Raw genomic sequence first — 57,671 nt, forward strand, 5'->3', positions numbered from 1 at the left:
TAAAAGAACGTAGCCATCTCGGTTACTTTCAGCTTCAAAAATTGCGTTTTTGGAAAAATCTCGTCCTACTTCAACTCGAACATCTGACCCAGGTAAAAAAATCACACCTCTTACTGGGACTACTGGGAGTCTATCGGAAAAAATTGTATTGGCTTCGTACATGTCTTCACCTCTTTTATACTTATGAATGTCTAAAAATCAATATCTTTTTTGTTGTTCTTTACTATTTTATCATAGTTTTCAATATTCTACAAAAAAAATGACTGTTTTTCGGTTAGAAAAAAATCCTAAATCATTGATAAAAGTAGGTACTTTCATTCTGAATCAGGATTTTATATATTAAGCTAAGAATTATTCAACAATTTTTGCGTTATCTACAAGAAAATCAATTGCTTTTTTATAAACAACTTCTTCTTTGATTGCTGATTCAGGAATCGCAGCTTTTGCTTGCTCTAACGTTACATTTTGACTTTTGTATTGTTCAACTATTTCTTCATATTTTTGATTGATTTCTTCTTTTGTTACTTCAAGATTTTCTTTTTTTCCTATGGCTTCAATGACCAATTGTTGACGAAGTGTTCTTAAAGCTTCTTTGGCAATTTCTTCATCATAAACTTCTTTTGTTTTACCCATGTATTGTAAGTAGGTATCAAAATCTAGTCCATATTGTTTGATTTGCTTTTCTGCATTTTCATGCATACGATGTGCTTCTTCTTTTACCATTTCTTCTGGAACGTCAAACGTTGCATTCTCTGCAGCTTTATCAATAACAACTGAAATTAAATTGTTTTTGTTTTGTTGTTTTTTACTTGTTTCAATGTTTTCTTTTAGATGATTTTTGTATTCTTCAACCGTAGAAACCTTTTCAATGTTTAATTCTTTTACAAAGTCTTCATCTAACGTTGGAAGCTTTCTTTGTTTAATTTCATGTAATTTTACTTGAAAAGTAGCTTCTTTTCCAGCTAAACTTTTTTCTTGATATTCTTCAGGAAATGTTACAATGATATCTTTTTCTTCTTCTGGTTTCATCCCTACCATTTGATCTTCAAATCCAGGAATAAATTGGTTTGATCCTATTACTAATTCGTGATTTTCGGCAGTTCCACCAGGAAATTTTTCTCCATCGACTGACCCTGAAAAATCAAAAACAGCTGTATTGGTAAGTTCAAGTATTCCATCTTCTTTTAAAACCATTTCCGCATTTTTTTCTAATGCTTTATCGATTTCAGAAAGAATTTCAGCTTCTGTTGCTTCTTCACTTATTTTCTTCACTTCAAGTCCAACGTAGTCGCCTAAAACGATTTCTGGTTTTACAGCTACCGTAACTTTAAACGTGAAATCTTCTCCTCGTTTTACTGAGTTGAAATCTAAATCAATTTTAGGCTGAGCTACCACTTCAAGATTGTTTTCGGTAATCGCTTCATAATAACTATCTTGTAATGCATGATTTACTGCTTCTTCGTAAAGAGACTCTACTCCGAATTTTGCTTCATACACTTCGCGAGGTGCTTTTCCTTTTCTAAATCCTTTTATTTCTGTTTTTAGGTTTATTTCTTCGAATGCGTGGTCTAAAGCATGTTCAAATAACTCTTTTGATACGGTTACTTCAAAGTAAACTCTCGATCCACTTAATTTGTCTATAATCATTACTATCCTCCATGTTTTTTATTCACTTTTTCTATTATAACAAAGTGAAGTAGATAAATCAATCTTTTTGCTACCTAAAAGACTTTTTCAAAAAGTGTTTTAAATCTTTTTGGAAGTTTTTTAACGGATTCTGCTAAAACACTTGGAAGTAATAAAACGGCCTCAGCAAATGCCATTTTGCGAATTTGGCTTTTTGAAACGCCTTTTAAATTCATGAACAAGTAATTTCGGCAAATGATTCCAACTCTTAAAGAAAGTAGCGCATTCCCAACTCCTTGAGCAAAAGAGCCAATGATGGTCTTAAGGAATGGAATTTCAGCAAGAGCATTGAGCCCTTTTGAAGGGAAAATTTCATTGAAATTAATGTCTTCTAAACTTTCCGCAATCACTGCTGAAGTTAAAACATTAAAGGACAATCTGCCTAAAGAGGAATAACTTGGTCTAAATCCGCATTTTAATACCAGTTCTTTTATCAACTTCAGATTAATTGTAATAACTGCTAAAGAATCTAATCTTCCGTTTTGACTTATCGCTGTAGAAAGAAAAACCGTTTCTGCATGTTTCACGATTAATTTATTCAACTCTTTTTTAATGGTTTTATCAAAAACAATGCTAAGAGACTGCTTTAAGGCAAGTGGATCATTTAAAGAATCTGTGATGGATGCTTTTTCATCATCAGATAAAAACGTGTCGTTTACTAAATTCATGGACACCTTTTTATACATCGAAAAATTCTTTTTTGCATTTTGTTCTTCGGTAAACAAACTATCCATTGAGAAGGTAGGTGAAAAGACGATAAGTGAAATTGGTCTTAAAATTAATAGAAAGAACAAAATTCCAGAAATTCCATAAAAGGCATAAGCTAAATATGGCGTAATGGTTGCCAGTCTTTCTCCAAGTTGTAATACGCTACTCAGTATAATAAGTATGATAAAGAATAGTGATCCAAGTCCTAATGTAATCCAAAAAGCTTTTCCAATTTTTTTCATTTTATTTACCTCGTTTTTAGTTTTTCTTTAGTTTTTAGTTTTTCTTTAATTTGATATTCATCTTGTATCATTTGTTGAATCAAGTCTTCTTTAGAGGAAAAACAAAGTTCTTCTCGAAAAAATTCTTTAAAAATTATTGTGATTTTTTTTCCATAAAGAGAATCATCGATTCCAAAAATATGTGTTTCTAATGTAAGAAGTCGATCGAAAAATGTTGGGTTATCGCCTACATTAGTCATCGCTTGGTATCGCTTTCCTTCAAGAATTGCTTCTGTTATATAAACGCCCATTTTAGGTAATACATAAAATTCATAATTCAAATTTGCTGTGGGATATCCTAAAAGTCTTCCTCTTTCTTTTCCTTTGACTATTTCTCCTTGAATCTGATAGGGTCTTCCTAACAATGTATTTGCGTAATGTAATTTGCCATCTTCTAATAGATTTTTAATCCGAGATGACCCCACTTTTTTTCTATAATAATCCAGTTCAGGGACAATGATGGTCTCAAATTGGTCTTGATTTTTCAGAAGGTTAACATTCCCTTTTCCAAATTTACCAAACGTGTAATCATATCCTACAACAACGTAAACTGCGTTTTTCAAAAAACGAGAGATAAATTCCGTCGGGGTTAACGAAATTAGTGAATCATTGACTTCTAAAATATAAAAATAATCAAATCCTTGGCTTTCTGCAATTTCAATTTTATCTTCGGTGGATGTTAAATAGTAAAACGGTGTTTCTAAGATATAAGATAAAATATGAGTTGAAAAAGTTAAAAGTCCCGTTTTTTTCTTTTTGGTTTTACCTAAAGATAGTGTTTGGTTAAATAATAATTGATGGGCGATGTGCATTCCATCAAAAAAACCTAGACATAAAATCAAATCTTGTTCTTCTATGGTTTGGTTATAACTTAATTTTATGACTTTCATTTATAATTTCACCGACATTCTCATGACGTTTTTTTCTGAATCATAGCGATAAATTGCTAAAGGATGATTCACAGAATCATACAAAATTGTGTCTTCTAATTTTAAAAATAGATTTGTAGGTAAAAAAACTCCATTTTCAACTTGCTTAACATTTTGATCATCTAGCACTAGATTTTCCATATTTAAGTAAGGTAACGCATCAAGCAAATGAGTTCTTTGAAGCTTTAAATCTTCAACTGTGAAAGAATCTTCGATATGAAATTGACCTACCTTAGTTCTTCTTAAAGATGAAAGTGTTCCTACAACACCTAGTTTAAGGCCAATATCTCTTGCAAGTGCTCTAATATAAGTTCCTTTTGAACAGGAAATCGTTGCTTGAAACGCAAACGTATTTTGAGAAGAATTGACACCTTTAATATCTGAAATATCATATATCTCGATATCTCTTGGCAAAACAGTAGGCATCTTTTGTTCTTTTCGAGCAAATTCATATAATTTTTTTCCACCTACTTTGATAGCAGAATAGGATGGTGGAATTTGTAATTGTTTTTTGGTAAACGTTTTTAAAACTTGTATCACTTGGTCTAACTGAATCTGTGAAGAATCAATTTCGCGGATTGTTTTTCCGGTGATATCATCCGTATCGGTTTGAACGCCAAGTAAAATGGTCGCAATATATGTCTTATCATGATTTACAAAATATTTAGCTAATTTAGTAGCTTTTCCAACACATAAAACTAAAACTCCAGTAGCCATTGGATCTAAAGTGCCTGTGTGTCCTATTGTTTTCATACTTAAAGATTTTCTTGCGATGTTTACAATATCATGACTTGTAAATCCTGTTGGTTTATCTATTAACAATAGTCCATCCATTTTTTCACCTCGAAACCCATGATTTTATTCTTTGATTATTACTTTATGAAACCACATATTAAATTCTTCTTCATCTAGAGAACCACTAATTCTCGAGATTTCTTTCCCGTTTACAAGATACAAAAGAACGGGAATTCCTTTAATATTAAACTTCTTCGCCAAATCGGTGTGTTCTTCTACATCGATTTGAATTACTTTCAAAAAAACATCTTTTTCAACTTCTAAAAGTGTTCTGTTTACTTTACGGCAAGTCCCGCACCATTTTGCACTAAATTCGACTAAATAAGATCCATGGTCTAAGTCAAAATTTGAATTTTTAGAATATTTTTCCATAAATACTCCTTAATTAAAATAAATAACGGTGACTCCAGACCCGCCTTCGTTCATACCGCCAGGTCTAAAACTTTTAATTTGTTTGTATTTTTTTACAGCTTCCTGAACGCCCTTGCGTAGAGCTCCTGTTCCATATCCATGGATAATATATGCAAATTCTAAATTATTAACTAAACAATCATCGATGTATTTATCCAAAGAATCCATCGCTTCTTCAAATCTTTTTCCACGTAAATCCAATTCGACTCTTGCTATACTTTCTTTGTGAATCGATACATGCGATTTTTTTTCTGATTTTGGACTGTTTTCGATAAATTCTAATTGATTTTCAGAAAAAACAGAAGAAAGGGCGCCCATTTGAATTTCGTATTCTTGACTTCCTCGTTTTTTCATAACAATGCCAGATCTTTGATAAGGAACAACATTTACAATATCGCCAACACTTATCTTTTTGGTGTTTAATTTTTGATAGTTAATAGCAGGCGTATTTAAATTTTTAACATCATGTTTTAATTTAGCTAATTCATGTTCTTTAAAATTCGCTGTTTTTTTCAATTCATCTAATTCATTAATCAGTTCATATGCTTGTTTTTGAGCTTCTTCAATTGCCACTCTTTTTTCATGCTCTAAGTCTTTTATTAATTGATTTTGTTTGATTTTTGTCGAAGCAATTAATTGATCCACTTGATCATTTTTTTCTTTAACTTTTTGTTTTTCTTCTTTGTATTGTTTAATTTCATCATGAAGTTCTATGCTTTGACGTTCCAATTTCTTTATCAAATTAGACGTTTCATTATCAAAGGATAAAGAAATCGTTCTAGCTTTTTCAATAATTTCTTTTTCTAGCCCAAGTCTTAAAGCGATATCAAGTGCGTTAGAAGTTCCAGGAATTCCAATTTGAAGTCGATAGGTAGGTTTCAAAGAATCAATATCAAATTCCACAGAAGCATTTACAGTGTCTTCTAAATCATAAGCATATACTTTAAGCTCTGGGTAGTGAGTCGTTACCATACTAAAGACACTTTTCTTTCGAATATAGTCTAAAATACTTATCGCTAAAGAAGCTCCTTCTTTGGGGTCGGTTCCTGAACCAAGTTCATCGAGTAAAATTAAAGAATTTTTGCTTAATTTGCGTAAGATATATATGATCTTAGTAATATGAGATGAAAAAGTAGAAAGAGATTGTTCAATCGATTGTTCGTCTCCAATATCTGCAAATATATTCGAAAATACCATCGTTTTTGAACCGATGTCTACTGGAATAAGCAATCCTGCTTGAACCATGATAGAAAGCAATCCAAGTGTTTTTAATGCTACCGTTTTACCACCTGTATTTGGTCCCGTAATAACAATGGTATGATATTTATGAAAATGTATGGTATTAGCCACAACCTCTTCTCTTGGAATTAATGGGTGCCTTGCATTGATTAATTCGATGGTTGATGAAGTGATGTCAACGGATTCACAATCATTTTGAAGTGCATATTTTGCTTTACCAAAAATGATGTCAAGGGTCGTAAATATCAGTAAATTTTCTTCTAATGTTGAAGCTTCATTTGCGACTTCTTGGCTTAACCGATATAATATTTTTTCAATAGCATCTTGTTCTTCCATATACAAAGATTGAAGAGAATTATTGAGTTCGACACAAGCCATTGGTTCAATGAATACCGTTTCCTTACTTGCGGATTGGTCGTGAATAATTCCTTTAAATGAATTCTTATATTCTGCTTTTACAGGCAAAACCAAACGATTATTTCTGATTGTAATTAAAGTGTCTGTTAATTTTGTTTGTTCACTTCTTAAAAGCGAATTCATCTTTTCAGAAATCCTTTTGTCCGTAACTTGTATTTTTTTACGAACGGATTGAAGTTCTGGTGAAGCGTCATCGTATATTTGACCAGTTTGATCAATTGAGGCATCAATCTCTTTTTTCACTCTTGGGTGAAGGATGATATTTTCATAATAGGTATCAAGAGAAGTTGATGCTATGTCTAATTGTTTAATTTTTTTAATGTAATTTTTGTTTCTGGATTCGGCTTCAATAAAAGAAACAAAATTCAATAATTCTTCAATTTGAAGTGTAGAGCCGATTTTTGCTCTTTTTATTGAATCTTTCACATTCAAAACACCTGTCATAGGTGTTTCGTCGTATCGTTCTATCATTGTTTTCGCTTGAGATACTTCCAAAAGCATACGTTCTATTTCTAATTGATCGCTTATAGGTTTTATTTCTAGAATTTCTTGTTTGCCCAAATCGGTGCTAACATATTTTCGTAAAGTCAAAAGAATTTTCTGAAATTCTAGGATTTCTGCATCTGCATACATATACTCACCTTCATTCTCTTCTATTTTAACACAAAATATGATAAAATATACCTAGGAGTTGAGACAATGAATTATGTTTTTTCGATTGCAAAGTCTGATATTGATACTTTGCTTGAATATTATCAGGATGTAGTTTCAAAGAATTCCCAAGAACATGTTCTTGCTTTTTTTCAAAGTGATGAGGTTTCTATTACTATTTATAAATCCTTAAAAGTCATGCTACAAGGAAAAAATGCTAAAGACGAATATCTTATGTGGTCAGATCTTTTAGGATTTGAACCAATCCTTCAAGAAGAAACGAAGCCTAAGCCTTCTCATAACTCAAATGCCTTTCAACATAAAAATGCAATTGGAAGCGATGAAGTAGGCACAGGTGATTTTTTTGGTCCAGTGGTAGTTTGTGCTGCTTACGTTGGTAATTTGGATTTTGAATTCTTAGATAATCTTCATGTAAAAGATTCTAAAAAATTAAGTGATGATTTTATTTTAAAGATAGGCGAATCTTTAATTAAAAAGATTTCATATCAAGTAGTCATTCTTCCGAACCCCAAATTTAATGAATTAACCAATCAAGGCTACAACATGAATAAAATAAAAGCTTATTTGCATAATCATGCCATTCGTAAATTATTAGCTAAAATCAATAAGCCATTTGAAATGGTTATTATCGATGAGTTTTGTTCAAAAGAACATTATTTTACTTATTTGAAAGATGTGGAAGCTTATTCAAATATTACATTTTTACAAAAAGCGGAGGATCTACATCAAAGCGTTGCTGTAGCATCCATTATTGCTCGTTTTACTTTTTTAAAGGAAATGGATAAATTAAACTCAACACTTGGAATCATTTTACCACTTGGTGCTGGAGTTGGTGTAGATCTTATTGGGAAACGAATTGCTTTGGAAAAAGGGTTTGGCATATTCCAAGACATCGCTAAAGTAAACTTCAAGAATTTTGAAAAAATTAAAAATTTAATGAAATAACTTTGATTTAATAAAAGAAGGTGACCCACAATGGTTCACCTTCTTTTATTTTATTCGTCTTCTTTTTTATAATTCGGTTTCTCTTTTTTCTTTTCTTGGAGTTTTTTAAAGAACACTAATTTCAAATATCCAATTCCTACAACTCCTGCAGCAATTAATACCCACCAATACCAATCCATAAAATCCCTCCTATTTTAAGTTTGATTTTTTAATGAAAAATCGCAAACAAATCCCACCAAGGAAAATGGTGTAAACCGCGCCAATTAGCAGATACATTCCATAAGACAAATCACTTGGATTTGTGCTAGACAAACTAATATTTAATAATGCTTTGACGGTCCAAAAATTGGGAACAATTCCTAATATATATTGTTTTGCATCTTTAAAAGTGTCTAATAGTGTTAACAAGGGAACCATAATAATTATTCCGCTACTTTTCATGAAAGCAAATCCTTCAATTTTGTTTTTCGCGATTGCACCAATAATCATCGCGATAGTGGGAATTACAAGGCTCGCCACCAAGGAAAAAATGATGATTTGTCCATAAGATATGTTATCAAGCAGATTAACAGTTTGAGACAAGTAAACCACTTGATATTTATCGGTAGCTATTAATTTAAGTCCTCCTATCATGAACACATTTCCAAAAAATGCTAAAACATAAGTGTATGCAACTTTGAACATTGCATATCCTGATACCGTAACTGGAGTTACAGCAATGTTGATTAAGGTGTTTTCATCTTTGTTTTCGAGCAAGGAAAATCCAAGAAGAGCTCCCATGACAAATCCACCTAAAGACAAAATCACTACAAATCCAATCAAAAGTGTGATTGTCGTGCCATTAGAATCTTGAGTAGAAGTTTTATCCAAAATTGCTGGTAGCAAAAAGCCACAAATAAATAGCATTAATATTGGATAAACTATCATGAAAATACTCATAGAATCTTTTAATATCATTTTAAATTCATATTTTAATAGACTAATATATTTTTTCATAATTACCCCTCAATTGCGACTTTTACAAATCGTTTATACACAACAAGCGGATAAAGGAGCGATGGAATTAAAATAAGGTAAAGAATAGATGCAATCGTCTTCCAGGTTTCTCCTTCTGCAAGTGCACTTTTAAATAAATATTGACCTGCATAACTAGGAGAAAGCAATACTATGAAATCAATACTTGTTGGAATAATTTCTAACGCCACAAGTAATACTGGCAAAAAGAATAAAAGCATTAAACCCATATATCTTACCAGCATTCCCATAAAATCTTTTGCATTTAACGTAATTACAAATCCGATTGCAGTATGACTTAATATAATAATAACCATATAGAAAAATAGTAATAATACATTCAATTCAATTTCGTGAAAGATAAGAGCAGCTCCTACTACTAGCACAAAAGAGATGGTTCCTACAACAATCGTTGAGACGATTTTAGCAATAAGCACCCAAAGGAGCGATACAGGTGAAACAAGTAATGCATTCATAGTTCCTTCTTGCTTTTCAAGATAAAAGGAAGCAGCAAGTAAAATAATGCTCATTAATCCCGCATCCATTAGCACTAAAAATGGAAGTAACATTTTTACCGTTTCGATATCTGAAAAACCAATGATAATAACCCAAATGGCTGAAACAAGAACTCCAAAAAATAAAATTTTGTATTTGACTAGTCGAAAGAGTTCTCCTTTAATCAAATGCCATAATTTATTCATGGTCTTTATCTCCTGTCACCTTAATAAAGATGTCTTCCAGAGTTGTTTCGCCACTATGAATGGTTTCAATATCATGTTGTTTTAAAGCTTGTAAGAATAGATCGTTTTCTCCTATTTTTTCTAATGAAAAAGTTTCAGATAATAAATCGGTATCTTCATAATATTCTATTTTTACTTCTTTTTTCCCAAATCTCATTTTTAATTCTCGAACGGTAGATGTTTCGGTAATTTTACCAACATTCATAAATACAACATGATCACAAAGTTGTTCTACATCTCCCATGAGATGGGTTGTGATAAATACTGTTTTTCCTTGGGCTTTGAATTCTAAAATTAAGTCCTTTATAATTTTAGCATTTTTCGGGTCTAGTCCTGCAGTTGGTTCATCTAAGAATAAAACATCTGGATCATTTAAAAGAGCTCTTACAAAGTTAAGTCTTACTTTCATTCCCTTAGAAAAATCGCCAACCATTTGATTTCTTGCTTCAAACAAACCTACTTTAGTTAGTAATTCTTCATAATTAATGTTCTTTTTGTAAAGATTTGCAAAATACTTGAGATTTTCAAGTGCCGTTAGTTTATTAAAATGCACCGGCATTTCAAAACCAACGCCAACGTTTTCATAAAACTCTTTTTTGTAAGACTTTAAATCTTTTCCAAAATATAAAATTTCACCTTTATAATCTTCTAATAGCTTTGAAAGAATTTTTTGAGTAGTGGATTTCCCGGCTCCACTTGGTCCCAAAAGTCCAAACACTTTTCCTTGTTCTACTTCAAACGAAATCCCTTTAATGACATCTTCATTTCCTCTTGGGTAACGAAAACTTAACTCTTTCACTTCAAATACGTTTTTCATTGTTTTTCTCCATTCCTCTCACGACTGTTTTTAAATATCGAATTGTATCTTCTCTAATGGAATTCAAATAATCTATATCGAGTTCCCGGTTAATATAAGTCGTTTGAATTCCTGCAACAGCAATTTCAACATATTTTATTACATCTTCTTTTGTAAATTCATCTCTTATATTATCCATCGGGATGTCCTCAAAGAACATTCTCATACTTAGTTTCGTTAAATCACGAAGATGAGTTGCTACTAATGATTTAATCTCTCTTGGTGGATTTCCAGTTCCTTCCAGAAGAATCTTTGTATCGAAAGGATGTTTCTTGGAATACTCTAATTTCCATAAAATCATCTCTGTGATCTTTTCAAAAATATCACGAGTATTAGAATATGAAATCTCATTCATATGAAGAAGCATTCTTTCTAAAGATTTTTTGTATACTTCATAAAATAACATACTCTTTGAAATAAATATTTTAAAAATGGTTCCTTTTGAAACTCCTGCAATAGGATAAATTCGGTTAGTAGAAGCTTCTTTATACCCATAGGTTCCAAATTCAGATAAAGCAGCCTCTAAAATTTTTGTTCTTGATGATTTTTCTTTATTCAAAAACATCGCCTCCAAACCAGGTGACCATATGGTCACTTATATTTTAATATGGTTTGAATTATTTGTCAATATCAAAATAAAAAAAACCACAAAATTGTGGTTTTAACTTGCTATTCCTGATTGTAAAGACTCAATCAAATCTGAAAATTCTTGTGGCAGTTCCCTAGTAAATTCCATCCATTTCTTTGTAATCGGATGAGTAAACCCAATGGTTTTCGCATGAAGAAATTGACCAAATTCAGTTGCATTTTTATTTTTACCGTAGACATAGTCTCCTACTAGAGGAAATTTAATGTAGGCAAAATGAACTCGTATTTGGTGCGTTCTTCCTGTTTCTAGTTGACACGACACAAGCGTCTTATCTGAAAAGCGTTTTAAAACTTCAAAATGCGTAACGGCTGATTTTCCTGAAGCGACAACTGCCATTTTCTTACGGTCTCTTGGATCTCTTGCAAGAGGGGCATCAATTGTTCCTCTTTGGTTCAAGATGACTCCATCTACTAATGCAATGTATTCTCTTTTTGTCGTTTTTTCTTTTAATTCATCTGCTAAAACTTGATGAGCATAATCGGTTTTAGCAACCATTAGTAATCCGCTCGTATCTTTATCTATTCGATGGACAATTCCTGGTCGGATATCACCATTGATGTTAGATAATTGATTTATATGGTAAAGAAGTGCGTTTACAAGAGTGTGTTCGTAGTGCCCTGGTGCGGGATGAGTCACCATTCCCGAAGGTTTATTCACGACTAATAAATAATCATCTTCATACACTATGTCTAACGGAATGTTTTCAGCTTGAATATCTTGCTCAGTCAAAGGTATTTCTTCTAATTGAATAAAATCGCCGATTTTTACTTTATAGTTTGCTTTTACGGCTTTGCTATTGACTAAAACCGTTTGTAAAGCAATCATTTTTTGGACAGTTGTCCTCGATAATTCTTCATAAAGTTCCGATAGAAATTTATCGATTCTTATTAGTGGATCTGTCTCTAAAATAGTATATTCTAAGTTTTCATTAAGTCGTTTCATTAGTTTTATTCCTTTTTGGTTCTAAAAAGAATTGATCAATTAAGAACAATGCAATTCCAACATTTAAACACATATCCGCAAAATTAAAGACATAAATCCATATTCCTCTGAAATCGATAAAATCTATCACATAAGAGTGTATCGATCGATCAAGGAAATTACCTAAAGTGCCCGCGATTAATAATGCCAAACTAAGTGTGTACCAAAATTTCTTTTTATTTTTAAAATCAGATTTCAAAAGCATGTATCCAAAAACGAATGTGGCAACAATCGCAGTAACTAAGAAAAAATACATTCCAAAAGTCGTATCTCCACCAAGTCCAAAAACGGCTCCTGTATTTTCCACATAACTAAAATGAAAAAAATCTTGAATAATAGGAATGGTCTTTTCTGCTCCTACAGCATAGGATGCAAATGTATTCACAATCAGTAATTTTGATACTTGGTCTATTGTGACCAGCCCAATAACAATTAATATCCATACAATCATACTGTTTCTCCTTCTATACTAAAAGTCTTGGGATAATAAATAAGATAAAAATTAAACCAATCAATAGCACTAATCCGTTTAAGTATAACATAATTTTAAAAAATATTTTGTTTAAATTAATCTGTGATTCTGGTTTTTTTAATAACAACGCCTTTTTTGAAAATTTTAAAAAGACGATGACATACCCCATAGTAACCAAAATCATTAGTACTACAATTGTGTAAAGCAAGTACATATATACTAGCAATGCTTCTCCTAAAATAATATAGATGGGGATAAAGATTAAACTTGAAAACATCCAACCACCAAAAAATGCATCCAATATTTTTTTTAAACCAAATTCACTTCTTGCTTTTTTCCATTCTTCCATAAATGCTCTCATTTTATTCACCTAATCCTTGTAAGTAATCGAGTACATCTTGAAAGGAAGCAACGGGTTGTAGCCAACCTGTTGGATCTATCCCTAATTCATCACAAGAACGTAATGCCTCTATGTAATTGTCATAATAATACTCTTCATCCAAGAATGGTATAAAGAAGACGTCTACTTTATTTAAATACGCTGTGGCTATTTTTTGTTTTACTCCGCCAATGTATCCAACACTACCATCGTATTCAATGGTTCCAGTTCCTGCGATTTTTAGTCCATGAGTTAAATCCGTATCAGAAAGCATGTTATAAATCGATAACGTTTGAAGCAATCCACCTGATGGTCCGCCAATGTTTGATGAAACTTCTGTGTATTGAGGTGTCGTATTTTCTTTATCGACGATATAGTAATTTTTTAATGTAATTCCAAATTTATTGGTATCTTCATTTTTAGTTAAATCAACCAAATATTCCATTCCTGCTTCATTTTTAAATGTAAACGTATAGGTATCAAGCGAGGTAGTTCCAAGAGGAATTCCTTCAATGGTCGTAATGACTTCGTCTTGATCTCCTATGACTTGAATAAACTCATCTCCAAACGCGATTTCATCGTAGTTTGATAAATAGGTTGCTTTTCCATAAACCATAATCGATTCAGTATAACTGATGTGAACGCCTGGGCTTTCTTCAGATTCTAGTTGAAGGTAAGCCACAATAATCGCTGCATCGACAGACGTGTATTTGTCGAGGTAACTTATCTCAATGATTTCTTGATTGGTATAATCAAGATTAGATCCAGATAATTCCCCAATGGTGGAATAAGGGCTAAAATATCCAATGATAAACTGAAAGAAAGTTGGTCGATTTAAATCCATAATGTAAGTCGTTGAGATGCTTCCTTCAATGACTTTATCGGAATTGTAATCAATTTCAATCATGTTCTCTACTTCAGATAAACCACCCGGTGAATACACAAAATAATTAATTGGATAAAAAAGCAAAAACAGTAAGATGCAATAAGGTAAAATCAATAGTTTAATAGCAGGCCAAAATTTTTCAGTTAATTCATTCACTAGTTGTCACCTTCAAATGATAATCTTTTAATTGCCTATAAGTTACCTTCGCTGCAAGAAATAGTTTTTTTGCAGCAATATCTACTTCAGAACCACTATATTTTTCAGATAAGAAAATCACTTCTTTGATGCCTGATTGAATAATGAGTTTTGCGCATTCATTGCATGGAAAAAGGGTCACATACATCCTGGATCCTTCTAAATCAACGGTTGAATTTAAAATAGCGTTTGGTTCTGCGTGTACGACGTAAGCGTATTTGGTGTTTAAAAAATTGCCTTCTCTTTCCCATGGGAAAACTGAGTCGTCACATCCTACTGGAAACCCATTGTATCCAATTCCGACGATTCTATTTTTTTGATTGACAATACAGGCGCCGACTTGACTTGAATCGTCTTTGCTTCTAAGGCTTGATAAATAGGCAACTCCCATGAAATATTCATCCCAGGAAATATAATTAGTTCTTTTCATTTTCTTCCTCCATCAACGCATAACTTTTAGCTATGTTAGCTGCTAACTCACAATTATTATACACTAATTTAATATTGGCTTCTAAACTTTTACCTTTTGTAATCGAGGCAATCTTTTTTAGAAGAAATGGCGTAGTATCTTTGCCTTTAATTTCTAATTGATTCATTTCGATTAAAGCAGACTCAATAACATCGTCTATGATTTGTTTTGGAAATGAAAATTCTTCTGGAATGGGGTTTGCAATAAAAACGCCTCCATGCAGACCTAAGTTCCATTTTGTTTTCACAAGATTGGCGATTTCTTGCGGAGTATCCAAACGATAATTCACAAAGAAATCCGATTCTCTTGTGTAAAAGGCTGGCAATATATTGGTTTGATACCCAATAACAGGTACCCCTTTGGTTTCCAGATATTCTAGCGTTTTTTCTAAATCTAAAATCGATTTTGCTCCTGCAGAAATGACACAAACATCGGTTTGTGATAATTCTTCTAGATCGGCTGAAATATCCATAGTGATTTCAGCATTTCGATGAACCCCACCGATTCCTCCTGTTGCAAAAAAACGAATTCCAGCTAGTTTACAAGCTATCATCGTTGCAGAAACTGTAAGTGCTCCATTTTTTTTCATAGAAACAACATAAGGAATATCTCTTCTACTTGTCTTAATAACCTCTTGGGTATTTTTTCCTATCAAAACAATTTCTTCTTTTGATAGTCCAATGGTAATGACTCCGTTTATAATCGCAATTGTTGCCGGAATCACTCCTTGCCTTCTTATGATGGCTTCACACTCTAAAGCGGTTTCTACGTTTTGAGGATAAGGCATCCCATGACTAATAATGGTAGATTCAAGTGCCACGATTCCTTGATGATTTAAAAGTGCATTCTTTACTTCTTCACTAATTTTAAACAATGAAATCACCTACTTTAGTTCTTCAGGCTTTGCTAAATGCATTTTAATATGGCAATACCCTGTTGGATTTTTCTTAAGATAAGATTGGTGATTTTCTTCAGCGTCATAAAAGGCATTAACTGGTTTGATATACGTTTGAATTTCTTTTATATACTTTGGTTTAATTTTATCAAGATATTCTTTTATGAAAGCAAAATCGATTTCATCGAAAAAAAAGATTGCACTTCTATATTGAAGACCATAATCATTCCCTTGAGAATTTTTTTGAGTGGGATCGATAATTCGAAAGAAATGCTCTAATACTTTATCAAGTGAAATAACTAGTTCATCGTATTCAATGTATACAGCTTCTACATGTCCTGAGCTATTGCATACATCGTGATAACTTGGGTTTTTTCCTTCTGCGTCAGTATATCCTACTTTGGTTTTTAGGATTCCTTTTAAGCGACTATAATAAGCTTCTATTCCCCAAAAACAGCCTCCAGCTAATATAATTCTTTTCATATTTTTTCCTCCATAGATAAAAATTGATTGATGACAAAAGATGCTAATAAAAGCCCTGCGGCAGATGGAACAAAACTAGAAGATCCTAAACGAATGTCAGGGTTTTTTGTTTGTAAAGGTTTTTCTTTTGAAAACACTACTGGTAAAGATAAAGGGATATCACACAATCTAAGATGGGATCTTATGACTTTTGCAAGCGGACAAACTGAAGTTTTTGAAAGTGTTGCGATTTCAATTAATTCAGGATGAAGTTTGTTCGCAAATCCCATCGATGAAATGATCAGTTGGTTATGCAATATGGCTTTTTTTATTAAAGCGACTTTTGCTTCAACATCATCGATACAATCTACAATATAGTCAAAATCTAAATCTAAAAATGTATGTAAATTAGAAGCTGTTACTTTTTCTTTAAAAACAAAAACTTGACATAGTGGATTAATACTAGCAATTCTTGACTTCATGACATCTGCTTTGTATAATCCAATGGTATCTTCTAAAGCTAGAAGTTGACGATTCATGTTGGATGGTTCTATTACATCGTAATCTACTAAATAAAGTGTGCCAATTCCAGACCTCGAAAGAGCTTCTGCTGCAAACGATCCAACTCCTCCAAGTCCAAAAATGATCACTTTTTTCGTGGCAATGTTTTGAAAATTTTTTTCACCGATTAAGGCGGAAAATCTTGAAAAACGCATGAGGTCACCTCTAACAAATAAGGCTGCAACCGGCAGCCATCATTTTTTCTTCATATAATCAAAATTAAAAAATTTGCGTCCAAGCACAATTAGAATGAAAACAATAATCGCAAATAATACAACTAAAATGTTTGCAATGTAATCTCTATTTCCTCCTAAGTAATCATAAAAGACGATAAACCCTAATAAGCCAAAAGTACTAATAACCACTAAATAATAATATTCACTTCGATATCCTGGTTTCACTTGCCTCTTTAAATAATCTTTCTTTAGAATGAGCACTATGGTTCCAATAAGGGTCAAACTAAAAACAAAAATAATAAGCCAGAAAATAAACGTATTGATATTCAAAGTTTGATCTAACTCGAAAATGTAGGTAATGACTAAAATGATTGGCATAACCATCATCATCGTTGCATAAAATAAAATCGCACTTATTTCATATAATGAGTAAATCTTAGCTTTTTTATTTACGATCATGTCTTTCCGACACCACCTGTGGTTTCAACCTCTAATTTCTGGTTTTTTTGTTCTTTATAGAAGTTGTAGAAAACCCTTATGGATGCGGCAATTGGTGAAGCAAATACGACTCCTAATGTTCCAAAGAGAGAGCCAAAGAATAAAATAGAAATGATAATGATAAGCGGATGCATTTCCAAATGATGCGCCATGATGATGGGTTGGAAAATGTTTCCTTCAATAAATTGTAAAACAACGTTCACCGATAAAACAAGTAAAGGTCCAGGACCACTACCTGCTATAAACGAATAAATAATAGGTGGAACAGCAGCTAAAATCATTCCAAAATAAGGAATAATATTGGTTATACCTACTAAAAGTCCAAATACGAAGTAATATTTCAGCCCTATTAATTTATAAACAATCGTCGCAACGGAGCCAATAGCTATCATTAGAATAAGTTGACCTCGCAAATACGCTCCAACGGTTTGATTTAATTTTGAACCTAATTCTGCCACGTTTTTTTCATGTTTTTGTGGAATAATCGAACGTAGTTTTTCGCCAATCATTTCATAATCTAATAAGTAATAGATCAGAAGAATTGGTAAAATTAATACAACCGTAATAAGTGGTAAAGCGACATTAGATAAATAAGATATAATAGATGGAATCACATTTTCAAGTGAATTTGCGATTAAATTGGTTTCTGAGATGTAATTATAAATTTGATCGTAAATATCCGTTCCAAGAATAAATTCTTGTCTTAAATCTACGGTAATGTATTCAATGACTTTCAAGAAATCATTGTTAAAAAAGTTCGTGATTTCTGAAATGACAAATGGGGTGACAAAATAGAATAAAGAAAAAACAATTCCTACCGATAGTAAAAAAACAATCGCAAGAGATAATCCTCGTGGTCCAATTCCTTTTCTTTCTAAATACTTTACCAAAGGAAAAATGATTAAGGCAATCAAATAAGCTCCTGAAACAGGTACAACAACTGATTTAATGGCATCTAACATCCAGGTCCAAAGGTCGGAAAACTGAATGACCATAAAAAGTAGTGCAAGGCCAAGTAAGGCGATGACTAAAAATTTAATGATTCGATTTAGACGTTCATCGGAAATTGGTTTTTTCTTCAATCTTTTCACTTCCCATCGAGATGTATTATATCATAATTATATGTGAATCTATAGCGTTTTAAAGAAATCTTAACAATCTTCCTCGCAAGTAGAACATCCCCCACTACATTCGTGAGCTTCGTTTTGAATTGCGGAAACTAAATATTGATATAATTGAGATAATTTAACCGTTTCTTGAACAGCTGTTTTCGCATTTTTAACGTTGATTGACTCTTGATCAAATTCCGTTTCTCCAAAGATTAAATAATATTTTGGATTTTGTTTTTCAGCTTGTTTAAATTGCGCTTTTAATCCATGATCGAAAAAATCATAATCAATGATTAATCCACCATGTCGTAAAGCCGTAATGATTTCAAGTGATTTAGCTTTTGCATGTTCTCCAATCGAAATCATAAATGCATGGATATAAGGAGCTGGCATAGTTTTATTTAAACTTTCTAGTGCTAACAATAATCGTTCCATCCCAAAAGCAAACCCTACAGCTGGAAAATCAGGCCCATCCAAGGATTTTACTAAATTATTGTATCTTCCGCCTCCACCAAGAGTTGCTTGAGCTCCAAGAGTTGGTAAATCAGCTTCAAGTTCAAAAACAGTGTGAGTGTAGTAATCCAATCCTCTTACAAGCGAAAGATCTAACTCATACTCTATGTTCATTTGATCTAAAGCTCTAAGAACTTGAGAAAAATGGGTTTGCGCTGCTTCGGTTAAACAATCGGTTGGTTTAGGTGCTTCTTGCAACACCGGATTTTCTTTATCTATTTTACAATCTAAAACTCTAAGTGGATTATCTAAATAGCGTCGATTACAGTCTTCACATAAAGAACCAATTTTTGGCTCTAAGTAGGATAGTAGTGTTTTCTTGTATAATTCTTTGCTTTCTTCATCACCTAACGTATTTACTTTTACTTTTACATTTGGTAATTGGAGAGCTTTCAGAAATGTTGAAGCATAAGCAATCATTTCAGCGTCCATTAAAGGGGAATTAGATCCAAGTGCTTCTGCTCCAAATTGATAGAATTGACGTTGTCTGCCTTTTTGAGGACGCTCATAGCGAAACATGGGTCCATGGTAATAAAGCTTTAATGGCAAATTGCTTGAGGCATAAAGTTTGTTTTCAATAACACTTCTTACGACAGGAGCTGTGCCTTCTGGTCGCAGGGTAATTTGTCTTTTGCCTCGATCTTCAAAATCATACGTTTCCTTTTTGATGATATCAGAGGTTTCACCTACGGATCGGTGAAATAATTCACTCGATTCAAAGATTGGGGTTCTGATTTCATCAAAATGGTAAAGTTTTGATACTTGATAAATGACACTTTCTAGATGTTGCCACAGCGGGATTTGGTTTGGTAGTATATCATATGTTCCTTTTATTTTAGCAATCATTTTATTCTCCTTTTATGAAAAAAATCGTCCTCTTTAGAAAAGGACGATATCCTACGACAAGAGAGGTTATATTAACACTCTATCTATTTTTAAACAAAATATTTGTCGTTTACGTGTTCTAAAACGTAATCAACTAAATCAGAAACATCATTCATTTTAGTAGCCGCTTCATCTGAAATTGAAACTAAAAATTCGCTTTCGATTTGGTTGAATAATTCTAATGCGTCTAAAGAGTCCGCACCAAAGTCATCAGCTAATCCAGCTTCTAAAACAACTTTTTCTGGTTTTACGCCTAATTCTTGTACGATAATTTCTTTTACTTTCTCAAAAATCATTTGTTTTTTATCCATTGTTCTCCTCCAAAAGAATTCATTTACTTTTCTACAAAGTAATTATATTAAATTTTGCCCTCTAAGTCAAACGAAAGGGGAAAATTTTACATCTTTTCCAAAATGATGGTTACTGGACCATCATTTAGTAAAGAAACTTCCATTTCTTTGCCAAATTCACCAGTAAAAACTGGCTTCCCTAAATAAAAACTCATTCTTTCATTAAATAGTTGATACAAAGGTTTTGCAAGGTTGCCTGGTAAGGCTTCTGTAAAAGAGGGTCGATTCCCATCTTTTAAATCTCCATAAAGCGTAAATTGAGAAACACTTAGAATATCATAGTTTTTCTCTTTAATCGATAAATTTAGTTTTCCAGTTTCATCTGGAAAAATTCTCAATTTACTGATTTTACTAGCAAGATAATCAATGGTTTCTAAGGTATCTGTATGTGTAAATCCTACAAAAAGCAAAATTCCTGAACCGATTTGGCTTATCAAGATATCGTTTATAGTTACACTAGCTTGTTTTACTCTTTGACAAACGATTTTCAAGATTAACAAATCCTTTCAATGGAGTAAATGCCTTTCACCTTTTGAATGTTGGAAATAACTTGGTCAAGTTCAAGCACATTGCCAATTTCCACTTTCATACGGATGATGCCTTCTTTTACTTTGTTCGTTTGAGCACTGACCTGATTAATCCTTGCTTTAGAAGAAGTCGCTGCATTGATGATTTCCGCTAAGACGTTGTCCCTATTCATTACGATAATTTTTAAAATGGTTTCATATTTTCTGGTAATATTTGATCCCCAAAAAACATCAATTAGTCTTGCTTTATCAAAGCTTTCAACGTTTTTGCATACCACGCGATGAACAACAATTCCTGCGTTTTTTGTGACATACCCTACAATTTGATCTCCTAAAACTGGGTTACAACAATTCGCAAGTTTTACAGAAGGGTTGGTAAGTCCTTCTACAATGATATTGATGTCTGAATGAAGGGTTCTAAGTTTGCCTTGTTTTGCGGCTTCTGGTACTTTATTAATTTTTTCAATTAATTCTTCTTCGGTTAATGTTTCTTTTCCTAAAATGACATTGATAACATTGATTGGAGATAAAACGTTTTTACCAATCTCGTAGTATAAATCTTCTACAGATTTGACGCCTTTGTTTTCAAATAAATCTTTGCAGATTTTATCTGTTAAATTCAGTTGAATTCTTTTATTTAGAATTTCTCGGTCTAAGTCAGCTTTACCGGTATCAACTAAAAAATCGCGTTTTTGTTTGTTTAAGAAATTCTTGATTTTACTTCTAGCATTTGAAGTTTTTGCGATTTTTAACCAGTTATCATTTGGCCCAACAGCATTTTGTGAGGTTTTGATTTCAATGACATCACCTGTTTTTAAAGTATAATCAAGTGGTTGAATCTTCCCATTAACAATCGCTCCAACTGTTTTTTCACCAACTTTTGTATGAATACGAAAAGCAAAGTCAAGTGGAGTTGCTCCTGCAGATAAGTCAATAATATCTCCATTTGGAGTAAATACGTATACATTGGCATTTAAAATATCATCGGTAAAAATATTTAAGATTTCTTCTTCGGAATCGCTTTCTTCGGTATAACGAATGAGTTCAGAATACCATCTTAATTTCGAAGAAACGATGTCTTCAATGTTTTTACGACTTTGTCCAGACCCTTGTGTTTCTTTATATGCCCAGTGAGCCGCGACTCCCTTTTCCGCTATTTCGTCCATTTCTTTGGTTCTAATTTGGATTTCATAGATTTTCCCACGACTGACAACAGTAGTATGAAGAGATTGGTACATGTTTGGTTTGGGCATGGCGATGTAATCTTTAAAACGGCCTGGAACGGGAATAAATTTTGAATGAACTATTCCAATTGCCCTGTAGCAGTCCGAGATGGTATCTACAATAATTCGTAAAGCAAGTAAATCATTGATTTCTTCAAAGTCTAAGTGTTTTGTCTGCATTTTACGGTAAACACTATGAATGTTTTTGATTCTTCCACTGATTTCAAAATGAAGATTTTCTTTTGTTAAAAGTTCATATACATCTTTTTCCATTAAATTGACATCAGCTTCTCGATTGCCCTTTTTATCTCTTACCAGTTTTGATATTTCTTGGTATTCACTTGAATAAAGATATTTAAAGGCTAAATCTTCTAATTCTGCTTTTAATCGATACATTCCAAGTCGATGAGCAATCGGTGCAAAAACGTCTAGCGTTTCTCGACTGATGCGCATTTGTCTTTCATGGTCAAGATGATAAAGAGTTCGCATGTTGTTTAATCTATCGGCTAATTTTACGAAAATGACTCGAATGTCTTTCGCCATTGCTAAAACCATTTTTTGATGATTTTTAACTTGTTGGGTGACTTTTGAGCCTTCGTATTGTAATAAATGTAATTTGGTTAATCCTTCGACAATGTCTGCAACTTCTAGTCCAAATAACTCTTTGATTTCTTGATAAGTTGCGGTGGTATCTTCTAAGATATCATGAAGCAATCCTGCAGCAATGGTATTAGGATCCACTCGGTATTCTGCAAGCGTTACAGCAACTTGTACTGGATGATTGATATAAGGTTCTCCAGATTTTCTTAATTGTCCGTCGTGTTTATCATAAGCATAGTCAAAAGCGCGCCTGATGAAATCGAGGTGCTCTGATCGGGATAAGTAAGGAGCGATTGCTTCTTTTATAGGTAAATAAGCAGCTTCTCTTAACAAAAATGTTGCCTCCTTTGCTTTACCTTTTTGACTTGCTTAGTATTGGATTAAAACTTTAATGGGATAATCTTTTAGTTTGTCTCTGCCTTTTAAATCGATAAGTTCAATTAAAAAGCCAAGTCCTACGACTTTTGCGCCGGTTTCTTCTACTAATTTGATGGAAGCTTCCATGGTGCCACCTGTTGCGAGTAAGTCGTCCATAATAACGACGTTATCTCCCTTTTTAACGGCATCTTTGTGGATGCATAAGACATTACTTCCATACTCTAAATCGTAGGCGTAAGATAAAACTTCTCGAGGAAGTTTTCCGGGTTTTCTTACCGGTACAAAGCCCGCACTAAGCATGCAAGCAACTGGTGCACCGATAATGAAACCTCTCGCGTCTGGTCCTACTACTACGTTTGCGTGTAAGCTTTTGGCAAAATCGGCTAATTCTTGTACTGCTTGATGAAAAGCAGCTCCATCACCGATTAACGGAGTTATGTCCTTAAATTGAATGCCTTCAATTGGAAAATTTGGGACGTTTTTAATATAAGATTCAAAGTTCATGTTATGCCTCCAATAGGTTAAGTAGATATTTTTTTATAACGTAGATTGGTTCTGTATAAAGCCAATCAATCCTTTCTTTTAAAGCAACTAATTCAAGGTACTTTTTCGAACGGTTCAATTCTTGTTTTTCATTTGATGGAAGTCTAAAATATCCTTCTTCTGTTTTTTTAATAAATTCTAACTCAAGAAACACATCGACAATTCTTTTTAAAGCCCAAAGAGGAAGTTTTGTTTTTTCCTGGAGAATGAAAAACGAAATATTGTCATTTTCTGGAATCGCTTTGTAAATCATTGCGAGTGTTTCTTTCTTTAATACTTCATGAAGCGAAAACGTTTGTCTTGAAGGTAACAGATAAATGGTATCTGGTTTTTGATCTTGAAGTAACGTTTTTAAAGAATAATTCAAGCAAGTGTCATCATCAATGGTTAATCCAACTGGTTTTAACCAAATAGCTCCTTCTTTATAAAAACTGGGATTCCTAAAATCAAGAACTTGAGTATGATTGCACTTCAAATCTTTTATCATGATTTGAATCGATTGTTTTTTTCTCCAAGTGTTAATGTTTAATCCTCCAATTACCGAAATAATATCTTCTACTTCGAGTTGAAAATAATACTCTAAACTATTAAACATTAACGCTTCATAGAGTAACCCAGACGTTTCAAGAGTTAATTTGGTGTGTTTATTTCCCAACTTTTGTTTGCCTTTTACGACTAAATTTTGAAATAAAAATTTAGCGGTAAAAAAAGATTTGTCTTGAAGTTTTTTAACGGTTTCCACATGGGTGTGACTTAAATCCACTTCCATATCCACTTCCAAAGATAGATTATCTTTCGAAGACGTCATATTTAAAAATCCTTCTTTTAATAAACCAATGTTTTCTTTGGCAACTTGAAGTCCTGCTGCCTGAGAATGACCTCCGTACTTTAGCAAAAGGTGTTGATTGCTTTCTAGCATTTTTAAAATATTGTCTCCACCAAAACTTCTCATAGATCCTTTGCCAATACCGTCTTCGTCTAATGTAATAACGCAAGTGGATTTCTGATATTTTTCAGCTATTTTTTGAGCACAAATTCCAATAATCCCTTCGTGTAGCAACAAAGAAGATATAACCAACACGTCATCTTCTTCGTTGACAAGTTTTTCACATAGTGCAAAAGCTTCTTCGGTTAAATCTTTTCGAAAGGCATGATTTTCTTCTATCTGCAAAATTAAATTGTTGACTTCAAGTTCAGAATCAGTAACCAGCAACTTTACAGCTTCAAGCGCTTTTCCAAGTCGCCCAGAACTATTTATTTTGGGAGCGATTTTAAAAGCAACAGCTGTTTCATTGATGATATCTAAATGAGAAAACTCAATTAGCTTTTTTAACCCTAAGTTTTTTGTTTTTCGCAATTGAGCAATTCCTAAGTTCACCATTGCTTGATTTTCGTTTTCTAAGGGCATTAAATCCGCTATGGTACCAATCATAACCAAATCCATATATTCGACGAGGGGATCGTTTAAAAGGGCGCTAGCAAGCTTGTATGCGACCATGACTCCTGCGATTTCTTTAAAAGGGTAGTTTTCACTTAATTTGGTGTGAAGGATTTGAAAGGCATCTGGTAACTCATCTTTTATTTCGTGATGATCGGTAATAATGGTGTCAATGGATGCATCGTTTAACCTCTTGACTTCATCATTACAAGTAATACCATTGTCCACTGTAATGACAAGTTGATAGTTGTCTTTAATGATTTTTTCCACCGCTCTTGGATTTAATCCATATCCATCCACAAATCGATTCGGCAAATCATAATAGACGTTTGCCTTCATCCGTTTTAAAGAACGATATAATACAGAAATAGCTGTGACTCCATCGCAATCATAATCGCCATAGATTAATATTTTTTCTGAGGCGGAGATTGCTTTTAAAATTCGGGCTACGGCTCTGTCCATTCCCTTTAGTAAAAAAGGATCAATTAACATTTCTTGTCCCATAGAGAAAAAGTGATCGGGATCGTCGATTCCTCTGTTTTTGAGTATCACTTCGTAAATTGAATCATTGGGAACGATTCCTTTTTGAAGAATATTCCATCTGTATTTGGCCTTTAACAAGAAAAATCACTCTTTTCTTAATATGTTATTATACAAAAAATGTATTTTTTTGCATAGGGTGAATCAAAAATTAACTAAAATTTTAGCGAAATATCTAAAGATTGATACGAATGAGTGAGTTGACCTACCGAAATATAGTCAACTCCCGTCTTTGACACTTCTTCAATTCGATCAAGTGTCATATTTCCACTCGCTTCTAGTTTCTTTTTGTTTTGATTTAATGAAACACATTTTTTCATGTTTTCTAGTGACATATTATCGAGCATGATGATATCGCATGGTGTGTATAAGGCTTCGATAAATCCCTCTATAGTTTCTACTTCCACTTCTATTTTCATCGAGGAAGGAATTTTACTTTTTACTATTTCAACTGCACGAGTTATCGAAGCAGCAGCTTGAATGTGATTGTCTTTTAACATAACCATTTCTGACAAATTCATTCTATGATTTTTCCCGCCACCATCTAGCACAGCTTGTTTTTCTAAAATTCTTAGTGTAGGAGTCGTTTTTCTCGTATCTAAAATCATAGCGTTTGTTCCCTTTGTCTTCTCGACAAATTTAGCAGTAAGCGTTGCGATTCCTGACATGCGTTGTAAAAAATTAAGTGCGACTCTTTCTGCTTTTAAAATGGATTTAGTACGCCCTTTTACCAAAGCGATAACTTCTCCTTTTGACACGTGGCATGAGTCTTTGAATAAAACAGTAAATTCAAGGCTTGGATCCACTTCTAAGAACGTGAGTTGACAGATGTTCATGCCTGAAAGAACGCCAGATTCTTTGGCGATAAGGCGAGCTTCAGAGATTTCGTCTTTAAACAAAGAATCGGTTGAAATATCTCCATGAGGCATATCTTCTTTTAAAGCGTTTTTAATGAGTTGAATGGTTGAATTCATGATTCTTCTCCTAAATCAAAATTTAATTGTGTCGTAATGGTTTTCTTTTGTTCTTTTTGATATAATTTTACCCACTTTGCACTTCTTCCTTTGCCAAGTGGTCGAATTTTGTTTTCTTCTTGAAGTCGTTTTAACGTTCGATTAATGGTTGAATCAGAAATCAAAGGGTGTTTTAGTCTAATGTCTTCTTTGGAAAAGACTTCAGAAAGTTTATCAATTGTATTTTCGATGTAATCTGATTTTGAGATTTCAAGTGATGATTCGTATTGATAATCTCTTGCATAATCGGACAAATCAATATACAACTGGTAATAGTGTTTTAAAATAAATCGGTGCAATGGCATCATTTCGGAAAAACCTTCCGACCATCCAAATTTGGTTTTATCTAATGCTGCTTTAAACTCGGTGATGTTAAGTAGTAACTTGCTAAAGAAAGACACGTATTTGGTTACTAAAAGTCCTTCTTGCATACATAAAATATAAATAATTAATAATGCTATGATATCATTTTCTTGAATTTTATAGATCTCCATGTTTAAAAAATCAATTGCAAAATTTAAATAGAGAAATGTGGATTCATATAAATTCGTTTTTTTCAGTTCTTCTAATTTTTTAATTAATTCTTCGAGGTGCTCTCTTCTTGAAACTGATTCACTGGTTAGTAAAGAATGTTTTTGTCTTTCTAGTTTTCTATATTGTAATTTTTCTGGACCATATACGTCTTTAAAGAGCCACTTTACTAAATCATTTATTTCTGTAACAGACAAATGAAATGGTTCTGAATGTGCAGAGTGAATCATCAAAAAAATTGCTAGAATGTTTTTATAAAGTGATTCAGCTTTGTTTTTTGGTACAGTGGAATCAAGTTGTAAGGTTCTAAGTCTCGATTCTTGAATTTTATAATCTGTAAAAAAGCATTTATAAAAAGAGTAGGCTTCTTGGTAGGCTACTTGCTTACTGATAAAATCAAAATCTGGTTTAAACAAACTTTGATAAAAATCATTTTTTCCCATTTGATAATATAGTTTTAACGTACTAATGAAGATATCATTTGGTATTGGTGTTCTCGATAAATTGCTCATACAGTTCATAAAATCACCCTTTAAATATTATATCATATCTAAATATAAATGATATCGATTCAAGTGAAATTTAATTATTTTCTTCTTTAAACATATTCAAAACGCGATAAGTGACGTCGTTTTATAGAAAAAACGGCCTATAGCCGTTTTTTAAATATATTCATCTATTACTCCGAAAGAAGAGCGAGAGCTTCCGTAAAATAACTGTGGTTAAGTGTAAAATCAAAAGTTGAGTTGAGCCAAGTTTCATCGGTAATTTGAAGGGATGTAGCTAAAGTCGCTTCTTCTAAGGTAACGGTTAAGTTTGAACTGATTACATAATATAGATTGGTCTTTACACTTTCTAAATTACTTATACCAACAACGTTATTTAACTCAAGAATTTGTGTTTCTGTTTCTTCAATAGTAACATCACTTATACCAAGTGAATCTTCAAGTGTTGAATTCCAACTTTCTCCTAAGAAAGAACCAAAATAGATGGATTCCCCTGAAACACTGACTGAAGTTGAAGCAATGTTATCTTTTACAACGCTGTATTGACTATATCCTACTATTCCACCAATTGAAGTATTTGTACCGTTTGAAGTAACTTCTATATTAGAAAACACTAGGTTTCGGGCGATTAAAATATCGGTAGAATCTACGAATTCTTCATAGCCAATTAAAATGCCTCCATAATGGTGGCCAATTAAACCACCAACATATGCCCTATAAATGTTTGTCTTTGCTGTAATACCTACATTCACAAAAGAATCTAATACTTCTGAGTTATAGGCTTTTCCAATTAATCCTCCCGCAAACAAGAAATTGGGACAAGTTGCATCAATGGAACCTTCAGCATAGATACCAGAAATCGTATTGGGAACAAATTCTTCAGCAATCATGGTAGCGGTAATGTTAGCACTTGTAAATCCTGCAAGCAATCCAACATAAGTATTCCCAGAAGTACTTGTAATGGTGATGTCCCCACTAACGGTTACGTTTGTAACATCTCCAGTTGTAGAGCCTGCAAGTAGTCCAGCATAACTAATAAAATTAGACGAATAGGCAATGCTTGCTTGATCAAGTGTTAAATTTAAAATGTTTCCTGAAATAGATGCGAATAATCCATTATAGTAATCGTTTTTGTTGGTAATACTCATATTAGAAATAGTAAATCCATTTCCATCAAATGTTCCATCATAAGGAGTTAAGTAACTGCCAAGCGGAATCCATTCGATATCTTGTAAATCTAAATCATTCATTAAAATGTATGATTTACTCATGTCAATCGATTGAAGTTCTAAAACAGTATATATTTCGTAAATGGTAGTATCTTCTTCGGTTGTGATGGTCGTGACCGTGGTAGTTGTCGTGCTTCCAAAATCACACCCAACTAAAAAAAGCGTCACTCCAATCACTAAAATACTTAAAATGATTTTTTTCATCTTTATGCTCCATTCTGTCTTTCATTTCTGTTTTATATATTATATACGGTAAGTGTGTCTAATATGTGAATATTAAAATAAGGTTTGTTGAACGATGTATTCATCGTCCTCTTCCTCTTCCTCTTCTTCAGCTTTTTTTTCAGAAGAAGGAGTATTACTTGAAATAATTTTTTCTAATTCTAAAAAGATATTATCATCTATTTCTTCTTTGGTTTCTTCTTCAATGATTCCGGATTCAGAATCTTTTAAGAGTTTGTTTAAAATCCGGTTGGTTTCTTTTTGTTGGTTTTTATCCATTTGTAAAAACAATGGAATGGCCTCTTTTTCAAGATAAGGAATACCATGTTCAAATCGATCTGATTTTAAATCGACTCCTGGAATGACTAAACTATCTTTATTTGTGATAATTCGAAATGTAATGAATTCTTTCAATCGAAAAACATTTTCACAAATCATTCCTACGAACTCGTAAGGATTGGTCTTCACATGTTTTAAATAAAGTTTTCCTTTTGCAGGTCGGTGACCTCTTTCGATGTTTTGCACAAATTCGCGTTTTAATCCTCCGCGATTGGTCAAAAGCAAAATTTCATCTTTGCTAATTAAAGAAGCAAACTTAGCGCCAATTAAGACATCATCACGTAAATTCATTCCTTTTACGCCTCTTGCGCTTAAGCTTTGAATAGGAACTTCGCTTTCTTCATATTTTAAGAGATATCCCTTTTCAGATGCAACAATTACATCGGTATCGTATGGTTCTTTTAAATCAATCGATACTAAGTTATTGATTTTACTTGCTTGCATACAGTTGTATGTCTTATTAAAACGAATTTGTTGAAATTCAGAAAGATTGACTTGTTTAATTTGACCTTCTTGGTTTGCTAAAAGGATAGTGGTTATAATATCAAAATCCGAAATGACGATGAAATCAATCAAGGTTTCTTCGTCCATTAAAGGAGCATATATTCCAATAAATTCTCCTAAATCTCTCCATTTCATATCTGGGATTTTATAGACAGGGATGTTGATGTAATTCCCAAGATTTGTAAAAATAAGTAATGTTTCTCTGGTATTAACGACTTGTTGTTTCAAAATATAGTCTTCTTGTTTTAATCCAGGTTCAGCATTCGTTGCTTGAAAAGATTTTAAAGAAGAGCGTTTAATGTATCCGTCTTTGGTTACCATAACAACAACGTTTTCGTTTTCGATTAATTCTTGTTCATCAATTTCAACTTTTTTTATTTCTTCGATGATTTGACTTCTTCTTGGTGATGGAAAACGTTCGTTTAATTCACTTAATTCTTTAACAATAACGTTTTCGAGTTCTAATTCGTTGTTTAAGATTTTGCTTAATCCACTAATTACTTTTTGCAATTCATGATGTTCTTTTCTCATTTCATCGACATCAGTGGTTGATAGGCGATATAGTTGTAAGGACACAATAGCATCTGCTTGAGCTTCAGAAAAATCAAAGGCGTTTACTAGTTTATCGATGGCGTCTTTTTTTCCTAAAGAAGCTCGAATCAAGCGAATCACTTCATCGAGCACGTCTACCATCATCAAAAAGCCTTCCACAATGTGTTTTCTTTTTTCTGCTCTTCTTAATTCATAGTTTGAACGATTTCTAATGACTTCTTTTTGATGTTGAATATAACTATCTAAAATTTCAATCAATGAAAGTTGTTTTGGACTTTTTTGATCAATTGCAACAACATTATAGTTAAAAGCAACACTTAAGTCCGTGTTTTTTAAGAGATAAGCTAAAACAACTTCAGACGAAATCTCTTTTTTTATGTCGATGACAATTCTTAAGCCTTCTCGATCGGATTCGTCTCTTACTTCAATAATTCCATCGATTTTTTTCTTAATCTTAATATCATCTATTTTTCGTACTAAGTCAGATTTGTTGACTTCATAAGGAATTTCAGTAACAATTAAAGCAGTTTCTGTCACTTCCACTTTGCTTTTGATAATGATGCGACCTTTTCCAGTTTCAAACGCTTTTTTGATTTCATCAATGCCTTCAACAATAGCTCCTGTTGGAAAATCAGGCCCCTTCATGATTTCTACTAAATCCGAAACAGTAGCGTTTGGATGAACAATTTTATAGATTGCGGCTTGAAGAACTTCATTTAAGTTGTGAGGAGGGATGTTGGTTGCATAACCCGTTGCCATTCCCATGCCACCATTTACCAAAAGATTTGGAAATTTAGCTGGTAAAACGACTGGTTCATATTCTTCATCATCGAAATTTGGGATGAATTTTACGGTGCGTTTGTCAATGTCTTTTAATAAACTTTCCGCAAAAGGAGTAAGTCTTGCTTCTGTATAACGCATGGCAGCTGCAGGGTCATTATCAATGGACCCATTGTTTCCATGCATGTCAATTAGTAAGGTGCCCATTTTCCAAGTTTGACTCATTCGAACCATGGCGTCGTATACGGATGTATCTCCATGAGGATGGAATTTACCAATGACTTCTCCAACGATTCTAGCTGACTTTTTATAGGGTTTGTCTGAAGCCATGCCTAAAGCATGCATAGCATATAAAATCCTTCTTTGAACTGGTTTTAGGCCATCTCTTACATCAGGTAAGGCTCTATCTTGGATAATGTATTTTGAATATTTACCAAAACGATCACCTATAATGGATTCTAGATTTTCGGGGATGATTTTTTCGTCAAGAAAAACGTCAATCTTATTTTTAACAGATTTTGCCATTATTCTTCCCCCTTAATCCTGAAGTTGTCTTCGCTTTCAAAGGAAACAAATGTATCAATCCACTCTTTTCTTGGTTCTACTTTGTCACCCATTAAAATGGATATTCTTTGGTCTGCGTCTGCTAAATCTTCAATTCGCACTTGAATCAAAGTTCTTGTTTGTGGATTCATGGTTGTATCCCAAAGTTGAGTGGCATTCATTTCACCAAGTCCTTTGTAGCGTTGAATATTATAATTCTTATATTTTTTACAGATTTCTTCTCTGTCATCTTCGTTCCATGCGTAAGTAATCTCTTCTTTTCGACCTAGTTTTGATATTTTGTAAAGAGGGGGTAGGGCAATATAGAGTTTTCCTGATTCTACAAGTGGACGCATATATCTAAAAAAGAATGTAATAAGTAATACTTGGATATGTGCTCCATCTGTATCGGCATCGGTCATAATGATTACTTTATTATAATTGGATTTTGAAGCTAAAAACTCGCTTCCAAGTCCTGCTCCTATTGTTGAAATAATGGTTCCAATTTCTTCGTTTTTTAATACGTCTTCCATTTTTTGTTTTTCAGAGTTAATTACTTTTCCTCTTAAAGGAAGTATGGCTTGGAAGAGTCGGTTTCTACCTTGTTTTGCGGAACCTCCGGCGGAATCTCCTTCCACTAAGAAAAGTTCATTGATTTTAGGGTTTTTCGAAGTAGCAGGGGATAATTTTCCTGATAAAATGGTTTCTTTCTTAGCGATTTTCTTTACTAGTCTTGCGTCTTCTCTTGCTTTTCTAGCTGCATCACGAGCGTTTCTTGCGTTTATAGCTTTTTCTATTAAAGTAGCCGCAATTTGTGGGTTTTCAGTCATATAGATGTTAAATTTTTCGTAGACGACATTTTCAACACAGGGTCTTGCTTCTGGTGAACCTAATTTGTTTTTTGTTTGTCCTTCAAATTGCAAAAGATTTTCAGGAATCCGTACTGAAATAATAACGGTTAATCCTTCTCTAATATCAGCACCTTCAAGTCCTTGATCTTTATCTTTTAACATGCCCATTTTTCTGGCATAATCATTAAATACTTTGGTAAAAGCAGATTTAAATCCCGTTTCATGAGTTCCACCATCTTTGGTTCTGACATTGTTCACAAAAGAGATGATGTTTTCAGAATATGCATTCGAATATTGAAAAGAAAGTTCTATTTCTATTTCATTAGAAGATCCTTCAAAATAAACGGTGTCGTGAACTGGCGTTTTTTGTTGATTGATTAAATCAACATATGCTTTAATACCATCTTCATAATAATACGATTCTTTTTGTTTAGACCGTTCATCAATTAACTGCATTTTTAATCCTTTGATTAAAAAGGCGCTTTCACGAATTCGCTCTTCAAGGGTTTGAAAATGAAATAGGGTTGTAGAAAAAATGGTTGGATCTGGTTTAAACCAAACTTCAGTACCTGATTTTTTGGTTTCTCCAATCACAATCAATTCTTTTACTTTTTTTCCACCATTTTCAAAACGCATCTGATACATTAATCCGTCTCGATGTACTGTAACCTCTAAAAATTCACTTAAAGCATTGACAACAGAAGCTCCTACTCCATGTAGTCCTCCTGATACTTTATAAACCCCACTAGTACCAAATTTGCCACCTGCGTGAAGTTTTGTAAAAATGACTTCAACGGCTGAAACTCCTGATTGATGCATATCAACAGGCATTCCTCTTGCATCATCTATAACTAAAATAGAGTTATCTTCTTTGACAACTACTTTTATATTTTTACCAAACCCTGCAAGGACTTCATCAATCGAGTTATCGATGACTTCCCAAACGAGATGATGTAGTCCTCTAGCATCGGTGGAACCAACATACATTCCTGGACGTTTTCTGACCGCTTCTAATCCTTCGAGTATTTGAATGGACTGGGCGTTATATTGTTCTGTGATTTTAGCACTCATGCACATGACCCCTTTTTCTTCACTTCTATTATAACAAACTTTTACAAATATATCTTTCTTTTTTACGATTTCATGGTATAATTTTCAAGATTACGGAGGTTTTTAAAATGATTGGTATATTGTTTGTAATTTTGGCGTATTTACTCGGTTCAATACCGTTTTCCTATATACTTGGTATTTTGATTAAAGGCAAAGATATTCGAAAATTTGGTAGTGGTAATTTAGGAACTACCAATGCATTTCGTGTTCTAGGAAAACCGATTGGTTTTACAGTTTTAATCCTTGACACATGTAAAAGTGGGCTTTTAGTTGCTTTGATGCTTTATACAAATTTATTTTCGGGTCTTGAGTTGTTTCACCCTTTGGTTTATGGCTTAGCTTCAGTCATTGGGCATGTATATCCGATTTGGTTTAAATTTAAAGGCGGAAAGGGAGTTGCTTCATCTTTCGGATTATTAATTGCTTATAATCCTTGGATTGGTGTCATAATTCTTCCTGTCTTCTTGATTACCGAATATTGTTCGAGATATGTTTCTGTATCTTCAACCGTCTCTGCGTTATTAACTCTTTTCTTGGTGGTGGTTTTGCACTTTACTTACCAGGCAGATTTGGTTCTTGTCATTATCACGTTGCTTGCCGTTTCAATTATAATCATTCGACATAGAGGAAATTACGTTCGCTTAAAAAATGGTACAGAAAATCGAGTAAAACTTTTTGATAAGTTAGACTTATTTCTTAAAAAAAACAAAGATAAATAAGAAGAAAAGAGAGTGTAATCACATGTGTGATTCACTCTCTTTTTACTATTATTTAAAAATTTTACTCTTTGATTTCATCAGAATGATCCAATTTTAAGAAAACATTTTTAATATTTTTACTTTCGCCAAAAACAACTACTAAATCTCCAGCCATAATTTGATCGTCTCCATTGATTCCAGTCTTAATATGGCCATTTCTTTTAATCGCCAACACTTGAATTCCATGGAGTAATTTAATTTGATTTTGCGCTAAAGTTACGCCATCGCAGATTTTTGGAAGATATGTGATGAACACTTCTGCAATGACATTTTGATCATAATTATCTAATACTTCAATGACATTTGTCTTTTTTCCAAACAAGAATTTAATTGCTATTTTTTCGGTTATTTTTCTAGCAAATTTTTCGACAAATTTAATTTTACTAAAAACAAAAAGAAAGACAATAAACGCAGCTAACAGAATCACAAATTTCCAAATATCTTGTGAAGCTGATGTGGATAAAGTCATAAAAACATTGACAAGCATCGAAATCACTGCGACCGTCAATAAATACCCAAAAAACATCGTAAAACTCGCAAGCTTTCTTCGGTAACGATTGCTTACAATTAATTCAGCCTCTTGAGTTGTAAATCCGCTATTGGTTAATAACGAAATCACTTGAAATTTGGCTTTTGATTTTGATAATCCCGTTAATCGAAATAACACCGAAAATAGCTCTATAAACAAGAAATATACCAGTGTTATTACAATACTAAGAAGTAATAAAGCATCTATATCCATAAGTATGTTGTAATATATTACTATTACTTCTCCTTTCAATAAATGTTTTTATTCTTTTTATGATTATGAATAAAACCGAAATTTATTTTGCTTGTTTCATAGAAACCATTACTTGTCTAACTTGTTTTTCAGATGGGGTTCTTCCCATTTGCGACATCATTGCACGAACCATAGGCTCACTAATGGGGGGGTTCTTTTCAAGGTAACTTTTAAAATATTTTCTACTTAAAAAAAATCCAACTACTAATCCCACTAAAAGGGTAACGATTGGCAAGACGATTTGTAACCATACTGGCAGCATTTTAATCACTCCTTCTTATCAAGGTTAATTGTATCAAAAATACCCCGTTAAATCAAGAAATATTATTTATTTCACTTAGTGGAACTATGAATGATATTTTGTAAAATTTATCAATTAAAACTTTACAAATCAAGCAATGATTGATACAATATGAAAGAAGAGTTTTTTTATAAGTGAGGGAGGGAAAATAATGCCAAGAAAAATCTTGGATACATGCATCGCTTGCGGGACTTGTAAAGAAGATTGTCCAGTAGATTGCATTACAGCTGGAGATATTTATGTGATTGATCCTGAACAATGTATTGACTGTGGCGTATGCGAAGTCAATTGTCCAGTTGATTGTATTATTGCTGAATAACTAAATTTAAATATAAACAAAAAATAGCGAAAATTCCGCTATTTTTTTGTTTTGGAAATATCTATTTTTTGAAATATGAGGAGACTCTTTTTAATGAGGCGATTAAGACTTCATCTTCTTCGATTTTTAAATCTTCAAAGACAGAATCAATCATCTTTTGGTGAAAAACAGAGTGTACTTGTAAAACTTCGTTCGCCCTTGAATTTAGGGTGATTAGAACTTTTCTACGATCTAAATCGTCACGTTCGCGGTTGACATACCCTTTTTGAACGAGCGTATTAATGGCGGTAGTTGCAGAACCAACTGTAATTCCTAGTTTTGATGATATGTTTGTCATGGTAGGCTCATCTACATTAGATATGGCTTCAAGGACATGAACTTCACTCATAGAGAGTTTGATACCTTGTTGTTTTAAGGCTTCGCCTTCAATGGCTAAAATTCTATTAAAAATTTCGACCAATAATTCGTTTATAATTCGTTTAGCTTCCGTCATAATTCCTCCTATAGTTTTTCGATATATCCAAGTCCCATTGTTTTGGGACCTGCATGACATCCAACAACTGGAGTAAGTGGAATCATTTTCACTTCTGAAATTCCATCTATTTCTTCAAGTTTTTCTTGAAGATCTAACATTTCTTCCATGTTATTGGTGTAAATGATAAAGATTTCAACTTTTTTTCCTTTAATATCATTTAAGAATTTTTCAAGCATTACTTCTCTTGCTTTTTGAGTCGTACGAATTTTATCGACCGTTACCACTTTTCCTTCTGCATTTACTTCAAGCAAAGGTTTCAGTTTCAGTAAAGAACCAAAAAAACCAGCTGCATTGGATAAACGACCGTTTTTTACTAAATATTTTAAAGTATCTACTGTGACGTAAATACGATTATGATCTCGGATAAATTCTAAAGACGTTAAAATTTCACTTGATGATTTTCCTTCATTCGACATTTTTTTAGCAGTAGATGCCATTAAAGCTTCTACATAAGATACCGATAATGAATCAAAAACATGGACAACGGTATTTTCTAACATTTTAGCGGCTAAAACAGCGTTTTGATATGTACCGCTTAAATGTTTTGAAATCGTAATGATGATTAATTCATCATAACCAGAAGCGACCATTTCTTGATACATTTCGTAGATTTTGCCGGTAGATGTTTGAGCTGTTTTGATGTCTAGTTCGGGATTTTTGGTAATTCTTTCATAAAAATCGTCCGAATTGATTTCCACAAAATCTTCGTATTCTTTCTCTTCAATTAAGAGCAGAGAACGAAAGATTCTAATTTCTTTATCATGAACTAAATAATCAATTCCTGAATTTCCACATACTGCAATGCCAATTTTTCCCATTATTTTTCTCCTTAGATTGTTTTAACTTCAAATATTTTGAATTTCAAACCATATTGTACCATAGTCTTTTTTAGAAATCAAGGGTAAAAAACAAAAAAAAGATGCGAAAAGCATCTTTTTAAATCGTAAGATAGGGGTCTGTATTCATTTCAGATATCATAAAGTCAATTTCTGGAAATTCGACTCTTAATTTTGAAGCAATGGCTTTTTTAAAGATTTTTTCGGCATAGTGCCCTATGTCTAACACGCATTGACCAATTTGAAGGGCATCTAAGGCAGTATGATAGGTGACATCTCCTGTTAAATATACATCACAGTTTTTACGTTTAGCCTGAAACAAATGAGCAGATCCAGATCCTCCAGAAATTCCAACTACTTTAATCGTTTTATCAAGAGAACCAATCAATCTTACTTGATCAATTTCTAATTTCTTTTTGACAAATTGAATAAATTCCGTCATCGATGTTTCTTCAATTTCGCCATATCTGCCGATATTTTCTTCTTCATCAAGCAATTTAGGAGATTGAATTTTTAAAATTTTTGCAAATTCATCGTTCATTCCGCCTGTTGCTAAATCATAATTGGTATGAATGGAATACACTGAGATATCTTGTTTAATTAAATGATGAATGATCCATCCACGAGGAGTATCGATTTGAACCGATAATAGCGGTTTAAATAGAAGTGGATGATGAGAAATAATCAATTGAACTTTTTTATCGATGGCTTCTTTTACTACTTCTTTTGTAACATCTAAGGTAATTAAACATTTTTTAATTTTTTTGTTAAGCGTTCCTACTTGTAGTCCAACATTGTCCCATTCATAGGCAAGCGTTTTAGGATAATAAGATTCTAAATATTTTATGACATCAATGGAATTCATTTTGTCAACTCCTTCAAAGCATTTAATCGTTTATTAAGAAGCAATTTTGTGTCTTCTTGTTTTGTTTTTTTGACTGCGTTTTCAAGTTTTAATATCAAAGAATCGATGAATTCAAGAAATATTTGATTTTTTTGTTTCAAAATGATGGGACCAAACTCTTTTTCCATATCAGATAATTCCATGGTTCCATGAAGGCAAGCCATAATTTGATAGTGGATGGATTTATCTTGAATATACATTTCATCTATGATTAAAAAATCGTTTTTTTGAAGCCAATCTCGAAGTAAAAAAGCATCTGAATTCGGGCCTAAAACAAGTCGCTTCACATTTGATAAATCTGCTTTGGATAAAATAGAAGATATTAATTCTCCTCCCATTCCAAGCAAAGAGATGCAATCAACTTCTTTGGTTAAATGGCTTAATCCATCTGATTCAATTACTTTAATGGATTGTGCGAGTCCTGCTTTCGTAATGTTTTGGATGGCATTTTCTAAAGGCTTTTTTTTATTGTCTGAGGCAATTGCTTTTTTTACTTTATGAAGTAACACCGCTTGAATGGGTAAATAAGCGTGATCGGTTCCCACATCAGCTAAAACCTCAAACCCATCTATAAAAGATAAAGCGGCTTCTAGTCTAGGGCTTAAATGCATTATTGTCTGCCGTTAGTAAAATCTTTTAATTTCTTGCTTCTAGATGGATGGCGTAATTTTCGAAGTGCTTTTGCTTCTATTTGACGAATTCTTTCTCTTGTAACTCCGAATTCTTTGCCTACTTCTTCTAAGGTTCTTGTTCTTCCATCTAATAATCCAAAACGCATTCTTAGGACTTTTTCTTCACGATCAGTTAACGTTTCTAGCACAGAATCTAGTTCTCTTTTTAACATTTCTTTTGATGTATATTCATAAGGTGTTAAGGTATCTGGATCTGGAATAAAATCGCCTAAAGAAGAGTCTTCTTCTTCACCAACTGGAGACTCAAGTGAAATCGGTTCTTGAGCTACTTTTTGGATAATTTGAACTTTTTCTACAGAAATTTTCATTTCAGCTGCTACTTCATCTGGATGAGGTTCTCTTTTTAATTTTTGAGTTAAAGTGCGTTGGGTTCTAACTAATTTGTTGATTGTTTCGACCATATGAACTGGAATACGAATGGTTCTTGCTTGATCGGCAATGGCTCTGGTAATGGCTTGTCGAATCCACCAAGTAGCATACGTTGAAAACTTAAACCCTTTTGTGTGATCGAATTTATAAACGGCCTTCATTAGACCCATATTCCCTTCTTGAATCAAATCTAAAAATTGCATTCCTCGTCCTACGTATCTTTTTGCAATCGAAACAACAAGCCTTAGATTTGCTTCTACTAGTTTTTTCTCTGAGAATTCTCCTCGTTTGAATAATTCTTCAAATTCAGCTAATTCTTCTGTAGAAATGGATTCACCATCTTTGACTTTTTGCTCGTAAATATCTTTTCCTTTACGCGAACGACTAATAATCGTTGCGAGTTCATACTCTTCATCAGAGGTTAAAAGTTCCACTCGTCCAATTTCTTTTAAATACATGCGTACGGGATCGTCTACTTTAATAGATACATTCGAATCGAATTGTTTTTCCATCATTAATTCTTCTTCGATTTCTTTGGCATAATCAAAATCAATTAATTCTTCTTCTGGAATATCTTCATCAGACAATTCGTCTAAGTCGATAAAATCATCCTCTTCTTCTGAATTTTCTTCTTCGGGAGTTTTGGCTTCTTCCTCTTCTTCTAATTCATCGAGTTCTGATAAATCGATGTATTCATCTGGATTGATGCCTTCGGCTTCAAGTAAAAGTATTAATTCATCGTATAAAGGTGAAGTATCCTCTGCGTATTTTTTGACATCTTCAAGCGTTAAAAAACCTTGTTCTTCCCAAAGCTTAATTAAGATTTTAATTATTTCGTTTTTTTCCATAATGTATCCTTTCTTAAGGCGTCGATTTTGTGTTTTAATGTTTTGATTTTACTGTGAATTTCTAAATATTTTGATTGATCGGTCTTTTTATATTCTTCGGCTATTTTTTTTAATTCTTCTATTTCTAGTTCAATGTCTCTGCATTTTACCGTCATAATTAATTGAGTTAAATCCTCAAGACTATAGGAATAGTTTTTATCTAATAGTCTGCTTTCGACTGTTTTTTGCTTTTGCGCACTAAATTGTTTTAATAATTGACGATCCATTTGCCCGTCTTTCTTTGTTTCGACGAGTTCAAGGATGTTAATTAAGATTTCTTTAATTAATGGGTCTTTTGCAAAATAGGAAGTCAATTCTCTATCGATAATTTCTCTAAACTCTTGTGACTTAAGATAATAATTCATTAAAGTTAGTTCTGCTTGATAATTTTTTTCCATGATAGCAACATCGGTAGACTTTGTTTTTCGGTTGTTTAAGGTTTGAGAGATGATTTTGGTTAATTGATAATGATGCAAATCACTTTTTATCGTTTCAAAATCTACTTGAATGTCTTCTGCTAAACGTTTTGTGTAAATCTCCATAACCATTCCAGAATCTAATTTTATCAAATACTCAAACATGCTAAGTTTCAATTTTTCGATATTAGAAGCTTTTGAAAAATCGAGATCCTTTTTTAAATGTTGATAATTAAATTCATGTACATCGATTTGATTGTTGGAAAGATAATGTGAAAAATCAGATTTTGAATATTTTTTTACATAGTCATCTGGATCTAATTCTTCAGGTAAAAGAATTAAACTCACATTCAAGTGTTGTGCCTCTAACACTTGAATGGCTTTGTGCATGGCTTCAAATCCAGCAGAATCTCCATCATAACATAATAAGACAGTGTCTGTATATTTTTTGATTAATTTGGCTTGCATTTCAGTTAGAGCAGTTCCCATAGAACAAACAGATTCCTTTATTCCTGCATTTACCGATGCAATCACATCCATAAATCCTTCATAAAGAACAACTCTTTTTTCTCTTTTAATAAATGGAATGGCTCGATCTAAATTGTATAAAAATTCACCTTTTGTAAATATTTTTGTAAAAGGTGAGTTCACGTATTTGGCTTCGAGTGGCAAATCTTGATAAATTCTTCCACTAAAGCCAACCACTTTTCCTAGCTCATTTCGAATCGGAAAAATAATCCGGTCTCGAAACAAATCATAATATCCTGCATCTGTACTCTTTTTAATTAATCCAATTTCTAAAAGATCGAGTGGTTCAAACTCTAAATGAAGTTGAAGATATAACGAATCAAATTCATTAGGAGCGTATCCCATCTCAAAATACTGAATGGTATGGATATCTAGACCTCGTTTGATTAAATAGTCAAGTGCTGTTTTACCTTTTTCTAAATTGGTTAAATTGATTTCATAGAACTTTGTGGCTTGTTCGTTGATACGATAATACCTCTCAAAATTAGAAGAAGGTTTTATTTTTGTATCTGTTTCCATTTCAATGTGATATTTTTGGGCTAATTGTTCTAATGCTTCAACAAAAGAAATGTTTTTGTATTTTTGAAGAAATTGAACCGCGCCACCTTTCTCTCCACAACCAAAACAGTTGAAGATGTTTCTTTCTTTACTAACAAAAAAAGAAGGCGTTTTTTCACTATGAAATGGGCATAATCCTTTAAAGTTTTTGCCAGCAGGCTGTAAAGAGACGTAATCAGAGACGACGTCTACTATATCAGCCGTGTTTTGAATTAAGTCAATTGTTTTTTGGCTGATCATTGCCACATTTTCACCTTCTTATTGGTTTATTTGGTATGTTCTAAAAGATAATCTTTAACGTCTTTTAAAGGCAAACGAATTTGATTCATAGAATCTCTTTCCCGAATCGTCACCGTTTGATCAATTAAGGAATCGTTATCAATCGTGATGCAATAAGGAGTACCAATTGCATCTTGTCTTCGATAACGTTTTCCAATGTTTCCTGTGTCGTCGTAAACAACACCTACGTCTTGAAGAAGCATTTCATAGGTTTCAAAAGCAAGGTCGGTATGGTATTTTTTAATTAATGGTAACACGGCCGCTTTATAAGGTGCTAATTTTTTTGAGATATGTAAAACGGTTCTCATTTCTTTAGTTTGTGTAACTTCTTCTTCATCAAGTGAATCGCAAAGAAGGGCTAATAATAATCGTTCTACTCCTAAAGAAGGCTCAATCACAAAAGGTAAATATTTTTCATTTGTTTCTGGATCAAGATATTCAAGACTTTCTTTTGAGTGTTCTTGATGTTGTTTTAAATCGTAATCAGTACGAGAAGCAATTCCCCATAGTTCATCAAATCCCCAAGGGTACTTGTATAAGATATCGGTTGTTCCATTAGAGTAAAAAGATAATTTCTCTTCTGGGTGATCATATAATTTAATATTTTCTTCTTTTAATCCCAAATCCTTTAAAAAAGTTTTCGAGAAAATTTTCCAATAATCAAACCATTTTAGTTCTGTGCCAGGAACACAAAAGAATTCCAGTTCCATTTGTTCAAATTCTCTCGTGCGAAACACGAAATTTCCAGGAGTGATTTCGTTTCGAAATGATTTTCCGATTTGTCCAATACCAAACGGAACTTTTTTTCTTGAAGTTCGTTGAACGTTTTTAAAATTCAAAAAAATTCCTTGAGCCGTTTCAGGTCTTAAATACAATTCGTTTTTCGAGTCTTCAACAACGCCTTGAGCTGTTTTAAACATCATATTAAATTCCCGAACCTCTGTATAGTTTAAAGCTCCACATACAGGACAAGTAATTTTATGTTCTACAATATAATCGTATAATTTAGTATGGCTCCAACCACCGGCGTCAATTTCTCCTTTGGTAGCATTTTCGATTAATTTATCTGCACGATGTCTTGATTTACAGTTTTTACAATCCATTAAAGGATCTTGAAATCCAGATACATGGCCACTTGCGACCCAAGTTTCAGGATTCAGTAAAATGGCAGAATCAAGTCCAACATTTAAGGGATTCTTAGAGACAAAAGCGTCCCACCACGCCTTTTTAATGTTGTTTTTTAATTCTACTCCTAGTGGACCATAATCCCAAGTATTCGCAAGACCTCCATAAATTTCAGAGCCTTGATAAATAAAACCATATTGTTTTGCATACGTGACAAGTTGTTCTAGTGTATAGTTCAAATAAATCATCCTCTCGAAAATAGGCATACTACTTCATTTTAATTATATGCTTTCTTGTGAGAAAGTCAAGGTATATTGATTAATATAGAAAGATAACTATTTGATTTTGAAAAGAAAAAAGCGGGCTTAAAGGTTAATATCCAATTAGTCCTTTTAGCACCGTTCTCGATTTGGTTTGAAAATTCAAATGGTAATCATAATATAAATCCAGTAAATGTCTTAATTCTTTTAAAAGTGGTTCTTCGATAAAAGGTAACTCACTGGTTTGTAAGTCGAAATAGTAAAGCGTTTGAAAAAGAAGTAGCACTTCTTCTTTAAAACGAAGGGGTTCATGAAAATGCTCCTGGCAACACATGCCGCCTTCCTTAATAGAGAAAAATAAGTTCTCCTTTTTCCCACAAACAACGCATTGTTTGAAAAGAGGGTTTACCCCTAGTAAGTATAACAGTTTACTTTCAAACATATAAATATAGGGAATGTAATCTGGTGTTGTTTCAATCAAAATAAGAATCTTAAGTAAAAACATATAAAGTTTTTCGTGATCAAATTCGTTTTCAGAAAAATGATAGATTAATTCAAACAAATGCATCACATAGGTGTATTTATTCAAATCGTTTTTGATAAGAGAATACTGCAAAATTAAAGAGGCATCTTTTAACACTTTTAGATTTTTCCCTTGGCAAAATACTTTTACTAAAGAGAGCGTTTCTGTCATACCTAAATAAGGACTATTTAGTTTATTTGCCCCGTGGACAAGAACACTTTTCAGTCCTTTTGCTGTATAAAGATAAATGATTTTGCTCGATTCTTTGTAATCGATTCTTTTTAAAATCAATCCTTCAAATTCTTCCAAAAAAGCATCTCCTATTTATCACTATCAAGCTTGTATCCATAATTTTTGAGATAATGTTCTCGATTCCGCCAGTCAGCTTCAACCTTACAAAATAATTCGAGAAATACTTGCTTTTGAATCAAATTTTCAATGTCTTGTCTTGCAAGAGACCCAATTTGTTTTAGCATTTTCCCGTTTTTTCCAATAAGAATTCCTTTTTGAGATGTGCGTTCAACCACTATTATGGCACGTATATTCATAATTTTCTTTTTGCTTTTCATTTCCTCTAAATATACCATAACCGAGTGAGGAACTTCTTCTCTTGTTAATTCCAAGATTTTCTCTCGAATAAATTCTTGAATTAAAAACGTTTCTGGTCGATCGGATATTTCACCATCCGGATAGAATTTAGGGCCTTCAGGAAGCATTTTTTTGATATCTAAAAGCAATAAAATCACATTATCGCCCTTTAAGGCAGAAATGGCGAAAACTCCAGCAAATTGAAATGCGTTTTTATAGATATCAATGGCACGTTGAAGTCGTTCATAGTCGGTAATAGTATCTAATTTATTGATAAGTAAGAATACAGGTGTTTTAATCGTTTCTAATTCTTTCAAAATAGCTAGATTACGTTCTAAGACATCATCATAAGCGTTAATCATTAATAAAACCAAATCAACGGTTTTTATGGTATTTAAGGCTGACTTTGTCATGTATTCTCCAAGTTTTGTTTTTGCTTCATGAATTCCTGGAGTATCCATAAAAATGATTTGAGAATCAGCGTCATTATAAATTCCTGAGAATACATTTCTCGTTGTTTGAGGTTTACTTGAAACAATTGCCACTTTTTGTTTTAAAACTTGGTTTAAAAACGTCGATTTCCCGACGTTTGGTTCTCCTATTATCGTTACAAATCCAGACTTAAACATTAAAGATCCTCGTTTGTAAAACCAAAAGGTAATAATTCAACATTTTTGACTACCTTCGTTTCACCTAAATTATTTGCTAAGACGACTTCGCTGTCGTCTTCCATTAATTCTCTCATGACTTGTCTACAAGCTCCACAAGGAGATACAAAATAATTGTGGTCGGTATAGACGACAATTCGTTTAATGTCTTCTTTTCGGACTCCATCAGAATATGCTGAAAATAAAGCACTTCTTTCCGCACAATTTGCTAGTCCATAAGCTGCATTCTCAATATTTACTCCTTTATATGTTTTTCCGTTTTTTAGTTCTAAAACAGCAGAAACGGCAAATTTTGAATAAGGAGAATATGAATTAGGCAAATTATCAATTGCCATTTTTAAAATGTGTTCCATTGTATCACCTCTTGTATTTTGTCTCATTTAAAATGTGTTCTTGTAAATGATTCATTTCTATTTCTTCTTCTTTTAAAAGATGATCATACCCTAAGCAGTGTAAAAATCCATGAGTTGCTAAAAAGGCAAGTTCTCGTTCAAAAGAATGTCCATAACTTTTGGCTTGTTCTATTGTTTTATCAATAGAGATAAATACATCACCTAGTTCAAATAAGTCATCACTATTTTCAAAACTTAACACATCAGTCGCTTGATCAATGTGACGATATAATAGATTCATCTCCTGGATGGATAAATCATTTAAAAGAATGACATTAATGATTTGATTTTCAGTGAGATTTAACGTAGAGTATGCTTGTTTTAGCACTTTTTTTATGACTACATTATATTTTTTTTCTTGATCGTATTGATTGATAATATTAATTTTTAGCATTTTCAAACCTCTTAATAATCGTTTGGACAAGTGGATGTCTAACAACGTCGATGTTTTCAAAATATAGAATTTCAATGTCTTTTACATTTTGCAAGATCTGAGATGCTTTAACAAGTCCAGATTCTACTCTATTTGGAAGATCACTTTGAGTAATGTCTCCTGTTACAACCATTTTCGAACCAAATCCTAATCTCGTTAAAAATAGTTTCATTTGGTTGATGGTTGTATTTTGGGCTTCATCTAAAATGACATAAGCATTCTCTAAGGTTCTACCCCTCATGTAAGCTAATGGAGCAATTTCAATAATACCTTTTTCGATTAATTCTTGTGTTTGCTTCAGTCCTAATATTTCATACATTGCATCGTATAACGGTCTTAAATACGGATCCACTTTCTCTTTTAAATCTCCTGGTAAAAACCCTAAGTTTTCGCCAGCTTCTACTGCAGGTCTCGTTAAAATTAATCGTTTAATGGTTCCTTCTTTTAATTTCTTTAATGCCAGTAAAACTGCTAAATACGTTTTACCAGTTCCAGCGGGTCCAATCGCAAAAACAAGTGTGTTTTTTTCGATTAAATCTAAATAAACTCGTTGATTGATGGTTTTAGGATAGATTGGTTTTCCAGCAAATGTTTTGATAATTTCTTTTCTACTTAAAAACAAATCCAAAATGTCATCTGTCGAAACAGATGCTAACATGTTATGAATATAAATAACGTCTCTTTCGTTGAACTGAAAATTACGTTTAACAAGTGTTGATAATATTGCTAAAATCTGTTTCATTTCAGTGATGATTTTTTCATCGCTAGTATCAAGCAGTAATTGAAAATTATTGGTATAGATTTCAATCCCATAAAGGTTTTGAAGAATTTTTATGTATTTGTCATTTGTGCCAAAAAGAGTTACCATTTCAGAGACGCTTGAAAGGTTTAAATCTAGTTTTGTAAGATCAACCATCGAATAATCATCACTCCTTATGTTATGTCTATATTATACCATATTTTTTAATTGTTGTTTTTTTAAATGGGAAAAAAAGCACTTCAACATTGTGAAGTGCTTTTCTTATTAACCTTTTCGGGTTTGGTTTTGTCGTTGTTTTAATTTTTTGGAAACGCTTGGTTTTAAATAATATTCTCTTTTGCGGGCTTCAGCAAGAGTTCCAGCGCGTGAAACATCACGTTTGAAACGACGTAAAGCGTCTTCTATGCTTTCATTTTCTCTTACGACGGTTTTAGCCATATGCTTTCACCCCTTTTCTTTTTGCTATCTGTTATTATACACAATAATTTAAAAAATGTAAACTAATTTTTTCTTAAAATGATTTTATTTTCATTAATATTATGGTATTATTTACTTAGTACGAAAAAGAGGTGATAATCAATGATTTTTTTAGGACTTGCAAATGAATTAGGCTGGCAAAGTATCGTGATTATAGCGGTAGGAGTCATTTTGGTTATTATTTTTATGGCTGTTTTAATTAACAAAGGAAAATATCAAGCAAGGTATAAGAATTTTTACAAACGAATGGATAAAGCCATCACAAAAAAATATAATGGTAATTTATTAAATGAATTATTAATTAACAATCTTTCTAAAGATCAAACCAATACATTTAAATCTTTAAAACCTAAGGGGAAACGTAAGGCAAAAGGTTATTTTGAGTATTACTTCAAAAACTTGCCTGAACTTGTTATTTTAAAGAGTTTTATCTCTTCGGATAAAAATAAAAATCAATTGGTTATTCTTATTCTAGATGAATCTGATAAAGTGATTTATCGTTGGGACAAATCAAGAAAAGTATCTGGATTTATTAAAGCATCCAATAAATACCAAATGCTTACACCTTTTATTGGTTATTTGTATGAACTTCCTCTTCACATTCATGAAGGAGTTCCTTTTCGCTTTACAAACCACGATAATGATTATTGTTTAAGTTATGATATCGTGAAGAATGCAAAAAAAATTAAACGCAAACAAAAACCTAAAAAACTTTCGAAAAAAGAAATGAAAGCTCAAGCAAAAATTGAAGCGATCAAACAAAAGAAATTAGCTAAAGCCAAACGATAACCGTTTGGCTTTTTTTTAGATGATTTGTGCAAAACTTAATGGATAGTCTTCTTTTATGATTTGAAGAGTTACTTCATCTCCAATAGATATGTGCTGTCCTTTGAATTTTACAAAGATATAATTGGAAGTATGTCCAACAAAATAGCCGTCTTTTTCTTGTTCCACAATGACATTTATTGGAAGGTTTAAATTTTCTTTGATGAATTCTTTTGCTAAATCGCAACTTAAATCGATGAGTTGGTTGACTCGATTTTTTTTGATAAGCGAGGGCACTTCTTCTTTTAAAAGAGCCGCGAGTGTTCCTGTTCTTTTGGAAAATCCAAAAACATGGAGTTCTTGAAAGTTTACTTTTTTAATGAATGAAATGGTATCTTGAAAATCAACTCCTGTTTCAGAGGGAAATCCCACAATGACATCCGTTGTGATAGCTACATTTTTAATTTTTTTACGAATTAGTTCTACTTTTTGATAAAATTCTTGAAGCGTGTATTTTCGGTTCATCAGTTTTAAAATCTTATCCGATCCACTTTGCAAAGGAATGTGCAAATGATTTACAATTTTCTTTGAAGTAGAAATAAAATCAATCAATTCAGGTGTTAGCTCACTTATTTCAATAGAAGAAATACGAATTCGTTTCAGATTTTGAACTTGTTCTAGTTCTTTTAGTAAATCTAAGAAAGAATACCCCTTCAGATCTTCTCCGTATCCTCCGGTATGAATACCGGTTAAAATCAGTTCTTTGTGTCCTTTTTGGACCAAAGATTGTGCTTCTTTTAAAATAATGCTTGCTGGTTTAGATCTTACTCTTCCTCTAGCAAAGGGGATGATGCAATAAGAACAATAGTTATTACACCCATCTTGAATTTTTAAGAAAGCTCTTTGATGGTGAACAAAATCATCAATTTGTAACTCATCATACTTTTCGTTTTTCAAAAGTGGGTCTACTTTGTTTAAAGGGTATAAAATCTCTAAATACTCTTTTAAGTATTCACCGATCAAATCTCTATTTTTTGTTCCTAACACAATTTTTACACCAGGAATTTCTAATATTTCCTTGGCTTTTAATTGTGTTAAGCAACCCATAACTATGGTTATGGCATTTGAATTAATACTTTGTGGATGTCTTATCATTTTGCGAGATTTGGCTTCACCTGTATTTGTGACCATGCAAGTGTTAATGATGTAAATATCGCTAAATTGATTAAACTCGACTCTTTCATATCCTTCTTTTTGTAATAGTTCCCATACGGCTTCTGTTTCATATGAATTGACTTTACAACCAAGAGTTGTGAATGCAACTTTCATTTTAGTATTCCCATTCATAGCGAATAGCGCTAAGTATAAATAACGATGCGGTTTCTGAACGTAAAATGTGTTTGCCTAAACTTACTATTTTAGCGTTTTTTGATTCCAAAAAGACAAGTTCATCTGAAGTAATACCACCTTCAGGTCCAATTAACACTAAAATGTTTTCAGATTTAGACATTGTTTTTAAAACGTTTTTTAGAAGAAAGGTGTCATCTGCTCTTTCATAACACACTAAAATAGAATCATATTGATCAAATGGTAAATGATTGATTGATGTAAAATCATAGATGAAAGGCATCATGCATCTTTCGGATTGTTCAGATGCTTCTTTTACAATGGAAAGATAACGGCTTATTTTTTTATCTTCTCTTTCAGAATCAATTTTAATGATAGAACGTTTAAAAATAGTAGGAAATATGGCATAAATACCTAGTTCAGTTGCCTTTTCTAAAAACAATTCAAACCGGTCTTTTTTAATTAATGCTTGAGCAATTGTTATTTTATAATTGGCTCTAGAAGGCAAATGTGTTTCTTTAATCAAACAAGTAACAAGATCTTTTTGAATTTGAATGATTTCACAAAGGTAGGTTTTTCCTTGTTCATCCAAAACATAGATTTCTTGTTTTTCTTTGTAACGCAAAACATCTTTGATATGATGAACGTCATTTCCCATAATCAAAGCTTCATTGTTTCTGATTTGATTGTTTTTCACAAAATATCTTTGCATAAAATCACCCACTTAATGATAGCATATATTTCTTATTTTTTGGAAAAAAAATAACCGAAAATTCGGTTATTTTAGAATTGATAGGTTCCATTTTGAATATCGATTAAAATTGCAGGTATTTGCGTGGCTCCTGAAAAATAGTAATTAGATACATTTGTCTCATCGATATCTTGATTTTTGATGATTAGAAAAACAGGTGTAACTACTTTCGTTTTTCCAACTTTATCTAGATATTCAGTTTGTAGGGAAGACGTCGCGTTATCCACGTTTAGAAAATATATGTGGTATTCTTCGTAAGTGTTCGCAAATTCCAAAACTGTTGATTTAATTGAAATGCAATTAATGCAAGTAGGGGAATAGATGTAAACAAAGTAAATATCATTTTCTTGACTGAATATTTCATCATAATCTAAAATATAATCAAATTGATCATAGTCCATCCCATACGTAATGGTTGTTTTCTCGCAAGCTAATAAAGTGAAAAAGCTAAAAACGAGTATTGAGAAAAGCATTATTTTTTTCATAAAGTACCCTCAAATAGTTTCATTAAAAATATTATAACAGACCCTTTGTGTTTTTTTTGTGAATTATTAATACTTTTGAACAACTTCATAGGCTCTTGCGGCTTTTCCATCTCTTAAGGTTACTACGGTGGTATCTGTATATTTACTAAGTACTTCCATTTTTTGAGGAGGAGTCGCCAAAACAATTTGAACAGGTAATTTTTGAATAAATTCCATCATAGATTTAATTCTTGATGTATCCATTTTATCAAAGACTTCATCAAATAAAATCAGTCCAATGGTATCTTGAAGATGGCCTCGTGAGGCTTGTTGGAACACACGTACAAAGGAAGCAATGGTCGCTACATAGAACGGAACTTGTGTTTCTCCACCTGATTTTTCTTTAAAGACTTTTGAGTAAAGAATAATATCGCCAACTTCATTTCGAATCTTGATATCATAATCCATGTAGGTTCTGTAATCGGTGAATTTATTTATAGCTCCATTTGAATTTAAATCTTCTGATGCTAAATTGATAAAGAGTTCTTCTAGTTGTCTTTGATATTTCATTTCGAAATCGTAGTTAAAGATTTCTCCACCTGTTTTCATCGATTCATCGCTTAAAACCATGTCATAGTAATCGCCATATTCTTTGCTTTTTGGGAAGATGAATTCGTAAATGTCGTTTCCGAAATGAATGGTATGAAGAGTATCATTTATTTTTTTAATTTCTTCTTGTGCCGACACAATGTAATTTCTTAATTTTGCAATAAAATCTTCTTTGAAGAGTTTCTCAGCAGCTTCTCTTGCTTCTCTCACTTTGCTTTCGTATTTTACGAGTTCAGATTTTACTAGTTTGTTCATTTCATCTAAGTAAGAATCCATATACTCTAAACCAAATTGATAACTTAAATTATAAAGGCTTGCATACTTAAACTGTTTTGTTTTTAAAGAATCTTCTAGATTTCTTAAATTCGATAACTCTACTTCAATTCTTGATTGATATTCTATTACAACTTGTTTTGTGTCTTTTGTATTATCAAACTCTTGATGATATAACGCATAGGCTTGTTGGTCGATGGTTGGATTGCTTTGAGTTAATTCCAAACATTCTTTTTTAAGAGTTGTAATTTTTTGTTCAAGATTTAATAAATCTTCTTGAGCCTTTAATTCATCTGAACTTAATTTACCGTTATCTTCGTATACTTTTCTTCGATTGGAATTAAATCCTCTCATTTCTTCTTTGATGTTTTCATATTCTACACGAATTTGATTGATGGTTTCCTTTGGTAAATTTTGTTTTTTCAAAACCAAAGCTTTTCGTTTATCTTTTAGGACAGTAAGGGAGAAACTAGCTTGAATCATTTCAATTAATCCTTTTAAATTCAAACTTGAAATGGCGCTGTTTTCTTCTACAATCAAGTTGATTTGATTGGAAATTTCATTATATTTTTCTTTAGATGAAACAGCTTGTTTACGCCATTTTTCTAGTTGTTCTTCTTGTGCTTGTTTCCCAATAAATGGTTTTTCAGTATTCTTGTTTAGACTTCTGACTGTAAAGGAACGATAGACCATTCCCGATTTGGTAATAGCTTGAGGATGAGTTTCAAGTTCTAAGACATCTTTCACCATGATTAAGTTTCCGCAAACCATATTGATGTAATGTTTTGCGTCCACGTTTTCAGATGAAATGATGGAAGCTAAGGAGTCTTTTTGAACGTTGTCAAAATGTTGGATTTTTTTGGTATTTACAAGTCCAATTCCATAAATCGTTAATTGATCTTTTAATTTGTTATATACTTGGAGTGCCTCATCAAAGTAACGAGGTTCAACTATTAAATTAAATCGTTGTTGACCTAGATAATCTTCTACTGTGTTATGCCAAGAAGGATCTGTCACTTCTAGTAATTCTGCTAAAACATGGACAGAAATATCTACTCCATAGCGCTCTTTCACGCCAACTTCAATGCTTGATTGTAGTTTTTTCACCATTGGATTGTAACGCATTTTGTGATTTTCTAAATCTTTTAGAATTTGATAGATGTCATTAATTTCAGCAACAAGTGTTCTTCTTATTTCTTCTAATTTTCCTGATTCTTTGGTGTTTTCATCGATAGTAGAAAGTAAATTTCTATCCATTTCAAGTAAATGAAGTTTTATTTTTTCATAGTTTGTTTCATTGATATTCATAAAATCAACTTTTGCTAAATCATCATAGATCTTCTTTTTGTATTCGGATTTTAATTCAGCAATTACCGGTTTTACTTTATCGATTCTTCTGGTAAAGTATCGTTTAATTTCTTCTTGTTCATCAATTTTTTGACCGAGACTTAAGATTTCTTTGTCGTAAAGTTCTCCCGCTTTGAATGTATCATCGTTTTGCAACATGGAATATATTTCTTTGCTTCTCTCGTCTAACAAATCGAGTTGATGATCTAAGTCTTGAATCATTTTTTTATTTTTATCTCTAGAAATATTGATTTTTTCTATGGCTTTGTTTTTGCGAGAAATTTCTTCTTTTGTCGATTCCACATCGATCACTTTTAAGAAATACTCTAAGAATTGTTTTTGGTCTTGATTCTTTTGAATTTCTTCATACGTATCTTTGATTTCTTTTAAATCTAGGATTTTTTGTTTGATGATCTTTAAAGTGGCTTCTAGATCTCGATAAGCATGAATAGATTCCTTAATGGATTCTACATCTAAAGTCTTTTCTTCGAGCAAATAATGATAGATAAAATCTTTCACGTCCGCAATGGGTTTAAAAGCTAATGCTTTTGGAAGCAAAGAAAAGTATGTTTCATTGATTGACCCAAATTTAGATCGAAATGCAAGTTTTGCTTCTCTTCGAGTTAGAAAAATTTTGTCAACTATTTTGGTTTTTTTGAAATTAACAGTTGTTAAAATTCTTCCTTCAGAATCCACAAACAATGACTCAATGATTTTTGACTCAAATTCATAGAAAATCACTTTAGGTGGTAGAACTTCTCCAAAGGCATCAATGACTGCTCCAACTGTAAAGTAAGTTTCTTTTGTTTCATCGTAAAATTCAAGAGCAACGTGACCTGTAATGTCCCCATCCCTTAGATATTCTTGATTGTCAATTCCAAGTTTGCATTTAACGTATCCTCTTAAATCCCGTTTGCTTTTTTCATTGGCTGCCAAATTAAAAATTTGATCTCCTGCAGTGATAACAAAAGCAATGGCATCCACAATGGTTGATTTTCCAGTTGCGTTTTGTCCAGTAATTAAAGTGTTATTTTTAATGTAAATGGTTTCATTCGCAAAATAATGCCAATTGATTAAACGAACTTTTGTGAGTTTTTTCATAATTTATTCATCTCCCTCATCATTTCCAGATACTCTGTTAATGAGATCATATACATCGTTGATTTGATGTGTATTTATCGCTAATAGAATGGTTGGATAAATGACGACTTTTGTATTGCTTTGCGTAATATCACCAAGTGGTTCTATTAAATTAAACTTTTTATACATTCTAAGAATTGTTACTAAATCTGTTTTGTTAATTTTCCGTTTTAGTTCTAAAGCATCATATTTTTGATGAATTTCGCTAATGGAGATAATGACATTATCATTAATCGATGTTTGGACTAAATGTTGATGATATAAAATCCGTAAAATAAGTAAGACGAGGGATTCTTCTTTTTTTAATTTTAACAAATTATGATGTTCTTTATGAACAAGCTGAATGGCCCCAGTTTCTCTATCAAGTAATATTTCAAAATTCATTACTTCAAAATATTCATCAAAATAATTTTTAAAACTTAAAACAAAGTAATATTGTTCCTTGTTATCTTTTTTATCTCTTGCTAAAAATCCTGTTGAAAGTAACTTATTACAGGTATCTGCGAAAAGTTGTTTTTGACCCATGTTTAAATTTTCATAGTTTTCTAAAATCATGTTAATACCCCCTTATGATTTCAAAATCGGTTAATTGAAATCGCTTATGTTCTATCTCGTTTTCCAAAGGTTGGATGTAATAATTCATTTCATCTCCTGCATACACTAAAATGTATAACAGTCTAAGTACCGCTTCATCGGACATATCACTTCGTAAAATCTCTGAAGCTTTAATGGTTGATTTCACTAAGAAATAGTCGTTTAGATATTTTTTAATGACATCTTCACTGTAATTTGTTTCAAATTCCTTGTAAAAATCTTCTTGAAGTTGATTGGATGGTGTGATTTCATTTTCATAAAGAAACTGTGCATCAGCGTGTGAATAAGCGCCTCTTGGTGTATAAAGTGAATGTCCACTTATTTGTAAATTTGAAGAAAGAGTAAACAGTGGTTTGATCGCTTTAAGAGCTTGTTCTGATTTATGAATTTTAACTTTTGAAGCCGTATACCAAAGAATTCGGTTCAACTTTCCAATAATATTTTGATCATCATTTAACAAGAATTTAATTTTTGCAATTGTTGTATTGACATATATTTTGTTTTTATTATCTATTTCATCAATGATAGAATTTATAGAATTATAAATATCTATCATATCATCAATTTTTTTATTTGCTTTCACTCTTGCTAGTTCATAATTGTTATGAGATTTGATTAAATATTCTCTTGCAATTATTTCCATAATTACGGGGTCTTGTTGATATTCTTCTAGTTTTTTAATGATTTGCATTTTGTATTTATTGACGTTATCGCTTGTTTTCAAGCGATAATATGCCTGATCTACTAGTTCGACCTTATAGTTAACTAACAAATGAATTAAATCTTTAATTTCTGAATTATCAATAATAGTTTTGATATAATACTTAAGTCTTGAATCTAATTTTCTGATTTCTCTTACAAAAGCAATTGTATTCTTATAGATTTGATCAATTACCATTGCATATTCGACGTGTTCACTTGTAATCAAAGAGTAAACGGTGTAAATATAACCTCTAAATTCATGGTTTTCTTCATCGTATCCATAAAACGTATCTTGAGAGATTGTTTTTAGCGCTTCAATAATCGTTATGGCATAATCTCTAAAGTTTAAAACTTCTACGTAATCATTGTTGACATCAATATCAATCCATTCACATTCTTCTAAACGTCTTAATATTTGATTCGCTTTATCTCTTATTGATGTTTCTTGATCAAAATCAGAATCTTCTCCTTCTTCCAAAGGATTCATTTCAAGATAATCCATGATTACTTGTTGTGCTATTTGTTTATCCATTCCTAAAATAGAGCCTTGTTCATAGGCTTTAAATATTTCAAATAATGAATTAACGTATAATTCTTGGTTTTTTCCAGATAATAAATTAAAAAACTTTTCCGGTATGATTTTAAATAATTCCATCTTTTCACATCCTCACATTATTTGTCTTCTCGTGAATATTCAAACCGACCACCAACGAGACTTGATAAAGTATTTTCAATCAATATCCAGTCTTTTCGAAACGATTTCAGTGTAGCAATACCATCGGGAGTAATTTGATAATAACGACGGCTCATGCCTTTTTTGTTTTTTTCTTTATAAGAAGAAATTTTGTCATCTTCTAAAAGTCTTTTTAATGCAAAATAAAGCGTAGCTTCCGTTAATTGAAAATGTTGGTCGCTTACGCTTTCTATAATTTTAGAAATTTCATACCCATAACTATTGAATTTTGATAGAATGGACAAAATAATATAATCGGTAAATCCTCTTATGTATTCACCGCTATTCGTCATTATCTCACCCCCCTACACTATATAATCACGTTATGTATATCGTGGTTATACATAATCTGGTTATATTATAACTGATTAGGTATTGTTTGTAAATAATATTTTTCATTTTTTTAAAATTAAATGCTAGAAAAGAAAAACTCACATGGTAGAATGTGAATTTTTTTTATATATCTAGTGTTAATTGTTCTATTTTAGGTTTTTTAATAAAAGCTTCATTTATGTCTTTCATTTTGTATAATATATTATACTTTTTGCATTCTTCTTTGAATACTTTTTTTAAATGGTTGGCACTTGGAGATAAACAGACATACTGGTCATGAAATTGCGTTTGATACATCTTTTTCTTTTCAGGAAACAATTCATCTAACCGCTCATAAAAGTACTCTCGTTGATTTTGTCTTAATGTTACTCCAAACATGGGGTAAATAAATTTCGCTTGATGAAGATGTGCTAAAAGGACAAGTTGTCTCACGTTTTCTTCTGTATCATTAATGAAAGGAAGAATTGGCATCATAAGAATTCCAGCAAAAATATTTGCATAAGCAAGTTTTTCAAGTGTTTCAAATCGTTTCGAAGAAAAACAGACGTGAGGCTCAATTATTTTGCTTAATTCATCAGAGGCGGTCGTAATGGTAATTTGGACAATGACAGATTGGTTTTTATTTATTTCAGTCAGAAGATCAATATCTCGTTCAATTAAATTGCTTTTTGTCGCAATTGATACTCCAAATTCGTATTTTTTAAATAACGAAAGTGCTTTTCTTGTTAATTCAAGTGATTGCTCGAGTGGATTATAGGGATCTGACATAGCTCCCATTCCAACAATTCCTTTACGCTTCTTTTTTGCAAGTTCGTTTTCTAATATGAAAAGAGCATTTTCTTTTATTTTAATTTCATCAAATTCTTCGATTTTGTAGCAATCACTTCGGCTATCACAATAGATGCATCCATGGACACATCCTTTATACAGATTCATGTTATAATCTTGTGCAAACCACATGAAAGGATTTGCCCGGACTTTTTGAAGGATTGTTTTCGCTTTTATTTCTTTCATCGATTTACCACCTAATATTTGTTTTACTTATTATATCAATCTTAAGAAGGAAACTCAAGCATCTAAACTAAATGCATTCTATTGATTTTTTTGAATTATTTTCTAGAGAAAACTTGACCAAAAATATATCAGATGGTACAATGAATTTAATTTAAATTGATTTTTTTATTATTGAATCTAACTTTAATTTTGGAGGATGTTTTATGGGGAAATTTTGTTCAAATTGTGGTTCACCAGTGGATGAAAATCAAGACGTTTGTTTGAATTGTGGGAAATCATTGAATTATTCTTCTAAACAAAAAAACGTAATGGTTGAAAAAGGTAATACTACTATATTTGGTGTTTTAGGATTTTTCATTCCATTGGCAGGTCTTATTTTATTTGTTCTTTGGAAAGATGAAAGACCAAAAGCAGGAAAAGCAGCCATAACCGGTGCTGTTATTGGATTTATTCTTGCTGTTTGTTTTGGAGTTTTACTTGCGATGGCGGCCGCTACTGCAGGAATGTAACTTGTAAGATTTTGTTTTAATTAAAAATATATTTTAAGGAGAAAATACATGGGAAATTATTGTCCAAAATGTGGTTCACAAGTCACTGAGAATCAAGAT

The 57,671-nt window shown here is 32.2% G+C and carries 61 protein-coding genes (2 of these 61 cut by a window edge); 6 read left to right on the forward strand and 55 right to left on the reverse strand.

The window, feature by feature from the left end; all coding sequences use genetic code 11:
* The 7 genes from lon to KJ971_06435 all read right to left on the reverse strand — a co-directional run.
* Nucleotides 1-162, reverse strand: partial view of an endopeptidase La gene (gene lon / locus KJ971_06405; GenBank protein MBU1145466.1) — the start only. 2,160 nt of this gene lie to the left of the window's left edge; 162 of the gene's 2,322 nt are visible here — the first part of the coding sequence; it begins with the start codon at nt 160-162; the stop codon falls past the left edge of the window.
* Nucleotides 163-351: 189 nt separating this feature from the next.
* The gene (gene tig, locus KJ971_06410) at nt 352-1,647 is read right to left on the reverse strand and encodes a trigger factor (protein ID MBU1145467.1); all 1,296 of its coding nucleotides are present in this window, start codon (nt 1,645-1,647) and stop codon (nt 352-354) included.
* Nucleotides 1,648-1,721: 74 nt separating this feature from the next.
* A complete protein-coding gene (locus KJ971_06415) occupies nt 1,722-2,636 on the reverse strand; it encodes a YcjF family protein (protein ID MBU1145468.1) in 915 nt (304 codons plus the stop codon).
* A 5-nt stretch (nt 2,637-2,641) separates the two neighbouring features.
* The gene (locus tag KJ971_06420) at nt 2,642-3,565 is read right to left on the reverse strand and encodes a bifunctional riboflavin kinase/FAD synthetase (GenBank protein MBU1145469.1); all 924 of its coding nucleotides are present in this window, start codon (nt 3,563-3,565) and stop codon (nt 2,642-2,644) included.
* Nucleotides 3,566-4,438: a tRNA pseudouridine(55) synthase TruB gene (gene truB / locus KJ971_06425; protein MBU1145470.1), complete on the reverse strand. Its 873-nt coding sequence runs from the start codon at nt 4,436-4,438 to the stop codon at nt 3,566-3,568. It lies immediately after the preceding gene.
* 24 nt (nt 4,439-4,462) lie between these two features.
* Nucleotides 4,463-4,771 carry a thioredoxin family protein gene (locus KJ971_06430; GenBank protein MBU1145471.1) on the reverse strand — a complete coding sequence of 103 codons (309 nt, stop codon included), beginning with the start codon at nt 4,769-4,771 and terminating at the stop codon, nt 4,463-4,465.
* Between the two features lie 9 nt (nt 4,772-4,780).
* Nucleotides 4,781-7,099, reverse strand: coding sequence for an endonuclease MutS2 (locus tag KJ971_06435; GenBank protein MBU1145472.1), 2,319 nt, complete (start codon nt 7,097-7,099; stop codon nt 4,781-4,783).
* A 66-nt stretch (nt 7,100-7,165) separates the two neighbouring features.
* On the opposite strand from KJ971_06435, the gene rnhC reads away from it, so the two are divergent.
* The gene (rnhC, locus tag KJ971_06440) at nt 7,166-8,083 is read left to right on the forward strand and encodes a ribonuclease HIII (protein ID MBU1145473.1); all 918 of its coding nucleotides are present in this window, start codon (nt 7,166-7,168) and stop codon (nt 8,081-8,083) included.
* Nucleotides 8,084-8,272: 189 nt separating this feature from the next.
* On the opposite strand, the gene KJ971_06445 is transcribed toward rnhC, so the two are convergent.
* The 25 genes from KJ971_06445 to parE all read right to left on the reverse strand — a co-directional run bounded on the left by KJ971_06445 (nt 8,273) and on the right by parE (nt 33,563).
* A complete protein-coding gene (locus KJ971_06445; protein MBU1145474.1) occupies nt 8,273-9,079 on the reverse strand; it encodes a hypothetical protein in 807 nt (268 codons plus the stop codon).
* 2 nt (nt 9,080-9,081) lie between these two features.
* Nucleotides 9,082-9,798 carry an ABC transporter permease gene (locus KJ971_06450; GenBank protein MBU1145475.1) on the reverse strand — a complete coding sequence of 239 codons (717 nt, stop codon included), beginning with the start codon at nt 9,796-9,798 and terminating at the stop codon, nt 9,082-9,084.
* Nucleotides 9,791-10,654, reverse strand: a complete 864-nt coding sequence (locus KJ971_06455) for an ABC transporter ATP-binding protein (GenBank protein MBU1145476.1) — start codon at nt 10,652-10,654, stop codon at nt 9,791-9,793. Before KJ971_06455 ends, KJ971_06450 begins: the two co-directional genes overlap by 8 nt.
* A complete protein-coding gene (locus KJ971_06460) occupies nt 10,638-11,252 on the reverse strand; it encodes a TetR/AcrR family transcriptional regulator (GenBank protein MBU1145477.1) in 615 nt (204 codons plus the stop codon). The genes KJ971_06455 and KJ971_06460 overlap by 17 nt, the downstream gene beginning before the upstream one ends.
* A gap of 102 nt (nt 11,253-11,354) precedes the next feature.
* On the reverse strand, nt 11,355-12,284 hold the full coding sequence (locus KJ971_06465; protein MBU1145478.1) for an RluA family pseudouridine synthase: 930 nt from the start codon (nt 12,282-12,284) through the stop codon (nt 11,355-11,357).
* Nucleotides 12,271-12,774 carry a signal peptidase II gene (gene lspA / locus KJ971_06470; protein MBU1145479.1) on the reverse strand — a complete coding sequence of 168 codons (504 nt, stop codon included), beginning with the start codon at nt 12,772-12,774 and terminating at the stop codon, nt 12,271-12,273. Before lspA ends, KJ971_06465 begins: the two co-directional genes overlap by 14 nt.
* 13 nt (nt 12,775-12,787) lie before the next feature.
* Nucleotides 12,788-13,156 carry a hypothetical protein gene (locus tag KJ971_06475; protein MBU1145480.1) on the reverse strand — a complete coding sequence of 123 codons (369 nt, stop codon included), beginning with the start codon at nt 13,154-13,156 and terminating at the stop codon, nt 12,788-12,790.
* 1 nt (nt 13,157) lies between these two features.
* Nucleotides 13,158-14,216, reverse strand: coding sequence for a hypothetical protein (locus KJ971_06480; GenBank protein MBU1145481.1), 1,059 nt, complete (start codon nt 14,214-14,216; stop codon nt 13,158-13,160).
* On the reverse strand, nt 14,209-14,685 hold the full coding sequence (locus KJ971_06485) for a dCMP deaminase family protein (protein ID MBU1145482.1): 477 nt from the start codon (nt 14,683-14,685) through the stop codon (nt 14,209-14,211). Before KJ971_06485 ends, KJ971_06480 begins: the two co-directional genes overlap by 8 nt.
* Nucleotides 14,672-15,607: a pseudouridine-5'-phosphate glycosidase gene (locus KJ971_06490; GenBank protein MBU1145483.1), complete on the reverse strand. Its 936-nt coding sequence runs from the start codon at nt 15,605-15,607 to the stop codon at nt 14,672-14,674. The genes KJ971_06485 and KJ971_06490 overlap by 14 nt, the downstream gene beginning before the upstream one ends.
* Nucleotides 15,608-16,102, reverse strand: a complete 495-nt coding sequence (gene msrA, locus KJ971_06495; GenBank protein ID MBU1145484.1) for a peptide-methionine (S)-S-oxide reductase MsrA — start codon at nt 16,100-16,102, stop codon at nt 15,608-15,610.
* Nucleotides 16,099-16,797, reverse strand: a complete 699-nt coding sequence (locus KJ971_06500) for a tRNA threonylcarbamoyladenosine dehydratase (GenBank protein MBU1145485.1) — start codon at nt 16,795-16,797, stop codon at nt 16,099-16,101. The genes msrA and KJ971_06500 overlap by 4 nt, the downstream gene beginning before the upstream one ends.
* A 39-nt stretch (nt 16,798-16,836) precedes the next feature.
* A complete protein-coding gene (locus KJ971_06505; protein MBU1145486.1) occupies nt 16,837-17,277 on the reverse strand; it encodes a hypothetical protein in 441 nt (146 codons plus the stop codon).
* Nucleotides 17,274-18,398 carry an AI-2E family transporter gene (locus KJ971_06510; GenBank protein MBU1145487.1) on the reverse strand — a complete coding sequence of 375 codons (1,125 nt, stop codon included), beginning with the start codon at nt 18,396-18,398 and terminating at the stop codon, nt 17,274-17,276. The genes KJ971_06505 and KJ971_06510 overlap by 4 nt, the downstream gene beginning before the upstream one ends.
* 69 nt (nt 18,399-18,467) lie before the next feature.
* Entirely contained in the window at nt 18,468-19,784 is a 1,317-nt protein-coding gene (gene hisS, locus KJ971_06515; GenBank protein ID MBU1145488.1) for a histidine--tRNA ligase, read from the reverse strand.
* Nucleotides 19,785-19,873: 89 nt separating this feature from the next.
* Nucleotides 19,874-20,134 carry an acyl carrier protein gene (acpP, locus tag KJ971_06520; GenBank protein ID MBU1145489.1) on the reverse strand — a complete coding sequence of 87 codons (261 nt, stop codon included), beginning with the start codon at nt 20,132-20,134 and terminating at the stop codon, nt 19,874-19,876.
* An 86-nt stretch (nt 20,135-20,220) separates the two neighbouring features.
* Nucleotides 20,221-20,664, reverse strand: a complete 444-nt coding sequence (dtd, locus tag KJ971_06525; protein ID MBU1145490.1) for a D-tyrosyl-tRNA(Tyr) deacylase — start codon at nt 20,662-20,664, stop codon at nt 20,221-20,223.
* Nucleotides 20,665-20,666: 2 nt separating this feature from the next.
* Nucleotides 20,667-22,856 (reverse strand): bifunctional (p)ppGpp synthetase/guanosine-3',5'-bis(diphosphate) 3'-pyrophosphohydrolase, encoded by a 2,190-nt coding sequence (locus KJ971_06530; protein MBU1145491.1) that lies wholly within the window; start codon nt 22,854-22,856, stop codon nt 20,667-20,669.
* Nucleotides 22,857-22,892: 36 nt separating this feature from the next.
* Nucleotides 22,893-23,405 carry an adenine phosphoribosyltransferase gene (locus tag KJ971_06535; GenBank protein MBU1145492.1) on the reverse strand — a complete coding sequence of 171 codons (513 nt, stop codon included), beginning with the start codon at nt 23,403-23,405 and terminating at the stop codon, nt 22,893-22,895.
* Nucleotide 23,406: 1 nt separating this feature from the next.
* Nucleotides 23,407-25,503: a single-stranded-DNA-specific exonuclease RecJ gene (gene recJ, locus KJ971_06540; protein ID MBU1145493.1), complete on the reverse strand. Its 2,097-nt coding sequence runs from the start codon at nt 25,501-25,503 to the stop codon at nt 23,407-23,409.
* A gap of 74 nt (nt 25,504-25,577) precedes the next feature.
* Nucleotides 25,578-26,396, reverse strand: coding sequence for a carboxylating nicotinate-nucleotide diphosphorylase (gene nadC, locus KJ971_06545; GenBank protein MBU1145494.1), 819 nt, complete (start codon nt 26,394-26,396; stop codon nt 25,578-25,580).
* Nucleotides 26,393-27,487, reverse strand: coding sequence for a hypothetical protein (locus KJ971_06550; protein ID MBU1145495.1), 1,095 nt, complete (start codon nt 27,485-27,487; stop codon nt 26,393-26,395). The genes nadC and KJ971_06550 overlap by 4 nt, the downstream gene beginning before the upstream one ends.
* 158 nt (nt 27,488-27,645) lie before the next feature.
* Entirely contained in the window at nt 27,646-28,905 is a 1,260-nt protein-coding gene (locus KJ971_06555) for a hypothetical protein (protein ID MBU1145496.1), read from the reverse strand.
* A gap of 72 nt (nt 28,906-28,977) precedes the next feature.
* Entirely contained in the window at nt 28,978-31,623 is a 2,646-nt protein-coding gene (gene parC / locus KJ971_06560) for a DNA topoisomerase IV subunit A (GenBank protein ID MBU1145497.1), read from the reverse strand.
* Complete coding sequence (gene parE, locus KJ971_06565) at nt 31,623-33,563, reverse strand: DNA topoisomerase IV subunit B (GenBank protein ID MBU1145498.1); 1,941 nt, start codon at nt 33,561-33,563, stop codon at nt 31,623-31,625. Before parE ends, parC begins: the two co-directional genes overlap by 1 nt.
* Nucleotides 33,564-33,652: 89 nt before the next feature.
* Here parE and plsY point away from each other — a divergent pair, with 89 nt between their 5' ends.
* The gene (gene plsY, locus KJ971_06570; GenBank protein MBU1145499.1) at nt 33,653-34,321 is read left to right on the forward strand and encodes a glycerol-3-phosphate 1-O-acyltransferase PlsY; all 669 of its coding nucleotides are present in this window, start codon (nt 33,653-33,655) and stop codon (nt 34,319-34,321) included.
* Between the two features lie 61 nt (nt 34,322-34,382).
* On the opposite strand, the gene KJ971_06575 is transcribed toward plsY, so the two are convergent.
* Nucleotides 34,383-35,027 (reverse strand): TrkA C-terminal domain-containing protein, encoded by a 645-nt coding sequence (locus tag KJ971_06575; GenBank protein MBU1145500.1) that lies wholly within the window; start codon nt 35,025-35,027, stop codon nt 34,383-34,385.
* A 157-nt stretch (nt 35,028-35,184) separates the two neighbouring features.
* Nucleotides 35,185-35,403 (reverse strand): YneF family protein, encoded by a 219-nt coding sequence (locus KJ971_06580; GenBank protein MBU1145501.1) that lies wholly within the window; start codon nt 35,401-35,403, stop codon nt 35,185-35,187.
* 190 nt (nt 35,404-35,593) lie between these two features.
* Between KJ971_06580 and KJ971_06585 the strand changes: the two genes are divergently transcribed.
* Complete coding sequence (locus KJ971_06585) at nt 35,594-35,761, forward strand: 4Fe-4S binding protein (GenBank protein MBU1145502.1); 168 nt, start codon at nt 35,594-35,596, stop codon at nt 35,759-35,761.
* 61 nt (nt 35,762-35,822) lie between these two features.
* Here the strand turns inward: KJ971_06585 and KJ971_06590 are convergent, their stop codons facing one another.
* From KJ971_06590 to rpsU, 13 genes are all read right to left on the reverse strand, one after another.
* Nucleotides 35,823-36,254: a MarR family transcriptional regulator gene (locus KJ971_06590; protein ID MBU1145503.1), complete on the reverse strand. Its 432-nt coding sequence runs from the start codon at nt 36,252-36,254 to the stop codon at nt 35,823-35,825.
* Between the two features lie 8 nt (nt 36,255-36,262).
* Complete coding sequence (locus tag KJ971_06595) at nt 36,263-37,114, reverse strand: DegV family protein (protein MBU1145504.1); 852 nt, start codon at nt 37,112-37,114, stop codon at nt 36,263-36,265.
* Nucleotides 37,115-37,232: 118 nt separating this feature from the next.
* Nucleotides 37,233-37,997, reverse strand: a complete 765-nt coding sequence (locus KJ971_06600) for a Nif3-like dinuclear metal center hexameric protein (GenBank protein ID MBU1145505.1) — start codon at nt 37,995-37,997, stop codon at nt 37,233-37,235.
* Nucleotides 37,994-38,647, reverse strand: coding sequence for a class I SAM-dependent methyltransferase (locus tag KJ971_06605; GenBank protein ID MBU1145506.1), 654 nt, complete (start codon nt 38,645-38,647; stop codon nt 37,994-37,996). The genes KJ971_06600 and KJ971_06605 overlap by 4 nt, the downstream gene beginning before the upstream one ends.
* A complete protein-coding gene (gene rpoD, locus KJ971_06610) occupies nt 38,647-39,945 on the reverse strand; it encodes an RNA polymerase sigma factor RpoD (protein ID MBU1145507.1) in 1,299 nt (432 codons plus the stop codon). The genes KJ971_06605 and rpoD overlap by 1 nt, the downstream gene beginning before the upstream one ends.
* The gene (dnaG, locus tag KJ971_06615; protein MBU1145508.1) at nt 39,927-41,732 is read right to left on the reverse strand and encodes a DNA primase; all 1,806 of its coding nucleotides are present in this window, start codon (nt 41,730-41,732) and stop codon (nt 39,927-39,929) included. Before dnaG ends, rpoD begins: the two co-directional genes overlap by 19 nt.
* Nucleotides 41,733-41,752: 20 nt before the next feature.
* The gene (locus KJ971_06620) at nt 41,753-43,138 is read right to left on the reverse strand and encodes a glycine--tRNA ligase (GenBank protein ID MBU1145509.1); all 1,386 of its coding nucleotides are present in this window, start codon (nt 43,136-43,138) and stop codon (nt 41,753-41,755) included.
* Between the two features lie 124 nt (nt 43,139-43,262).
* Nucleotides 43,263-43,982, reverse strand: coding sequence for a DNA repair protein RecO (gene recO, locus KJ971_06625; GenBank protein MBU1145510.1), 720 nt, complete (start codon nt 43,980-43,982; stop codon nt 43,263-43,265).
* Nucleotides 43,983-43,993: 11 nt separating this feature from the next.
* Nucleotides 43,994-44,890 carry a GTPase Era gene (gene era / locus KJ971_06630; protein MBU1145511.1) on the reverse strand — a complete coding sequence of 299 codons (897 nt, stop codon included), beginning with the start codon at nt 44,888-44,890 and terminating at the stop codon, nt 43,994-43,996.
* Nucleotides 44,890-45,282: a cytidine deaminase gene (gene cdd / locus KJ971_06635; GenBank protein ID MBU1145512.1), complete on the reverse strand. Its 393-nt coding sequence runs from the start codon at nt 45,280-45,282 to the stop codon at nt 44,890-44,892. The genes era and cdd overlap by 1 nt, the downstream gene beginning before the upstream one ends.
* 4 nt (nt 45,283-45,286) lie before the next feature.
* Nucleotides 45,287-45,715, reverse strand: a complete 429-nt coding sequence (gene ybeY, locus KJ971_06640) for an rRNA maturation RNase YbeY (protein MBU1145513.1) — start codon at nt 45,713-45,715, stop codon at nt 45,287-45,289.
* Nucleotides 45,702-46,670, reverse strand: coding sequence for a PhoH family protein (locus KJ971_06645; protein ID MBU1145514.1), 969 nt, complete (start codon nt 46,668-46,670; stop codon nt 45,702-45,704). The genes ybeY and KJ971_06645 overlap by 14 nt, the downstream gene beginning before the upstream one ends.
* Nucleotides 46,671-46,778: 108 nt before the next feature.
* Nucleotides 46,779-46,952: a 30S ribosomal protein S21 gene (gene rpsU, locus KJ971_06650; protein MBU1145515.1), complete on the reverse strand. Its 174-nt coding sequence runs from the start codon at nt 46,950-46,952 to the stop codon at nt 46,779-46,781.
* A 141-nt stretch (nt 46,953-47,093) separates the two neighbouring features.
* Here rpsU and KJ971_06655 point away from each other — a divergent pair, with 141 nt between their 5' ends.
* Nucleotides 47,094-47,780 carry a hypothetical protein gene (locus tag KJ971_06655; protein ID MBU1145516.1) on the forward strand — a complete coding sequence of 229 codons (687 nt, stop codon included), beginning with the start codon at nt 47,094-47,096 and terminating at the stop codon, nt 47,778-47,780.
* A 15-nt stretch (nt 47,781-47,795) separates the two neighbouring features.
* Here KJ971_06655 and mtaB read toward each other — a convergent pair whose 3' ends face one another.
* The 8 genes from mtaB to KJ971_06695 form a co-directional block, all read right to left on the reverse strand.
* Complete coding sequence (gene mtaB, locus KJ971_06660) at nt 47,796-49,085, reverse strand: tRNA (N(6)-L-threonylcarbamoyladenosine(37)-C(2))-methylthiotransferase MtaB (GenBank protein ID MBU1145517.1); 1,290 nt, start codon at nt 49,083-49,085, stop codon at nt 47,796-47,798.
* A 1-nt stretch (nt 49,086) separates the two neighbouring features.
* Nucleotides 49,087-49,815 (reverse strand): 16S rRNA (uracil(1498)-N(3))-methyltransferase, encoded by a 729-nt coding sequence (locus KJ971_06665; protein MBU1145518.1) that lies wholly within the window; start codon nt 49,813-49,815, stop codon nt 49,087-49,089.
* A gap of 71 nt (nt 49,816-49,886) precedes the next feature.
* The gene (locus KJ971_06670) at nt 49,887-50,339 is read right to left on the reverse strand and encodes a hypothetical protein (GenBank protein MBU1145519.1); all 453 of its coding nucleotides are present in this window, start codon (nt 50,337-50,339) and stop codon (nt 49,887-49,889) included.
* A 66-nt stretch (nt 50,340-50,405) separates the two neighbouring features.
* Complete coding sequence (locus KJ971_06675) at nt 50,406-53,648, reverse strand: AAA family ATPase (GenBank protein ID MBU1145520.1); 3,243 nt, start codon at nt 53,646-53,648, stop codon at nt 50,406-50,408.
* Nucleotides 53,649-53,651: 3 nt separating this feature from the next.
* Entirely contained in the window at nt 53,652-54,242 is a 591-nt protein-coding gene (locus KJ971_06680; protein MBU1145521.1) for a DUF4194 domain-containing protein, read from the reverse strand.
* 1 nt (nt 54,243) lies between these two features.
* Nucleotides 54,244-55,638, reverse strand: coding sequence for a hypothetical protein (locus KJ971_06685; protein MBU1145522.1), 1,395 nt, complete (start codon nt 55,636-55,638; stop codon nt 54,244-54,246).
* Between the two features lie 17 nt (nt 55,639-55,655).
* The gene (locus KJ971_06690) at nt 55,656-56,009 is read right to left on the reverse strand and encodes a PadR family transcriptional regulator (protein ID MBU1145523.1); all 354 of its coding nucleotides are present in this window, start codon (nt 56,007-56,009) and stop codon (nt 55,656-55,658) included.
* 163 nt (nt 56,010-56,172) lie between these two features.
* Nucleotides 56,173-57,063 (reverse strand): radical SAM protein, encoded by an 891-nt coding sequence (locus KJ971_06695; GenBank protein ID MBU1145524.1) that lies wholly within the window; start codon nt 57,061-57,063, stop codon nt 56,173-56,175.
* A 203-nt stretch (nt 57,064-57,266) separates the two neighbouring features.
* On the opposite strand from KJ971_06695, the gene KJ971_06700 reads away from it, so the two are divergent.
* Both KJ971_06700 and KJ971_06705 read left to right on the forward strand, forming a co-directional pair.
* Nucleotides 57,267-57,572: a zinc ribbon domain-containing protein gene (locus KJ971_06700; GenBank protein ID MBU1145525.1), complete on the forward strand. Its 306-nt coding sequence runs from the start codon at nt 57,267-57,269 to the stop codon at nt 57,570-57,572.
* Nucleotides 57,573-57,620: 48 nt separating this feature from the next.
* On the forward strand, nt 57,621-57,671 hold the 5' portion of the coding sequence (locus KJ971_06705) for a zinc ribbon domain-containing protein (protein ID MBU1145526.1). The gene runs 255 nt beyond the window's last position; only the first 51 of its 306 coding nucleotides appear in the window; its start codon is at nt 57,621-57,623; its stop codon lies beyond the right edge, outside the window.

The sequence above is a fragment of the Bacillota bacterium genome, assembly GCA_018818595.1.
In the GTDB taxonomy this organism is placed as follows: Bacteria; Bacillota_I; Bacilli_A; order Izemoplasmatales; family Hujiaoplasmataceae; genus JAHIRM01.

Coding starts and splice junctions, on each gene's coding strand:
- KJ971_06430 (MBU1145471.1), bottom strand. CDS start 4,771: ATGGAAAAATATTCTAAAAATTCAAATTTTGACTTAGACCATGGATCT.
- ybeY (MBU1145513.1), bottom strand. CDS start 45,715: ATGCTAAAAATTAATATTATCAATCAATACGATCAAGAAAAAAAATAT.
- KJ971_06505 (MBU1145486.1), bottom strand. CDS start 17,277: ATGATCGTAAATAAAAAAGCTAAGATTTACTCATTATATGAAATAAGT.
- KJ971_06485 (MBU1145482.1), bottom strand. CDS start 14,685: ATGAAAAGAACTAATTATATTTCCTGGGATGAATATTTCATGGGAGTT.
- era (MBU1145511.1), bottom strand. CDS start 44,890: ATGTTTAAGTCTGGATTTGTAACGATAATAGGAGAACCAAACGTCGGG.
- KJ971_06675 (MBU1145520.1), bottom strand. CDS start 53,648: ATGAAAAAACTCACAAAAGTTCGTTTAATCAATTGGCATTATTTTGCG.
- KJ971_06475 (MBU1145480.1), bottom strand. CDS start 13,156: ATGAGAGCATTTATGGAAGAATGGAAAAAAGCAAGAAGTGAATTTGGT.
- KJ971_06555 (MBU1145496.1), bottom strand. CDS start 28,905: ATGAAAAAAATCATTTTAAGTATTTTAGTGATTGGAGTGACGCTTTTT.
- KJ971_06680 (MBU1145521.1), bottom strand. CDS start 54,242: ATGATTTTAGAAAACTATGAAAATTTAAACATGGGTCAAAAACAACTT.
- KJ971_06415 (MBU1145468.1), bottom strand. CDS start 2,636: ATGAAAAAAATTGGAAAAGCTTTTTGGATTACATTAGGACTTGGATCA.
- KJ971_06670 (MBU1145519.1), bottom strand. CDS start 50,339: ATGAAAAAAATAATGCTTTTCTCAATACTCGTTTTTAGCTTTTTCACT.
- rnhC (MBU1145473.1), top strand. CDS start 7,166: ATGAATTATGTTTTTTCGATTGCAAAGTCTGATATTGATACTTTGCTT.
- KJ971_06420 (MBU1145469.1), bottom strand. CDS start 3,565: ATGAAAGTCATAAAATTAAGTTATAACCAAACCATAGAAGAACAAGAT.
- lspA (MBU1145479.1), bottom strand. CDS start 12,774: ATGATTGTATGGATATTAATTGTTATTGGGCTGGTCACAATAGACCAA.
- cdd (MBU1145512.1), bottom strand. CDS start 45,282: ATGGAACACATTTTAAAAATGGCAATTGATAATTTGCCTAATTCATAT.
- KJ971_06605 (MBU1145506.1), bottom strand. CDS start 38,647: ATGCATTTAAGCCCTAGACTAGAAGCCGCTTTATCTTTTATAGATGGG.
- KJ971_06645 (MBU1145514.1), bottom strand. CDS start 46,670: ATGGTTGATCTTACAAAACTAGATTTAAACCTTTCAAGCGTCTCTGAA.
- KJ971_06465 (MBU1145478.1), bottom strand. CDS start 12,284: ATGAAACGACTTAATGAAAACTTAGAATATACTATTTTAGAGACAGAT.
- KJ971_06590 (MBU1145503.1), bottom strand. CDS start 36,254: ATGACGGAAGCTAAACGAATTATAAACGAATTATTGGTCGAAATTTTT.
- KJ971_06620 (MBU1145509.1), bottom strand. CDS start 43,138: ATGATTTATTTGAACTATACACTAGAACAACTTGTCACGTATGCAAAA.
- KJ971_06655 (MBU1145516.1), top strand. CDS start 47,094: ATGATTTTTTTAGGACTTGCAAATGAATTAGGCTGGCAAAGTATCGTG.
- nadC (MBU1145494.1), bottom strand. CDS start 26,396: ATGAATTCAACCATTCAACTCATTAAAAACGCTTTAAAAGAAGATATG.
- KJ971_06455 (MBU1145476.1), bottom strand. CDS start 10,654: ATGAAAAACGTATTTGAAGTGAAAGAGTTAAGTTTTCGTTACCCAAGA.
- hisS (MBU1145488.1), bottom strand. CDS start 19,784: ATGATTGCTAAAATAAAAGGAACATATGATATACTACCAAACCAAATC.
- KJ971_06695 (MBU1145524.1), bottom strand. CDS start 57,063: ATGAAAGAAATAAAAGCGAAAACAATCCTTCAAAAAGTCCGGGCAAAT.
- KJ971_06445 (MBU1145474.1), bottom strand. CDS start 9,079: ATGAAAAAATATATTAGTCTATTAAAATATGAATTTAAAATGATATTA.
- KJ971_06665 (MBU1145518.1), bottom strand. CDS start 49,815: ATGCAAAGATATTTTGTGAAAAACAATCAAATCAGAAACAATGAAGCT.
- KJ971_06580 (MBU1145501.1), bottom strand. CDS start 35,403: ATGCTGCCAGTATGGTTACAAATCGTCTTGCCAATCGTTACCCTTTTA.
- KJ971_06585 (MBU1145502.1), top strand. CDS start 35,594: ATGCCAAGAAAAATCTTGGATACATGCATCGCTTGCGGGACTTGTAAA.
- KJ971_06500 (MBU1145485.1), bottom strand. CDS start 16,797: ATGCGTTTTTCAAGATTTTCCGCCTTAATCGGTGAAAAAAATTTTCAA.
- KJ971_06600 (MBU1145505.1), bottom strand. CDS start 37,997: ATGAATTCCATTGATGTCATAAAATATTTAGAATCTTATTATCCTAAA.
- rpsU (MBU1145515.1), bottom strand. CDS start 46,952: ATGGCTAAAACCGTCGTAAGAGAAAATGAAAGCATAGAAGACGCTTTA.
- msrA (MBU1145484.1), bottom strand. CDS start 16,102: ATGAAAAGAATTATATTAGCTGGAGGCTGTTTTTGGGGAATAGAAGCT.
- KJ971_06685 (MBU1145522.1), bottom strand. CDS start 55,638: ATGGAATTATTTAAAATCATACCGGAAAAGTTTTTTAATTTATTATCT.
- KJ971_06700 (MBU1145525.1), top strand. CDS start 57,267: ATGGGGAAATTTTGTTCAAATTGTGGTTCACCAGTGGATGAAAATCAA.
- KJ971_06535 (MBU1145492.1), bottom strand. CDS start 23,405: ATGAACTTTGAATCTTATATTAAAAACGTCCCAAATTTTCCAATTGAA.
- KJ971_06435 (MBU1145472.1), bottom strand. CDS start 7,099: ATGTATGCAGATGCAGAAATCCTAGAATTTCAGAAAATTCTTTTGACT.
- KJ971_06550 (MBU1145495.1), bottom strand. CDS start 27,487: ATGAACTGTATGAGCAATTTATCGAGAACACCAATACCAAATGATATC.
- KJ971_06690 (MBU1145523.1), bottom strand. CDS start 56,009: ATGACGAATAGCGGTGAATACATAAGAGGATTTACCGATTATATTATT.
- parE (MBU1145498.1), bottom strand. CDS start 33,563: ATGAGTGCTAAAATCACAGAACAATATAACGCCCAGTCCATTCAAATA.
- truB (MBU1145470.1), bottom strand. CDS start 4,438: ATGGATGGACTATTGTTAATAGATAAACCAACAGGATTTACAAGTCAT.
- mtaB (MBU1145517.1), bottom strand. CDS start 49,085: ATGAAAGTTGCATTCACAACTCTTGGTTGTAAAGTCAATTCATATGAA.
- parC (MBU1145497.1), bottom strand. CDS start 31,623: ATGGCAAAATCTGTTAAAAATAAGATTGACGTTTTTCTTGACGAAAAA.
- tig (MBU1145467.1), bottom strand. CDS start 1,647: ATGATTATAGACAAATTAAGTGGATCGAGAGTTTACTTTGAAGTAACC.
- KJ971_06450 (MBU1145475.1), bottom strand. CDS start 9,798: ATGAATAAATTATGGCATTTGATTAAAGGAGAACTCTTTCGACTAGTC.
- acpP (MBU1145489.1), bottom strand. CDS start 20,134: ATGGATAAAAAACAAATGATTTTTGAGAAAGTAAAAGAAATTATCGTA.
- KJ971_06595 (MBU1145504.1), bottom strand. CDS start 37,114: ATGGGAAAAATTGGCATTGCAGTATGTGGAAATTCAGGAATTGATTAT.
- rpoD (MBU1145507.1), bottom strand. CDS start 39,945: ATGGAAAAAAACGAAATAATTAAAATCTTAATTAAGCTTTGGGAAGAA.